This is a genomic window from Paenibacillus sp. JT22N1 (assembly GCF_059692155.1).
The window spans coordinates 1-57,671 of sequence record NZ_JCAUAW010000007.1; the positions used below are offsets into that span (position 1 = coordinate 1).

The window sequence follows — 57,671 nt, forward strand, 5'->3', positions numbered from 1 at the left end:
AACTCATCCAGAGGATTTGGCCGTATCCACCTACTTTAAGCATGTTTTTCATCACTATGGAGTCACTTTCTCGCACTTCCCTCACTTTAGCGATGAATTTCATCGTCTCAGTAACTCATCCAGAGGATTTGGCCGTATCCACCTACTTTAAGCATGTTTTTCATCACTATGGAGTCACTTTCTCGCACTCCCCTCACTTTAACGATGAATTTCATCGTCTCAGCAACTCATCCAGAGGATTTGGCCGTATCCACCTACTTTAAGCATGTTTTTCATCACTATGGAGTCACTTTCTCGCACTTCCCTCACTTTAGCGATGAATTTCATCGTCTCAGCAACTCATCCAGGGGATTTGGCCGTATCCACCTACTTTAAGCATGTTTTTCATCACTATGGAGTCACTTTCTCGCACTTCCTTCACTTTAGCGATGAAATTCATCGTCTCAGCAACTCATCCAGCAGATTTGGCCGTATCCACCTACTTTAAGCATGTTTTTCATCACTATGAAGTCACTTTCTCGCACTCCCCTCACTTTAACGATGAATACATCCGTTTCCGCGGCGGCCCAAACAAAAAAACCGCAGGCAAACCGCCCGCGGTCATCTTTCTACACCGTAAATTTCTGCAAAGAAATTTGTAATTCCTCGGCAAGTCCTGCCAAGGATTTGGCCGAATTCTCAATTTCCTCGGTCGTCGACATTTGCTGTTGACTGGCAGCCGATGTCTCTTGACTGACGGAAATCCCTGTTTCCGAAACAGCACTCACGATACCCATCACTTGTTCTATGCGTAAATTAGCATCAACAAGTTGGTGAATATTTGTGTTTACGCTCTCCACTTTCGCATTCACTTTCTCAACGGATGATTCGATATGGACGAAGGATTCTTGCGCCTTCCCCGAAATCGATAATCCAACTTCCACTTTGCCTGCTCCTGCATGCATGGAGCTTACAGCGTGATTAATCTGTCTTTGAATCGTGGAAACAAGCTGTGTTATGTTGCGTGCAGACGAAGATGATTGCTCAGCAAGCTTTCGCACTTCTCCTGCTACAACCGCGAACCCGCGACCCGCTTCTCCAGCACGAGCTGCTTCAATAGCAGCATTCAAAGAGAGAAGATTCGTTTGAGTAGAAATTTCGTTGATCACATTGACAATCTCACCGATTTTGTGAGCATTTTTACCTAATGCTTCAATCACATCGTTGACTTCGCGAACAGCATCGGAGATTTCCGTCATTTGACCGGCAATCGAGACAACGGATTGTTTGCCGTTTTGTGCTGCTTGGGTTGCTTGTTCTGCGAGCTCAGCAACCTCTTGGGCTGACTCATCAATGAGCTTCGTACTTGTAAGCATTTGCTGAACAGCCTCGTTCGCTTGATTCACGCCAGCAAACTGCTTATCGAAATCTTCGGATAGCTTCTGGCTGGATGCCGCTACCTGCTTCGCAGCCATGGAGCTTTGCTCCGAACTCGCTAGAAGTTCTTCTGAACTCGCTGAGAGTGTCAACGCATTCTCAGCAATCTGTTTGACTAAGCTGCGCAAGCTTTCGGTCATGACATTAAAGGAGCCTGTTAATTTACCGACCTCATCCTCATAAGGGTAGTCACCTTTTATAGAGAGATCACCGCTCGCCGCTTTCTCCATATGCTCCTGCAGTCTGCGAATTGGCATCGTAATAATCATATTCAAAGCGAGTGCATTTGCCGTCATTACGATGATTGCGATAACAATAGTAAGGATAATGACCCAGTGAGAAGTCTTTGAGTCTGCGCTGCTCGAACGCTGAAATTGTTCAGCTGCAAATTCTTTGAGCAGTACCAATTTGTCCAAAGCCTCAATCGTTTTATCACCTTGAGGTGAAACCTCATTGTTATACACTTGGTAAGCTACTTGATTATTTTGGGTAGCATGTTCAATCGTTCTAACGATAACATCGCGGTACTTCAGATTCAGTTCCTCAAAGCTTTTAAAAGCATCAGTTTCCTCTTGATTTAAAGCAATTCCCTCTAGTTTAGTAACCAACTCTTTATTCTTGGCACTGTTTTCATCTAATTTAACTTTTAATTTGACCTTGTATTTCACATCAGTAGAAAGCATCATCTCTAACAGATTGGCTTCGGTTTCATTAAAATTTGACTTCAATTGATTAATCCATTTGACAGATAGCAGACTTTCCTCGTACATTCTAGTAGAATTACTAGACATTTTATCCATATAATAATAACCCGTAATACCTACAATTAGTAGGAACAAAATAGCGATAGCGTTCATAAGCAGCAGTTTAAAACGTAATTTAAGGTTTCGAAGGATGGACAGGTTAGCTCTCATATTTCTTACGTTCTTCAAGTTACTCGCATTCAAATTCGTTTTGAATTTCAAAGTCTCCCGTTCTCCTCCCGAGTGATAGATCTTGTAGTCTTAGTCTTACTACTTGTCCATTACACTACTAAACCATTTCATTTGCATGATGTAATAAAACCTTACACGAAAGTTTTTTAAATTAACCTATGGTTTATTCTACAAAACAGTGTTCACGAAGTAAAGACAAAATTAGGTAAAAAGTATCATAAATCAAGAAATTACGCATACAATTTATTCCATTTTCATGATAGATCGGAGATAAATGAAATGAAGTTGATCGGAATTATCGTGAATCCTCTTTCGGGGGATGGTAGAGGAGCTAGAATTTGGAGAGAAATAGAGACTTATCTACAGTTAAACCATATTTCACATCTGGTAAAAGTAACGACAAAGGCGGGAGAAGCCACTGAGTACGCCATCACACTTGTTCAAGAGCACCGTGTCGATAAGCTGATCGTGATCGGTGGGGATGGAACGATTCATGAGGCTGCCGGAGGGTTATGGCAATTACAAAATACCGGACTAAACTGTCCACTTGCAGTCATTCCTGCTGGAACAGGTAACGATTTCGCCAAAGCTTATGGCATTCCTACTCAACCTATACAAGCCCTGGAAGCCGCATTATCGGAGACTAAGAAAGTTCAAATTGATCTTCTGCGTACAAGGAACGGAATGATTGCTGTGAATAGCATTGGGACAGGTTTCGATGGCATGGTGGCTAAATTGACAAACGAGGCTGGCTACAAAAAAATTCTCAATCGCATTGGACTCGGTAAGCTGTCCTACTTTATCTCGATCCTAAGAGTGTTCGCCACTTATCAACCTTGCACAGCATGGTTAGAAGTTGACGGCACGGTTCATGAATTGCCAAACATGTGGCTGACAGCTGTCGCCAATATCCCCTTTTACGGTGGCTCCATACAAATATGCCCTGCTGCCTCTCCTCACGACGGCGTAGCCGATATTGTCGTGATTCAAAGCAGAGGGCGATTCCGATTGCTGCCGATTCTTTTCACTGTTTATCAAGGTAAGCATATTCATCATCCCGCTGTTTCTTTCTATAAAGGGACGTCGATTTCACTTCGCTCACAAATTCCTTTACTCGTCCAAGCGGACGGGGAATTCGCCGGATCAACACCGCTCCAAATCGAGATTGTACCTTCTGCATTAACTGTTATCGGGTCACCTCTAAATGAAGGTTAACTTACACGACGATTTTCAAACGTTGACGCTGTATAATCAGGTATCCTACGAAGCCAGCGAGTATAACAGCAATTCCCATGATCGAGATATCAGGTGATAAACCATCCTTGGATATTTGTGTATAAATGCCTACACCTGCGAGCATCATGGAATTTTCGAGGAAATTTTGAACAGCAATTGTTTTGCCTGCCCCCACCATTCCCTGACCTTTATCTTGAAGCACGGTATTCATCGGTACGATAAAAACGCCGCCGCTGAAGCCTACGAGAAGTAGAAGACATATGGTGAGATATAAGTTAGTAATAAGCGGGAACAGCAATATACTGATAATCATGACAATCCCAAATACATAGGAATTATAATATTTGCGTGCCGGAATCAATTTTGGCGTCATGAGTGCGCCAACCATAATACCTATGCCCGTGGCGGCAACGAGCATCGAAATTTGATCGACAGACTGTATGCCTAGATGTGCTGGCACCCATGCAATAATCGCAAGACGGACGACGGAGGAAGTCATCCAGAATGAGCCCGTACCTACCAGAGAAAAGCGAGTCGTGCGATCTTTTAACAAGAGCTTCATATCCGTTAGGAATGCCCTGGCCTCTTTGACGTAGCGTATGCTCGAATTGCCTGAAATTCTAGGAATTTGCAGCGTTAAAAGTAATGAAACTAAGTATAGCGCGAAACAAGCAACAATAGACCCAGAAAGCGAGATTTTCGCCAAAACTCCACCACACACAGAGCCAATGAGAATAGCCATAATCGTATAGCCCTCAATACGTGCATTGGCTCTCAGCAGCTCGCTTTCCGAATGCGTAAGCGAAGGTAGGATACCATATTTGGCCGGTGAATACACCGCGGCTCCTATCCCGACAATTCCGTAGCTGATAGCAGGATCAAGTTTCAGGAACAGGGCAATAATTCCAATGGCTTTGATGGCGTTTCCGACGAGAAGGACCTGGGATTTCGCATTTTTATCTGCAAAGGCCCCAACGAACGGTGCGAAAATAACGAAGGCAATAAGAAAGCAAGCTTGCACAACGCCAATATAATAATCAGGGAATGCCTGTTGTTTAATGATCGCCAAGGTAATGAAGAGAATCATATTATCGGCAAAAGCGGAAAGAAATTGCGTCACATACAGCGTCTGAAGTGGATTCATTTTCATAACTTTTCGCTCCCTTTAGGTTTCGTGATTATCCTTCAAAGCCGATCGCTTGATCGTCACATAGTCTACTTTCCCACTTCCTAGAAGCGGCAATTTTTCTGCATAACGAAGCTCCGAAGGCATGTAGAAGGAGGGATGACCCTGCTGTTTCAACGACTCTCTGATTTGCTGAAGTTGGACACCGGGGATATTATGATAGACAACAATTCGCTCCCCTTTACGCATATCTGGCACACTAACCGCTGCGCATATCGCTTCTGGCGGCAAGCTTGCAGTCACAAGCTCCTCCACCATCGGCAGTGACACTTTCTCCCCACCAATTTTGGCAAATGACTGCAACCTTGCTTGAATCGAGATATACCCTTGATCATCCATTTGAACAACATCTCCGCAGCTATACCACTCTGGGCAAGGGACGAAGCCTTGACCATGAATGAGATAACCTTTCATCACATTCGGCCCCTTCACCAACAAGTTACCGCCAAGCTCAATTCCTTCCACTTTTTCCAAACGGTAATCCATACCTGGCAGCATTCGCCCCACTGTACCCTTCTTTGCGTACATGGGTGTGTTAAGCGAAATGACGGGCGCTGTCTCCGTTGTCCCATACCCCTCCAGAATACGAATCCCGAATTTATCAGACCAGGTTTGACGGACCTCCTCCTTCAACTTCTCAGCACCAGCCACGACATATTTCAGCGAGTGGGCAAAATCATACGGATGCGCGGTTCTCGCATAAGCCGATAAAAAAGTTGAAGTTCCAAACAGAATCGTAATATTGCGATCGTAGACTAGCTCCGGAATGACTTTATAATGTAAGGGATTAGGGTAAAGCACCACTTTCATACCGGAAAGGATGGGCAGCATCGTTCCAGCGGTTAATCCAAAGGAATGAAACATCGGCATCGCGCCAAGCACAATATCCGACCCGTTAAAGGCAATTACAGCCTTAGCCTGCTGAATATTAGCAAATACATTGCGGTGTGTAAGGACGACCCCCTTCGGTTTACTCTCACTACCTGATGTAAAAAGAACAACCTCGTTCTTTCCTGAGCCAACAGGTCCGTGAACTTTCCGTATATAGTGAAAAATACCCACACATTTATGTTTAAAAGTGATACTTTGTTTAACATCTTCGAGAAAAACAATCTTGAAAGCGCCGCTAGCGGTATCGATAAAATCGGTAAGTCCCGCTTTGTCGATGAACGCTTTTGACGTAATAATCGTCTTCACCGCGGCTGTTTCGCAAGCATCCAACATCGTCTGCTTACCAGCCGAATAATTCAATACCGCCGGTGTTACTCCTAATCGGAATAATGAAAACAAGGTGACCACATGTGCAGCAGCATTAGGCAGCAAAACTGCAGCACGGTTCTGTTCCTTAAGAAGCTGCTTTAGAACCCCCGCCATCGTATACGTTGTGAGCAGTAATTTGCGGTATGTTAAAGCGGAATCACTTATGATGTCTTCACAAATAACCGTAGAGATGCCATGAAGTTTGGCAGCTATCAGCATCTCATTGAATAAATTAAGCTCAGGCTTCATTCGACTTTCCAGCAAATGATTCTGCATTCGACTGCGAATGATATCCGTTGCCCGCTCCTTCTGAATGCGCCTCGAGATATGTTCACTCATAGGCACTTGAAAAGCTTCACCAAACGTAATGCTCACTGCCGGAAACCAGAACTGCTTCAATTTGCCGCGAAGATAAGATAATTTCGAATGCTCAAGTCCATTAATCGCAATTGGCAGCATTCGTGCCTGTGATCTCAGTGCAATGTAACCAATCCCGCCATACACCTTCATCATGCCCCCGGTTGTTGTGATTCGCCCTTCTGGAAAAACAACAAGCGGTGTTCCGTTTTGCACGGTTTTCAGCATCTTTCGCACGGAGTAGGGGTTCAACGGATCTACCGAGATATGCGTCCGAAAAAGGAGCAGCCAAGCAAAACGCTTTGCAATCCTTGTGTTTACAACAAATGCCACTTCCTTCGGCAGAATCAGAGCTAAAAGCACAGCATCCAGCAATGATACGTGATTAGGAATAAGCACCGTTTTCTCCGTCAAATTGAGCCGCTCCATCCCCCTAACTTTAACCTTAAAGCTTGTCATCAAGACTGGACGCAATAGGGGAAGCAACAGCTTTAACAGAGCAACAAACAACCATTTGATCATTGGGACTCCTCCTAAGAGCTTTGCTTTAGCAAAGCTATCTTCGTAAGCATCGGCTGAGCTTTGCTTTAGCAAAGCTATCTTCGTAAGCATCGACTGAGCTTTGCTTTAGCTAAACTGGATTCGTACGCATAAGCTTTTGGGCTTCTATTAATACCTGATCATAATTCCATTGTATGCATTTGCCTGGAATCTGATAGTACTAACTTTGCGTAGTACCCGCTCTTGGAGGATTTATTTTCAATTAAAAAAAAGACCCCTGCATCCAACTGCATAGGTCTCTCTCTAAAAACATTTTAATTTCCATTAGGGACGTCACTGGTAATTGCCAAGGTATTTCCCTCTGTATCCTGGAAGAAAGCCATCCAAATATCGAAGCTGCCCATACTAGCTACCACATGCGGCTCACTAATAAAGGATACACCTCGTTCTAGAAAAGCCTCATAGACCTGCTTAATGTCCCCAACCTTATAGTAAATGACAGAGCCAGGATGATTAAATTCAGGTTTTTCTGGAAGGCTTATCATCAATCGAATACCATTACAATCAAAAAAAGCCATTTGAGAAGCTTGAAACAAAAACTTCATGCCTAATGTGTCGCGGTAAAAAGCGACGGCTCTTGGAATGTCAGCTGCATTTACTGAAATTTGCCCAATTTGAGTTAAGCTGTTTTCGGTCATACGTTTCCCCTTCCAAACTATGATACCCATATTCTACCATACTACAGGTTTAATAGCTCCCTAAGTCTAGCTGGGTAATCGGTAATTATGCCTGAAACACCGGAAGCAATCATCCTATGATAATCGGCCAAGTCATTTACCGTATAAGGATAAACAGCAAGCCCAGAGGATACTGCCGCAGCAACATCTTCTTGTTCTATGAAGTGGTGATGAGGATGCAACGAAAACACGTCTACACCCATTTGCTCTGCATAAGCAGTATGATCAATAAGGTTTGCAGCGTACAACAAACCAACCTTCGCCTCAGGCTCGGCCTGCTTAATTCGGCGAATCACCTTGTGATCGAAAGAAGAAATGACCACATCTTCCATTCTGCTGCTTTCACGCAAAAATGCTAGAAGCGCATTCTCCATCCGTCCTTCATAAGCATGCTTCACTTCCACATTGATGAAGAACCCTCGAGGCAATAAATCGAATACTTCAAGCAAAAGTGGTAACCGTTCCCCCGTGAACGCCTCTGAGAACCAAGACCCAGCATCCAACGACTTCAACTCACTCCAACTGTGTTCGCAAATAAGTCCGGAGCCATTCGTCGTTCGATCGAGCGTAGCATCATGACAGACGACAATCTCTCCGTCTTTCGTTATATGTACATCTAGCTCAATGCCTTCTGCCCCTTGCTCCATAGCTAATGCAAAAGAAGCTAACGTATTTTCCGGTGCTTCCCCTGCCGCTCCGCGATGTCCAATTACAATCGGTTTATGTTTGTTCATTGATAACACTCCCAACGTATAAGCTTCTACTATGCTCAAATTATAGATGAAATGACTCGCTCTTGCCCAGTATTTATTCGTAAAGGTTACGTAAATATGTTGGGAAAATACACAATAAGTTAATCTCTATTTAACACGGGTCAAATAAAGCATCGTTAAGCTAATAACATAGTAATAGTCTAATAATGTTCGTGAAGGAGCACCACATGAATACGATGGATAGAGATTTACCGCTTTCAACAACTAAGCCAAAAGCAAAAGTGGGACAACCTCCCCGTGCGCTTATCAATCAAAAATTGGCGGAAACGCTGCTTGGTTATGTTTTCTTACTCCCTTCGATTTTGCTGTTTGCTATCTTTCTTTTTTACCCCCTGATTCAAACCTTTTATCTGAGCTTACACGAGACGGATCCGCGAGGCAGAGTTGCTTCTTACGTCGGTTTCGATAATTTCATTGCTATCTTCACTTCCGAGCGATTTTATAAAAGTTTGGAAGTCACAGGCCTTTTTACACTTCTTACGGTGCCAACTGGCATTGCTCTTGCGCTTTTACTCGCTGCACTTACACACAATCACTTGAAGGGCATGCGAATCTTTCAATTCATCTTCTCGCTGCCCGTTGTTCTATCCGTAGGAACCTCTGCGGTGATCTGGATGATGCTATTTCACCCGAGTGTCGGGATGTTGAATTACTTACTGAGCATGGTTGGCTTAGAGCCGGTAGCTTGGTTAACAGATCCAAGATGGGCACTGCTTTCCGTCTCGATGATGACAGTCTGGATGAATCTCGGCTTTACTTACATCGTTCTTCTCAGTGGCCTACAAGGAATTCCAGAAGAAATCTATGATAGCGCCAAAATCGACGGATCAGGTCCATTCCGTACCTTTATCCAAATCGTATTCCCCTTGCTTTCACCGACGGTGTTCTTCGTCACCATTGTGTCGATCATTGGTGCTTTTCAGTCCTTCGGACAGATTCACATTTTGACCAAAGGCGGACCTGTTAATTCCACAGATGTCCTTGTATACAGCTTGTATCAGGATGCATTCATTAACTTCCGATTCGGGACTGGTAGTGCTCAAGCCCTTGTCCTGTTCACCATCATCCTTATTTTCACCGTTATACAATTTAAAGTTTTTGAAAGGAATGTGCACTATCAATGACCCATCGATTACAAAATACCTTCGTGTATGTACTGCTTGTCGTATTCGCTGCACTCGTTCTGTATCCTATTTTCTATACGTTTACCGCAGCATTCATGACACCGGAGGAAGCATCGGCCTATCCGCCCCGCTTCTGGCCGAGCAGCTTGTATATCGGCAGTATAGTCGCCGTGTTCCAATTAGTCCCCATCGGCAAATTTATAACCAACAGCTTGGTCGTCTCGATTATCATTACAGCTGGACAGCTCATTACATCCAGCATGGCCGCTTACGCCTTTGCTAACATTCGTTTCAAGGGTAAAGCTATCTTCTTCGCGATATTCATGGCCACCATGATGATTCCATGGGAAGTCACCATCATTCCCAACTATTTGACGGTCAAAAAGTGGGACTGGCTCGATAGCATTCAGGGCTTAACCGTTCCATTCCTGGCGACTGCTTTCGGCACCTTCCTGCTGCGCCAATTTTTCTTACAGCTGCCTAAAGAACTGTTCGAAGCAGCTCGAATTGATGGCTGTGGGCACTTCCGCTGCTTTTTCCGAATTGTACTGCCCCTAGGCCGCCCGGCACTTGCAACGCTAGCCGTCTATGCGTTCCTAAACTCGTGGAACATGTATTTATGGCCACTTCTTATTACGAACAGCGAGGAGATGCGAACGGTTCAGATTGGCATCGCCATGCTTCAATTCGAAGAATTAACCGTTTGGAATTTGGTCCTAGCAGGCGTAACTATCGTCTTACTGCCTTCACTGTTGCTTTTAGTACTCGGGTTGAAGCAGCTAGTTCGAGGGCTTACTGCTGGTGCTGTCAAAGGCTAGTCCCCATGTGTGATGGCTGCTCTGTTCAGCAATAAGCTGACCCAGATTTCCATAAATAAAAATAAAAGAAACCAAAAGGGAGAGAAACAAAAAAAATGAAGACATTGAAAATGAGAAGTTCAGCTATCGCAATAACAGCACTCATGGTGCTATTAACTAGCGCATGCGGCAAGGCTGAAACGACGACATCTGGCAGTACTGCAGATACCAAATCATCCGCTTCTCCTGCTGCCGCAGAAACGAAAAAATCAGCTGAACCAGTTAAGGTCATCTGGTGGCACTCGATGAGCGGTGAGCTCGGCAAAGCTGTAGATAAACTTGTAACAGACTTCAACTCTTCCCAGAAAGATGTTCAAGTTGAAGCTGTTTTTCAAGGCACATACGATGAAAGCTTAAATAAAATGAAAGCTTCGATGGATAGCAAAAGCGGTCCTTCTCTTATTCAAGTATACGAAATCGGCTCCCGATTCATGATCGACTCCAAGGCTATTACGCCAGTCCAAAAGTATGTCGATGCTGATAAATTCGACCTCTCCCAACTGGAAGATAATATTCTGAATTACTATAAATTCGATGGCAAACTGTATTCCATGCCTTTCAACACATCGAATCCGATTCTCTATTACAACAAAGACATGTTTAAAGCTGCCGGTCTAGATCCTGAAAAGCCGCCAACAACCTTTGAAGACGTCGCCAAGGCTTCTCAAGCATTAAGCAAAGACGGTAAAGCAGGTGCATCCTTCGCCATCTACGGATGGTTCATGGAGCAATTCTTTGCTGGACAAGGTGCCGAATACCTTAACAATGGCAACGGTCGTACGACCGCAGCTTCGGAATCCATGGTCAATAGTGAATCGGGCGTGAAGACTTTGACTTGGTGGAAGCAAATGGTCGACAGTAAAACAGCTACTAACCTAGGTCGCAAGACAGACGATACGAAGAAAGCGTTCTTGGCTGGCCAAGTGGCTATGACTTTAGATTCCACAGCCTCACTACGCGGGATCGTGAGCGGTGCTGACGGTAAATTCCAAGTCGGAACCAGCACCCTGCCTAAACCAGCTGATGCGAAGGATGGCGGTGTTGTTGTCGGTGGTGCAAGTCTCTACATCTTAAACAACAAATCCGAAGCTGAGCAAAAAGGTGCATGGGAGTTCATTAAATTCCTGACAAACCCACAAACACAAGCTTGGTGGCACGTCAACACTGGCTACTTCCCAATTACAAAGAAAGCCTACGACGAGCAGCTGGTGAAGGATAACCTTGCCAAATATCCGCAATTCCAAACCGCAATTGATCAACTGCACAATACAAAAGCAAATAAAGCCACACAAGGTGCAGTAATGGGTGTCTTCCCAGAAGCACGTCAGCTTGTAGAAACGGCAATCGAAGAAGCTCTTACAGGTAAGAAAGCTCCGAAAGAAGCGCTGGACGCTGCTGCGAAGAGCATCACGGAGAAAATTGCCGCTTACAACAAGACAGTAAAGTAACTTGCAAACAACCAGCAGAAAAAGCAATTAAGTAGATAACTGGCGTCGGAACTACATCGACGTCAGTTTTTTCGTATAAAAAAAGACCTAACTTTTAACAGTTAGATCTTAGACACTTTTAGCACAAGTAATTACAGCTTGAACTTGAGGATTAAGTGCTGCAAACTTTCAGCCATACCAGACAGATGCGAGGCAGATGAGGAAATACCTTCCATGGAAAGGAACTGCAGATCAGATGCGTTGGCTACAGCCTGGGTGTTATCGTTAGCATTTCTAGCAATGGATGCAGTGGAGATAATAGATGCAGTAATTTGCTCGGATGAGGCGGCCATTTGCTCTGAGATTGCTGAAACCTCTTGAATTTCGTTGTTGATATGCTGAATGGAATCGAGTATAGAGCCGAACTTTTCACTAGTCGTTTCAGCCACAGAGATACCTATCGTAACTTCACGAGTAACGGATTGTATGGCTTCTACAGCATGCCTTGTTTCTGATTGAATTTCATGGATTAACGCTGCAATTTCGTTAGCGGATGAACTGGATTGTGCAGATAATTTTTTCACTTCATTCGCAACGACCGCAAACCCTCTTCCTCCTGCACCCGCTCTTGCTGCTTCGATGGAGGCATTCAGTGCCAATAAGTTCGTCTGGGTTGCAATGTCAGATATCATCGATACAATCGCGCCAATTTCCTCTGATCGCTGCCCTAGCCGCCCAACAAATTCTGCCGTTGTGGTTGCTGAATCTTGAATGAATCCCATTTGAGTAACGACTTGTCGGATAGCTTCATTTCCTTGCTCAGCCTGTGTCGAGGTTTCAACGGACTTTTCAGAAACGACGGAAGACGTTTCTGCAATTCGCCCGATTCCTATTGCCATTTCTTCCATCGCCTTAGCTGCTTCTTCCGTACTGATGAGCTGATCAGCGGCCCCTCCAGCAACTTCTTGAACGGCGGTGGCAACTTGTCTCGAAGAGGCAGCTGTTTGATTAGCACTTACTGCAAGCTCTTCGGATAAAGCAGCGACCTGAGCGGAAGTTGTTGACGTTTGCAGCAGAGTTTCCCTCAAATGAACGACCATGTCGTTTGCTGCCTTGGCCAATTGCCCCAGCTCGTCCTTGCTTCTTACTTTTAAAGGCTGGACATCTAGTTCCCCTTTGGCTACTTGAACGATATGGGAAGTAACCTTATGTAAGGTTTTGGAAACTAGCAGATGAACGCTCACAACGACTGCTGCCGCTGTAAGCAAGCTAAAGATCAACAATAAGGTCAGCCCCGTCTTCGCTGAAGAGAAGGCGCCGATTGCTTCATTCGTTGCATGGACAGCCTCGCTGTCGTTGTATATTTTCATTTTGTCAAAGATAGCCTGTATCGTCACATTCAACTCTTCCGCTTGTGCAAGCAATTGCGCAGCCTTGGCGCCATTTTTAGCTTGACTTGCTTCTAAAGTCTGTTTATTGACGTCTTTAAATTCGTTCCACTTGCCTTTAAATTCATCCAGATTTTTGCGATCTTCCTCTATAACAGCCTTTTTTTCATACTCGGCCAATGTCTGATCGATTTTTCGGTATACGAGAGAAATACTGCTTTCCTGTCTATCTTTACCGGTCTTAAGCGTTTCATCTAGATGCATGACGGTCAACCGCATGACATGCTCCACCTCGAAATTCAACTCATTGATTAACTCTACACCGGGCAAGGAGACAGCCGTTATGGAATCAATCCGTTCCTTCATGATATTCATTCGATTGATTGAAAATAGAGCCATGATAAGCATTAACACAAAAATGATGGCAATCCCGAGCATGATTTTTTTTCCGACAGATAATCTCATATATCAACTACCTTCTATTCATTAAATAAAATGGCTGCTCACTCTATTCAAATTGAATCCATATCCCTGTCTTATCATCCGACACCTTGAAACGAGGGTAACGCAGGCAATCCTTATCATCTAATTCAAGATTGAACAACCAATCCGCATAACCGGCTAATGTGCTATTTGTAATAGAAGTAGTTAACTCCTGAATGACGTCAATCGGCTCGCCACCGCGTTCTGTATGCGGGAAAAGACCGTCAGTAACAAGCAGCAATGACTTCAACTGAATACGGTTGATTCTACCGTATTCGATGAATTCGGCTAGATGAGGTTCACCGCTCATCACAGAGTAGCCGGCCATCGTATTCATCTTCGATTTATTTTGCAAAATGATCGGTTTAACGAGTTCCCAAAGGTCCTCTCGCTTCACAATGCCATTCTCGATGCCTTGCTCCCAAATGTGTTTGGATTCAAGATCAATATGCGCGACCTGATCACGCGATATCGTCCGAAGCGACCCGTCCTGATAAACAGCCACGATCATACAATCTCCAACCTGTGCATAATCGATATAGTTATCCTCAATTCGGATGAGCGCGAGCGAACTCGTCCACAAAGCACCTTTATCCGATGTATGGATCCCGGCTGCTTCCATTTTCTCCCTCAACCGGATATTAGCTTGAACAACCAGCTGCTTGAGATCCAAATCAGCGACATCCTCCGCTTGAAGCGACTCCAAATACTGTTTGATCACTTGTGAGGCCAAGTACCCCCCCGTTTCGTTGTTAGGACCACGAAAGGGATGCAGAGAAGTTGCACCGTCCAGTACCCCAAATAAATGTAACTGTTCATTGTCAACGAGTGCATCTTCATTCCATTCACCGCTACCCGGTAAGGATATTTTTTCTACATGCATAGTTGTACGCCACCTTCATCTCATGTCTGTATATTCTTCGTCTATTTGCGAAGCCAAGTCTCGTATTCATCCTCAAAATGCTTTTCCTTCGTATCGTTTGATTCTTGTTCTAATTGCTCCAGTATGGATTGGGTGTAGCTCCACCGTTCGAAGTCCGTCTTTGCGGGCCTCTTTGCCGAGAACATACGCACCGAATCAAGAATCATCTTTTGACTCGCATTCCATTGTCCTTCTTCTTGCAGCTTTAGTAGAACATCGGACCGCGAAGGAATTAAACCATGGCTGCGCCATAAAGCATTTTGCGTGTTCTCATGGATCATATAGGAAATAAAGCTGTTAGCCGCCTTCACTTTGGTTGCTGTTGAATTTAAAACAATCATCCCATCGATGCTAGGCACAATTCCCCGTTGTTCCAGCCCAGGTAACAACTGGGCATTATATTGGAACTTACCTCCAATATATCGTTCAACAGTCATCAGCTCTTCAGAAGTACTCAGGAATAAACCGATTTTTCCATTAATAAAATCACTCGCAGCCCGACGGTGAGTGAGCGGCTTCATAATTTGCAAACTATGAACCCACTCTCCCCACATGGATATAGCGGAATCGAACTTACCATATTCCTCGGTTTCGCCATGGTTATCCTTTACGTTTAAGCTCTCTAGATACCAAGGCAATTCCTTGTCGATGGTAATTCCCCAATGCCCCTTGATACCTCCGTCGTTCCCAACCAAGTTTGTTTCCATTGCAGCATTCGACACTTCATCCCATCCGGTAAACGAGCCCTTTTGAGAGTTCTTTAACAGTTCCTCCCGGTAATAAAGCATCGGTATGCTCCCACCGATCGGCACCGCCCAATCCAGATCCGAATAATGGAAAGGCTCGGTAAATGTAGACTGCAGCTTCTTCCATTCCGGTATGGTTAGATTATCTACGGGAAGCACCGCTCCGGCATCCACTAGCTGGGCAATCCCATAATAACTTTTAATTTCAGCGATCTGTGGCGCCGCATTAGCGGATATAGCTGCCATCAACTCGGTAAATAAATGATCACTCGAGCGGAAGTATCTCACATCTACATCAATATTCGGATAAGTTTGATGAAACTCATTAATAGAGTTTTCCAAGCCTTGACTGTAAACCCAGATGGATAGAGCCGTTCCACGAACAGATTCTCCGCTTGTAGTAGTCGATTTCTTATTATTAAACATATAAGAGGTTGCAATTATAAGGATCAGTTGTAACGCTATGCCCCAAATTATCCATCTATTTAGCTTCATGGTTCCTCCCGGTAAGCTCATCATGACAATCTTTTTCATTGTAGCACGACAAGTTTCCGAAATCATGAGCCTTAATGAAAGACACTTCTCACACAAGCCGTTACAACTGCAGCCCCTTCTTGCTAAGCTTATTAGCTATGATCAAGGAAATTAACGTGGTGAGGGACAGGATCGACGCTAGAGCTGCACCTGTACCGTAGTTAGCTGTAAATACTTCGCTGTAGATCGTCACGGTAATGGTTGCTGTCGCCCCGTAATAAAGAACAATCGTAGAGCTTAATTCATTAATGGTTGTGACCCAACTCAGAATGGCTCCGGACAAAACGCCGGGTGCCATTAAACGTCCCGTTGTCTTGAAGAATGTCTTCATCGGTGGAACGCCAAGGCTGATTGAAGCTTCTTCTACGCTGCGATCCAATTGATACAAGATCGCCGTACTAGAACGAATCGTGTATGGCAGCTTACGCACCACGTATGCGATGACCAGAATGACCCATGTCCCCGTTAGCACTACAGGAGGCTTATTAAAAGCAATAATCATACTGATCCCCAGAACAGTTCCTGGCATGACATAAGGTATCATGATCAAGGAATCGAGCATCGCCGTCAACTTCGATTTCCTGCGCACCAACACATAGGCTACGAGCATCCCCATTACGACCATGATCACGATGGATATTAAGGAGTAGGTATACGTATTCAAGATCGCCTTTGGTACGCGGAACAAAATTTCTTTATAACTATCTAAACTAAATCCATTTTGAAATACCGGTCCCTTTGTTTTGATGAAGGAGGTCACAATGACCGTCGCCTGAGGAATAATCGATACACATGCGACCAACAAAGCAAAGCCAGTAAACAGCCATTTCTTCAGCGGCCCAAGTATTTCTACTTTCGGTGTACGCATACCTGTCATCGTATAATTTTTGCGGGAGACAAAGTATCTTTGAAGAAACAAAATACTCGTAGAACAAATGATAAGGATCACGCTTAACGTACTAGCCATGGCTGGGTTTCCACCCATCTCACTGATGAACTGCTCATAAGCTAAGATTGGCAATACCTTGAAACCTTGGCCCAGCAGCATCGGCGTACCAAAATCTGCAAACGACGCCATAAATACCATCAATGCACCAGCTGAAAGTGTAGGAAAAATCAACGGGATCGTAACCGTACGCAACCTGTGAAAGCTTGAACGTCCCAAGCTTTCTGCCGCCTCTTCGAGCGAAGTGTCAATCGTTTTCAGTGCACCAGAAACATATAAGTAAATATGCGGATAGAACTGAAGTGTAAAGACGAACACAATGCCCTTCCATCCATATATAGAGGAAAATGGAATCCCAATATCATGCAGGAAGCGTGTTAGAAAGCCGTTATTCCCTAACATCAAAATCCAAGAATACGCTCCGATAAATGGAGGGGAAAGTAGGGACATAATAACAAGAATTTGAATAATGCCTTTAAATTTCACATTGTAGCGAGTAGTGATATACGCGAGAGGAACACCTATTAGGATAGAGAACACAGTAGTAAGTACGGATACCTTCAAACTGTTCCATAGCGCACTGTAATAATACTTCAGCTTGATGAAATTGGCGTAATTGGCTAATGAGAACATCCCTTGGTCATTAAAAAAACTGTTGAACAGCAAGGAGAACAAAGGGTAAACGATAAAAGCGAGTAGAAAGAGATACACAAACAATGTCACCCAAGACCAGAAGTCCCATTGTTTGAAGGAGAACCACCGGCCTCTCTTAACGGCTTGCACGGTAGACCGCCTCCTTGCCGCTTTCATCAAACATCGTTGCTTTATCTAGCTGTAAATTCACATAAACAACCTGTTTCACCTTACGCAGCTGATGGGGTTCTACAGCATGCTCTTGAACGTCGATCACAAAACCATTTGGAAGCTCGATTAAATAGCTTACTTTCTCGCCAAGGAAAGTAACGGACTCGACCGTACCTCGAATCAAATTCTCGCCTGTGTTCTCGGATTCAAGCCGAATACGTTCGGGACGCAGAGAGAAAAGCGATTTTCCTTCGTACGGCTTCAAGAGAGGCAACCGGAAGGTCGTTCCAAGCAGTTGAATCTCCGCTTCGTTTTGATCGCTTTTACTGCCGCGGCTCTCGGCCTCAATAAAGTTCGATGTACCAATGAAGTTTGCTACAAATTGGTTAGCCGGATAGGCATAAATGTCCTCAGGAGGAGCAATTTGTTGAATGATACCTTCACTCATTACGGCAATGCGGTCGGAAACAGCCAGAGCTTCTTCCTGATCATGCGTTACGTAAATCGTTGTAATGTTCAGTTCCTTTTGCAGTCTCCGGATGTCCGATCTCATCTTGATGCGTAATTTGGCGTCAAGGTTGGACAAAGGCTCGTCCATTAACAGCAAGCCTGGACGAATAACGATAGCCCGTGCCAATGCAATACGCTGCTGCTGACCGCCGCTCATATTAGAAGGAACACGATCTCGCAAGTGCTGCAGCTGAACCATCTCCAACGCTTCCATTACGCGCTGTTCCGTTTCTTTCTTATTCACATTCCGAGCCTTTAATCCATAAGCTACATTTTCAAACACGGTCATATGCGGAAAAATCGCATAGTTTTGAAAAACCATCCCAATGTTTCTTTCATGCGTCGGCACATCATTTATCTTACGATCGCCGAAGTAAATATCGCCTTCTTCTTGACGGTAGAAGCCCGCAATTGTCCGCAGCAGCGTTGTTTTTCCGCATCCACTTGGTCCAAGTAAGGTGAAGAATTCCCCTTCTTGGATTGTTAAATGAGCATCATTGACCGCCTTGGCGGTTCCGAAATATTTGGTCACGTGGTCAAAGACGATTTTTTGCATGTTATTTACCTCCGATGTCTAAGAAAAAGGTGCCTAGACCGTTACAGTAAGGCACCGCTCATTTGATCAAAATCTTATTCTTGTCCAGATACAATTTTGCCAAAACGTTTAATATTTTCATCTTTCTTGCTGGAAGCCCAATCAAAATCATAGTCGACGAGCTTGATATCCTTGGCTTGTGCGATACCTTGAATCACTTCTGCATCCTTACGAACGGAACGGCGTTTGAATTCCTTTTGAATGAGAGACTGCACGTCTTTACTTACTAGGAAATCGATAAATTTCTTTGCATCTTCCATATTTTTAGCACCTTTGATAATTGCAGCTCCATCAGGTACAGCTGAAGTTCCTTCGGATGGATAAATAATGCCGACTTTAGCGCCGCCTTCCACATAACGATAAGCAGCTTCCTCGAGTGTAACTCCAAGCGCAAATTCTTTGTCAGCTACCCCTTTATATACCTGGCCGGAGCCTGACAATACTTTACCATCTAGGTTGGTTACAAACTTCTTAATAAAACCCCAACCTTGGTCTTTTCCGTTTGCTGTCAGCATGGTGATTAATTGCGTATAGGATGAACCGGACTTTGCAGGATCCGCATAGGCAATCTTCCCTTTCCATTTCGGATCCAGCAGATCCGTCCAGCCCTTAGGCTCTTCGCCTGCTTTAACCAGCTCTTTGTTGTACATGATGATCATTGGCAGTGCGGCAAATGGTGTCCACACATTGTTTTTGTCTACATATTGCGGAGAAATATTGTCGTATTCTTTTGTTTTGTAAGGTTCAAAATATTTTTTATATGCTTCGAGGGAATCAGCACCGCCAGCCCAAAATACATCGCCCAGCGGATTGGTAGCCTCGGCTTGTACACGCTTCAGGAGGTCACCTGTACCACCGGAAATCAACTGTACCTCAATGCCTGTACGATCCTGAAACTCCTTAATAATCGGGTTATTAAGCTCAGCTGCATTCGGGGAATACAAGGTAAGCTTACCGCCTGTCTTTGGTGAGGATTGACTAGTCGCAGGTTGTCCAGAGCTATCAGTCGATTTCGCCGTTGGGGTCTCTTTTGCACCGCATCCGATCAGAGAACCGACAAGCAGCAGGGATAGAAGACTGGTTAGTGATTTTTTCATTTTGTTAACCCTCCATATGTTTTGTGTCTTTATCTTTCTAGTTTTACTATACGTTCTGATGAAAGCACTCTCAATGTGACGAATTTTCGTATTTGTTGAAATTTTTGCTCAAAATAAAAACTCCACCAAGTGATGAAGTGGAGAATTCCTATTATGCCTATAGCGGAAGGCTCTCAATCCCGAGCCGTTTGCGAAACTCTGTAGGAGTTTCCCCTGTATACTTGCGAAATAGTTGGCTGAAATATCGTGGATCCTGGTAACCAACTTGTACGGAGACCTCATAAATTTTAAGTCGGGGATTCGTCAGAAGCTCCTTTGCTTGTCGTACACGAATCAAAGTCACATATTCGAGAAAGCTGGTTCCAACCTGCTTTTTAAACAGTCTACTGAAGTAGCTTTCACTCATATGATAGCGTTCTGCGATACCTTGCAGAGAAATATCCTCGGCGTAATGCTCTCGGATAAACAACTCGATCTCCTCGAACCCGCTCTTCTTCTGAGGATCGGATTGCTCCGTACTTTGCCGGTTCCACTCAAATAATGTTTCATTTAAGCGAATCAGCCACTGTTCAAGCGAGTCATCCACTCGCTCAGCTGATGTTAAGAGAAACCCGCTATCAATAACGATGTTATGCAATTCGTTATCTCGCAGCAGGAGAGAATTTAACGTTACGATAAATTCGAAAAAGCTTCTTCTTGCCTTAAGTCCATCTGCATGGAGGTGTATGAGATGCGAATACCACAACCGGGTTTGGGCTTCGATGGATGAAGGATTTCCCCATTTGACCAATTCGATCAATTCCTTCAGCACGGTGTGATTTACACTTACCGTTTCTTGCTGCCGTTCGATATCTTCAAACCAAATCATTTTCTCGCCACCTAAAAAGACAGTTTGATACAAGGCACGCATGGCTTGAATATAGGCAGCTGGAATCAAATCAATCGTTGAAAACGAATGGCTGACCGTTAGAACGCATCTTTGTGCAAAGGAAGACAATAACATCATTAGGTTATCAAATAAGACGGCAAGCTCGCCTCGTTCGACTAGACGATTGACCAAAAGCGCATATCGTGTCTCGTTTATTCGCACCAAAGTAAGGGTGGACAGCTCTTTGATCCGTTCCTTGATCTGATCCCGAAGCTGGGTGCTATCCGTCCCCATATCCTTAAGACCGTCCAATTGCAGCAGTAAAACGCGATAAGGAGGGATAACAGCTCCGTCTTCTTTATTTTTTATACCCGTGCCAAACTCTACAAACCATTCTTTTTCAAGCGTTCCCGCATAATCCAGCATAAGATCATAGAGAACCTTTTCTTCAATCAGCGGCTGCTCCCATCCATACTTAAGCTTCAATCGCTCCTGCTGTGATTGCAATCGACGTTCCTCATCCAGCTTTGACGTAATGCGTCCAATAACTTGGATGAGCTCGTCCGGATTGGTAGGCTTGAGCACAAAATCAGCAGCCCCCAGCTTAACTGCCTTCTGGGCATATATAAAATCATCGAAGCCTGTAAGAAATACAATTTTTACTTGTGGCAGAAGCTCAGCCACTTTCTCAGCAAGCTGAATGCCGTCCATCGCAGGCATCCGAATATCTGTCAGTAGGATGTCTGGCAGGTTAGCTATAATTCCTTCTAAACCTGCTTGTCCGTCCCTTGCTTCGCCAATCACGGTGCAACGCATTTCTTCCCAAGGAATTGTCAGTTTCAGCCCTTGCAAGACGAGCCACTCATCCTCCACTATGAATAGTTTATACACGATGATCCTCTCCTGAGCGCATAATGGGAATTTCGATAAGAACAGTCGTTCCTTGCATGACCTCAGACTCGATTTCGAAACGATAGTTTGAGCCGAAGTAAAGCTGAAGCCGTTTAATCAAGTTTTCCAGTCCGATACCCGTACTCTGCTCACTATCCGAGACGTATTTGCCGCTAAGGATACGCTCCACCATATCTGATGTCATACCTACACCGTTGTCTCGGATTTCGAAGCGTACACATTCTCGGGTCCGCCATCCCCTAATGGAAAGCTGCCCTTTTCCTGGTTTGATCTCTAATCCATGTGTGATGGCATTTTCCACGATCGGTTGAATCAACAGCTTGAGCGTGTATAAGGATTCGATTTCTTCATCGATTTGAATCTCGACTTCCAACTTATCTCCATAGCGCATCTGTTGAATGAAAAGAAAATTGCGGATTTGATGCATATCTTCCTTCACTTGGATGAAGGGTTGTCCTTTGCGGATACTAAACCGCAGCAGCTCTCCAAGCGAAATAACCGTTTGACTAATATCCGTCATTTTATTAATACGTGCCATCCAATTGATCGAATCTAGTGCATTATAGAGAAAATGCGGGTTGAATTGGGCATGAATCGCCTTGATCTCCGCCTCCTTCAACATTAATTGCTTCTTGTAAACCTCATCGATCAACTGCTTGATTCGCTGTACCATTTTATTAAAACTGAGACCTAGCTGCCCAACTTCATCCCTATATTTGGAAGAAAATGCTACATCCATGTTGCCGTTTTCCACCAGATACATAAGCGATTTCAGCTTCCGCAATGGATTCGTAATCGTCACCGATAACACATAGGCAACCCAGCAGGACACAACGCCGAACAAGATTATAATAAATAACATCAAATTACGGATGCTGCTGCTCTCCTTTGTCAAAACGGCAACCGGTACAATACTAACCAGCTTAAATCCCGTAATCTCAGAAGTATCATACACGACCATAACAGGAGCAGAGCCTTTGTTAGCTGGTTCGAAAAACCCTTTATTACCTGTTAATACTTTATCTAAATAAGGTTCGTTTAACTTCGTGCCAACGATATGCTTGGATGGCGTACTCGAAATGACATACCCATTGCGGTCCAACAGCAACATTTGTCCGCCTGGTTGTAAATGGGCCTTGTTATACTTGTCAGCCAAAGCATTTTCCATAATATCAACGACCATGAAACCAAGCGGTTTGTTCGTTTCAATCTTCTTCAGCAGCCTGCCACTGCTTAAAACAATGCCAAAATCCTCCGTCTTCTTCATGCTGTAATGCGTATCCCAGATGATATTGCCGCCTGCTAGCCGCATTTTACGAAACAATCCCCAATTCAAGTTATAATCGTCGTACTGATTAGGAAGAAGGTTACCTGTAAAATAACGATCCCCGTTCTCCCCAAGCAAGTAAATGGCGATATTCCAGTTTTTGAAGCCCAGAAAGGTATCGAGAATATCATTGACCCTTTTCTCATCCTGCTGCTTCTCTGCTAACGTTCTACCCTGATCTTTAGACAGCACATCCTGTATTTCTCTGTTACTATAAATGTACATGGTCAACTGTTCGATATCTTTAACGAAATAATTCAAGCTGTAATTCACTTGAGACAAGCTTTCAAGAATCGTCTTGCTCACTTGCGTTTGAACGACCTGTGACGATTTGTAATAGGAAAAGGTCCCCAGAATGGATAAGGGGATTATAGCCAACGGAAGGAATAAGATAATGAGCTTTTTCTGAAGGCTTGTTCCAAGTAAATAGTTCTGTAGTCGATTTCGTAAATTGAACATAACCTCACTCCTTCCATCACAAGAGTACAGGACAATAGTATGAACTTCAACCCCTGTACGAAAAACGGAACGTCCGGAAACTCTCAAAAATGATTGACCTTTTCTGCGAATAGGCTTATACTTCTACTCAATATCCATACCTGACCGTGCCTATGATGAGATTCCAACTCGGAGGCGTTTTCGCCAAGAACAACACTTTGCGTTCAGCAAAGTCAGTCATTCTAAGTTAACCGGCACCGCCCGTTACCGCGGAACCAAGTGGAGAAGCGTTCACCAGAATGTTTCTTAAATTGGGTGGCACCGCGAGCAAACGCTCCTCGTCCCAATATGGATGAGGGCGTTTTTTGTTCGTTTTACCACATTCATACGGGAGGTAACTAAAAATGACGAAAAGACTTTACAATTTTAACCCAGGACCCGCTGCACTGCCTTTGGAGGTACTTGAAGAAGCACAAGAGCAATTTGTTGACTATCAAGGGACAGGTATCTCACTGCTAGAAATGTCTCATCGAAGCAACACGGTTGAGAAGCTGAATCAAGAAACCCAGCAGCTTCTTCTGAAACTACTCGGTCTGCCTAGCGGATATGAGGTACTTTTTATGGGTGGAGGGGCAAGCACACAGTTCGCTCTCCTTCCATTAAACTTTTTAAACACGAATCAGACGGCCAACTATGCATTAACTGGGAGCTTTTCGGAAAAAGCTTATAAGGAAGCTGCTTATATCGGGCTCACACATATCGCGGCAAGCTCCAAAGACCAGCAATGGCGTAGTATTCCTGACTTATCTGCAACCCAACTAGCACCTGATTCGGCATACATTCACATCACCATGAATAACACGATTGAAGGTTCCCGTTACAATGAAATTCCAGAGGTGGGCAGCACGCCCCTTGTAGCCGATTTAACGAGTGAAATCCTCAGCAGAAAGCTGGATCTAGAGAGGTTTTCGATGATTTATGCCGGCGCCCAGAAAAATCTGGGACCAGCAGGTGTCACAGTTGCCATCATCCGTGAAGATTGGCTGGAGAAAGCGTCCAAGAAAATCCCTGAGATCATGCGCTATGAAACATTTGCCAAAAACAAGTCACTGTTCAATACGCCACCTGTTCACGCCATTTACATGATGAATTTGGTGCTTAAATGGGTAGTGAACAAAGGCGGCGTAGAGCAACTAGAACAGCTTAATCGTATAAAGTCTGGCCTAATTTATGATGTTATTGATAATAGCGGCGGATTCTACAACGGAATCATTGAAGTTAACGATCGATCGCATATGAATATCACTTGGCGGATGGCTAATGAAGAAATCGAACGTCGGTTTATAGAAGAATCAGAGGCTAACGGCTTTGAGGGTTTGGCAGGTCATCGAAGCGTCGGAGGTCTGCGTGCTTCAGCATACAATGCAGTTCCATTAGAAGCCTGTCAGGCTTTAGCCGATTTCATGGTAGATTTCTGCTGCAGGGTATCAAAAATCCCAGATTCAAAGAATAAAAATTAAAGAGTCCCGTAGAGCGGCTAATGCCTAACTCTCGGGACTTTTTATCTAAAGGTAAGGGAAAATAAAAGAATAAATAAAGCTACTTATTTACCAAGTTGGTGAATCGGGTGACCAAGCGCACCTTCCGCGGCATCCATGATCATTTCTGTCAATGTTGGATGTGCATGAATCGTAAGTGCGATGTCTTCCAAGTTAGCGCCCATCTCAACCGCAAGAGCAAGCTCACCGATTAAGTTCGATGCTTCCGGACCAACGATTTGACCACCAAGCAATTGGCCTGTTTCTTTGTCGCCGACAAGCTTCACGAAGCCTTGACCTGCGTTCAAAGAGTTAGCGCGACCGTTAGCGGCATAAGGGAATTTACCAATCGTTACATTGATGCCTTGTGCTTTGGCTTCTGTTTCACTTAGCCCTACGCCAGCAATTTCCGGATCAGAGAATACAACAGCAGGCATTGCTTTGTAATCTACGATGCTGGAGTGACCCGCAATCACCTCAGCAGCCACTTTAGCTTCATAGGAAGCTTTGTGTGCCAATGAAAGACCAGGTACAACATCACCAATCGCGAAGATATGCGGAATGCTCGTTCTACCTTGGTTATCTACTTCGATCAAACCGCGATCTGTCAGTTTCAAGTTAATGAGATCAAGACCAAGCTCGCCATCTGTGTTCGGACGACGACCAACGGTTACTAATACATAATCCGCTGTTACTTGCTTCTCTTCGCCTTTTACTGTGAACGTAACAGTAACATCATTCTCCGTTTTCGTGCAGGATTGTGCCAGTGCTTCGGTATGAACCTCTACGCCGACTTTCTCCAGATTGCGCGCTACAAGCTTCGTCAATTCTTTCTCGAAGCCTGGAAGTACGTGATCGGATCCTTCAAGCACAGTTACTTTTGTACCGAACTTCGCATACGTTTGACCTAGCTCGATTCCGATGTAGCCACCGCCGATAACGACCATGCTTTTCGGAATTTCAGGCAAGTTCAACGCTTCCGTGGAAGAAATGATTCTTCCGCCGTAAGGGAATGCTTTCAGCTCGATCGGACGGGAACCCGTCGCAATAATGCAATGCTTGAAGCGGTAGCGAGGAGCTTCTGCATCATTGAACACACGTGCTTCATGCTCATTAATGAACATCACTTCGCCTTGGAACGTTTGAATCTTGTTGCCTTTGAGCAGCGCGCTAACGCCACCCGTTTGTTTTGCAACAATGCTATTTTTCCATGCTTGTACCTTCGCAAAGTCCACTTTCACGTTCTCAACTGAGATACCCATACTGTCAGCATGCTGTGCATGTTCATACGTGTGAGCTGCAGAGATCAAAGCTTTGGAAGGGATACAGCCGCGGTTCAAGCACACGCCGCCCCATTCCGCTTTATCTACAATCAGAACGCTTTGCCCAAGCTGAGCAGCACGGATAGCAGCTACGTAACCGCCGGGACCTGCACCAATGACCAACAAATCAATATCTAAAGAAGCATCTCCTACTACCATGCTGTTACACCTCCAAGACGAGAAGCTCTGGATCAGCCAGAAGCTGTTTGATGTAGTTCAGGAAGCTTTGTGCTGTCGCCCCATCCACGATACGGTGGTCGAAGCTCAAGGAAAGCGCCATTACGTGTGCTGCAACGATTTGCCCGTTTTTCACAACTGGTTTCTCTGTGATACGGCCTGCACCTAGGATTGCAACTTCAGGGAAGTTGATAACCGGTGTGAAGAACATACCGCCTACGGAACCGATGTTCGTAATGGAGATCGTGCCGCCTTTCATTTCGTTTGGAGCCAATTTGCCGTCGCGACCACGAACAGCAAGATCTTTAATTGAAGAAGCGATCGACCAAATATTTTTGCGGTCTGCATCATGGATAACTGGAACGAGCAAGCCGTTGTCTGTATCTGTTGCAATCCCGATGTTGTAGTACTTTTTGTAGACGATTTCTTGCTTCTCTTCGTCGATCATCGCGTTGAGCGCTGGGAATTGGCGACAAGCCGCAACCAATGCTTTCACGATGAAAGGCAGGTAAGTCAGCTTCACGCCTTTTTTCTCGGCGAGAGGCTTCGTGCGCTCACGCAGTGCGACAAGTGCCGATACGTCGATTTCGTCCATCAGTGTCACGTGCGGTGCCGTGTACACGGATTTAACCATAGCGTTCGCGATAATTTTACGGATTCCTTTGAACGGAACCCGCTCTTCAACGCGATCGCCGACGACAACCTGCTGGGCTGCCGCCGCAGGTGCCGTTTCACCAGCTGCTACAACTTCAGCTGGCTCTGTTGCTTCCGGAGCCGCGGCTGTGCCCGCTCCGTTAAAGCCGAGCACGTCCTCGCGTGTCACGCGGCCGTGCTTACCTGTAGGTGTCACCTCTGCGAGTGTGATGCCTTGCTCTCTTGCCAGCTTGCGTACGCTAGGCGTCGCAAGCACTTCGCGGCCTGCGCCAGCGCTTGGTGCGGCTGCTGCTGGGGCAGCTGCTGCTGCAGGCGCTGCTGTAGGTGCCGGTGCTGCCGCCACAGGGGCAGCAGCTGGAGCTGGAGCCGCTGCAGGCGCAGCGTGGCTGTCGGTCTTGTGATGCATCGATTCAGCAGGCAGTTCGCCTGTCACTTCAATCGTCATAACGAGCTCGCCAATATTACAAACTTGTCCTTCTTTAACGGCAACAGCAACAACCTTACCTTCAACCGGACAAGGAACTTCAACGACTGCTTTATCGTTCTGTACTTCCATAAGAATCGTTTCGTCTGTTACGGTGTCACCCGCTTTAACCAACAGCTTTACGATCTCGCCTTCATGAATGCCTTCACCAAGCTCTGGGAACTTGTATTCAAACAAAGCCACGTGCACAACCTCCTATTACCTTCGACTGTGATTAGAATTCGAGTACTTGATTAATGCCTGCAATGACACTTGCTGGACTAGGCAACCAAGCGTCTTCGATTTGTGCGAACGGATAGATTGTATCTGGAGGAGCAATACGTAAAACAGGAGCTTCCAGATGCAGAATCGCCTTTTCATTAATCTGTGCAATTACTTCTGCGGCTACCCCGGATGTTTTTTGCGCTTCTTGTACGATAATCGCACGGTTTGTTTTCTTAATGGAAGTTACAATGGTTTCGATATCAAGCGGAATTAGGGTACGAAGATCGATAACTTCAACTTTCACACCTTGCGTTTTCTCGATCTCTTCAGCGGCTTTCACAGATGTGTGAACCATAGCCCCGTAAGTAATAATCGTCACATCGGAACCTTCGCGAACAACGTTCGCTTTACCAAGCTCAATGGTGTATTCGCCTTCCGGTACTTCAGCACGGAATGCGCGATATAAATTCAAATGCTCCATGAAGAAGACAGGGTCATTATCGCGAATCGCGGAAATGAGCAGTCCCTTCGCATCATAAGGGTTGGAAGGTACAACAACTTTAATACCTGGTGTTTGAACAAGTAAGCCTTCGAGTGCATCCGTATGGAGCTCAGCCGCTTTTACACCGCCACCAAATGGTGTACGGAATACGATTGGCGAGTTGTAACGTCCGCCCGAACGGTAACGCATACGAGCTGCTTGAACACAAATTTGGTCAAGCGCTTCATAAATAAAGCCTACGAATTGAATTTCAGCGATCGGACGGAAGCCTTGAATACCAAGACCAACAGCGAGTCCGCCAATAGCAGATTCAGCAAGAGGCGTATCGAATACGCGATCTTCGCCGAATTCTTTTTGTAAACCTTCCGTAGCACGGAATACGCCACCAACATGGCCAACGTCTTCGCCGAACAAAATTACATTAGGATCTCTTTCCAGTTCAACGCGCATTGCGTCTTTTATCGCTTGAATCATCGTCATTTGTGCCATGACTTCTCCGTGCCTCCTAAGAGTTTTTCGCCAGAAAAACTGGCATCGTAAGCCTAATTTATTTAAACGCTTGCTTCTGTTCTTCGAGATGTGCCGGTGTTACTTCGAACATAGAGTCAATTAGGCCTGAAACAGTCATTTTCTCTGTTTCTTCCGCTTTTTTGATATGTTCAGCAACCGTTGCTTTCGCTTCTTCTTTCACCCCAGCTTCTTCTTCTTCGCTCCAGAGACCTTTTTTAGTCAAGAACAGACGCATACGCGTAAGTGGATCCTTAGGCTCCCAGTCGCTCTCTTCATCTTTGGTCCGGTATTTCGTCGTATCATCCGCTAAGGAATGCGGACGGTAACGGTAAGTTAATGCTTCAATCAACGTAGCGCCTTCGCCTCTGCGTCCTCTTTCAGCAGCTTCGGTAACAGCTTGAACAACAGCCAATACGTCCATTCCGTCAACTTGCACGCCTTTGATCCCGGCAGCAAGTGCTTTATGCGCAACTGAAAGCGCACCAGTTTGCTTCGAATAAGGAGTCGTAATTGCGTAACCGTTGTTTTGTACAAAATAAATGACAGGCAGCTTGAATGCTCCTGCAAAGTTCATACCTTCGTAGAAATCGCCCTCGGAGCTTCCTCCGTCGCCTGTGTACGTAATCGCTACACGCGGTTGGTTACGTTTCTTGAATGCCATAGCCACACCGGTAGCATGTAAAATTTGAGCTCCGATGATGATTTGCGGCATAAGTACGTGTACATCCTGCGGAATTTGTCCGCCATGCTGATGACCACGGGAATACAAAAATGCTTGATAGAGCGGAAGTCCGTGCCAAACGAGCTGCGGCATATCGCGGTAACCCGGGCAAATGAAATCGTCTTTATTTAGTGCAAATTCACTACCGATCATCGAAGCTTCTTGTCCGGATACCGGAGCATAGAAACCAAGACGTCCTTGGCGACCGAGATTAACTGCTCTTTCGTCCCATACGCGGGTGAATACCATTCTTCTCATTAATTCTTTCAATTGGTCGTCACTAAGTTTAGGCATTTTGTCGGAATTTACAATTGTGCCGTCTGGAGCTAGAACCTGTAAAGGCTCAACCTTCTCTGTGGTCACTTCATAATTCGCTTGGCTGACAAGTGGCTTACTCATACCATTTCACCTCTTATATGATTTTGATGCCTGCTAGCTTCACTTCTGTTATAGTATTATTATAAACCTGTTTTTGTGAATTGTACACCAGCATCCCTGCGGTATATGACCTTTTTTCACCAGAGTGAATAGTACAGTTCCCGAAAATGTATAATACAGTTAACACAAAATTTACAACTGCTATAATACACATTACCCTCTAAACGACAAGCTTACACTTACTACACCAAATTAGATCTAAAGAGAAAGTTAAAGGAGCACAACCATGTCGGATGACTCTCGCTTTTATAAAAGAACGATTGTGAAAGATGAACTCACCTCTGTCCTTCTCGGAGAAAATCGCTCCCTGCGAATATATCTCCCTCCCGGTTACAACGAACTGCTCTCCTATCCGGTCATTTATTGCCAAGATGGTGAACAATTCTTTAATTTCGGCCGAATTGCGACGACGATCACTCGCTGTATTCTGGATGAAGGCTTGGAACCCGCCATTGTTGTCGGTGTCGATGTGAATAACATGAACCGCACTTCGGAATATGCGCCTGAGGGTGAACGCCATGATACGTACTGCCGTTTTTTTGCAGAGGAACTCCTCCCTTATGTAGAAAGCCGATATCCGATTCGATCCGAACGGAACGAACGCATTGTGGCGGGTGATTCCCTTGGGGGGACCGTGTCCTTGCATCTCGCCTTAGATTATCCTAGCCTTTTTTGCCGTGTTATATCCTTATCGGGCGCATTTTTCGACATTACCAGAGAACGTATCAAAGCGGAGGACGACTTGTCGTGGCTGGAGCTATATATGTTAATTGGCTTGGATGAGACAGATGTAAAAACGGAACGAGGGACTTTTGATTTCGTAAGAGAAAACCGTCTAGCCAAAGCTGAGATGGAAGATAAAAATGTTACCCTTCACTATATCGAGAAGCCAGGGAAACATTTATGGGGATTTTGGCAAGGAGAGTTGGACGCGGCTCTGCATTATTTTCTTGCATGATAACGATAAAAAAAGCGGTCCACTTTCCGTCTCCTGACGCGAAGTTGGGCCGCATTTATTTATTCTTTAATCGCATAACGCTGCTTCAAAAGCTCCATCATACCCTGTATCTCTTCTTCACTCGGATATCCAGAGATGTCCCTAGGACTCTGTACCTTCACGCCTTTGGCGGCCATGATTTGTACTAAATTATCTGTGAAACGTGCTGCACTTAACTCAATATGTAAGCATTCCGATAAACTCGCCATACTACCTGACGCCACTACCGGGTAGTCGTTTGGTGATGCTGAACCCGCCGCGCACTCGTAAAAGTCTCTGGCCAAAGATGCTTTTGCTTCTCCTAGACCTTCCACGATAATGAACGCTTGTACCGATAAGGCGAGCTGTTGTCTGCGCTGTGCAATGCCGCAAAACTTACGTCCACCGACACTTAAATCGAATTCCCCCGGACAAAAGGAACCCGTCACTTCACCCTGATCGATACGATTGGTAATAGTGCTCATGACATCTCTTATCAAGGCTACCATTAAATCGAAATCCTTGCGATGCTCCATGTCCCCAGCGTTTTTTGGTAACAACAGGGATACATTCACGACGCCCAAATCGAGAGGCACCGCTGCACCTCCAGAGTTTCTTACAGCCGTATCATAGCCTTGACTTAGCAACCATTCGTTAGCTTCGGCCGCTTTGGGAAGGCGACTATCTCTCAGCCCCATCACAAAGGCTCGTGGATGCCTCCATATGTGCAGAATCGGTGGTGCTGTTTTACCTATTGCTCGACATAAAAGTTCTTCCAGAGCAAAAGCATATAAGATCGGTTGTGTTGCGTTTTCACCGGATCGATCATGAATGACCATTGAAGAAGGTAGTTCTAAAGTCGTCATTTGCTTAATCTCCTGAGCCTACGATTTGTATCCATGTACAGAATTGTAAGCGATACAAGCCTTTGCTGCAATAAAGAGCATGTACAGGAACAGCAACATTTTGCCTGAAAAATGGATATACAGTAAGTTTCCGTCAGAACTTGTCAAAAAACATCAAAATTTTGGAAAGAAATCAAAGGAATTTCAAGTTTTATGTCGAAATAAAAATAAACCCAAATTTTTAATTAAGTAGGCGAGATCCTTGAATGTAATTGACGACTTACTCCTCAATATACTAGTGTTAACTCTCCCCATCATGGTATGTCATATTTTATGGCTGGATCGGCCCGGTCCCATTAGCTTCAATCCTTCAAATCAAGCATTTATCGGGCTCATTTGTTCATTGGCAGCCATATTTTGCATGTCTCATCCCTTTTTTACGATAACAGGCAACAACTTTGATCTGCGCACGATTCCTGTACTTGTTGCTTTCCTTTACAGTGGCATACGTTCAGGACTTACTGTCTCCGCAGCTATACTAGCCTATACCTACTACATCGATGGTTCAGATTTTTTATGGATTGTTACCTTGTCCGCTCTGCTCGTACCCTTCATCCTGGCTTTCATTGCCCTAAGCAATTGGAAGTACCGAACCCCCAAAGTGATGTTTCCAAGTCTTCTGGCCTTTATTAGCGCTCTAGCAACTTTCTGCATGACTATGCTATATCGCATCGATTCGAATGTCTCCGTAGATAGGAGCTTTCTGCTTTACGGCTTACTGTGCTGTATTGTTCACATGCTGACGATGTGGTTGATAACCTATTTAATTGTTCGTATCAGAGAAAATATAGCGATGCGCCAAGAAGTCCAGCGTTCTGAAAAGATGAATGTATTAAGCGAGTTAGCTGCTTCGGTCGCCCATGAAATACGCAACCCGATGACGGTTGCCCGCGGCTTTATGCAAATACTCAGCCAGTCCGAAGTCACGGAAGAGAAAAAACGTATTTATACGACCATGGTTATTGAAGAAATTGACCGAGCACAAAGCATTATTACGGATTACTTATCCTTCGCTAAACCGCAAGCCGAAAAGCTTGAAGAAGTGGATGTTTCCACATTATCTCTCAAATTAAGCAATCTCATAAATCCTTACGCGTCAATGCGCGGTGTAGAAATTCATATCGACATGGAGTCTTCTCTTCTAATTAAAGCCAACAGCGAAAAAATGATTCAATGCCTAGTTAATTTAACGAAAAACGGCATCGAGGCTATGCCTAGCGGAGGCACTCTGCTAATAACAGGCTTCAAGAAAAGCGCTAAAGTTATTTTACAAATTAAAGATAACGGTATTGGCATGACTCCTGAGCAGGTGAACCGTCTCGGAACACCCTTTTACTCAACGAAAAATAAAGGTACTGGTCTTGGTATGATGGTTTCCTATAGAATCATCAAAACATTTGGCGGACTCATAGAAGTAACAAGCCAGCCAGACCAGGGAACCTGCTTCACGATTTCATTACCTACCGTTTGAGTCACTTGCTAAAATATCCATAATCCCTTTAAACAAGGGGATGGCCTTATTGCTCTCAGTAGGATCCATGTTCTTAATGACAACGGAAACGGCATATTTTGGTGAATCAACAGGTCCATAACCAATAAACCACTGATTTACCTTTTCTTGCTTACCAGTCTCGATTTGTGCCGTACCGGATTTCCCAGCCAGTTTCCACTTGGCATCCTTTAAGCCTTGTCCCGTTCCATCGGTTACCACTTCTCTCATCCAGTTTATTAATGTACGACTGGTCGCTGCAGAAACCCTCCCTGCCTCAGAATCTAATAATTGAACAGGAAATTTCTCCATCACACGATCCGTCTGATACCGAATTTCTTGAACAACTCTTGGTGAATAACCCTTTCCACCATGCAGCAAGGTAACAATCATATTAGACGCCTGTAAAGGGGTCATCCTGACATCTCTTTGACCAATCGCCGTTTGCATAAGCACTCCCTCATCATTATGCGGAGTATGGGCTCCAAATAGCTGTCCGTTCTCTTCTGTGTCCAATTGACGGAGCATTTGCTCGCCGTCTGTCTTCCCCGTCCAGCCCACTTCATCCAATACACCAAGTTTATGTGCATAGCTTTCCAACTCAGCAGGCGTCAGTCGCTGCATCACTCTGGCAAACACAATATTACAGGATTGCGCAAAGCCCTGCTCTAAAGTTAAAGGCCCGTGTCCATCTCTTCTCCAGCACGTAAAGCCATATTTCCCAAGGGCACCTTCACAATTGAAAGTTTCCCTAGGATCAACGATCCCTTTATCCAATGCTGCTGCGGCTACGATTGTTTTGAAAATCGAGCCAGGCGCCGTCGCCTTGAGCGCATAATTACTCCAGTTATTGCTAGCCAGATCGACTTCTGTCTGATCAAAATTGGGTCTACTCGCCATCGCGACGATATCCCCTTGTGCCACTTCCTGAACAACAGCCGCACCTTCGCGAATATTTAGCTTATCCATAAGGACTTCAATTCGCTGCTGCACGCTTAAATCCAGTGTCGTTACTAATTTGACGGGATAGAAGGTGTTGTCCGGTGCAATCATTCGGGCATCTAGGCCAGCTAACGGTCTTTTTCCTGCGTCTGTAAAATAAGAGATTGACGTCTCACCAATGCCTCGAAGCCACAGATCGAACGTTTTCTCCAGTCCAGCACCTCCGATTTTCGAAGTTAGCGCAACCTTGCCTTTCTCCAGATCAGCACCGTAGATACTCATCACTCTATCCGGATTTTGCCCAATAAACCCGATCAATTGACGCGCTGTCATACCTGACGGATAACGATCCTCCATCTTCACGACTTTCAAATAGGGTAAGCCGAGGGCATTAATTTGCTCCTCCTGCTGATCGCTTAACATTACGGGTTTCCCCCCCTCAGCAGTGCGCCACACTTGCGGCTCTTTTAAATCACGAGAGAAAGCAAGCCAATGATCTGTATTCGTCCGCAAAATACGAGCCAACTGATTCACTTGCTGCGGCTCACCTTGGTAATCGCTATTTATAGGAAATGCCACAAGGGCTTTAATCATTTTTCCCGTCATGGGTTTTAGATCACGATCTAAGATTTCCCCACGCCCGCTTTCTAGCACAAGAGCACGTTGCCTCTGTACGACAGAGTTTTTGACCAAATTAACCCCTCTTGAAGAGTAGCTTTCCGTTGTCGCAATTTGTATCCAAAAAAGCTTACCAACGATCCCTATAAACAAGAGTAAGATCGTGAGGAGAACAAGAAAGATTCGACGTTTTTCTAAAGACGATAATTGTTTAATCCTCATGCTACTGACTCCTTTTAACTAACAATAACTGCTGTTTCTTTCAGTATCGTCATTCCTGATCTTGGTCAAACTGTCCGAACCACCTTAAAGCTCAATAAAACAAAAAAATCCACCCTCCTAAATGGAGAGTGGACTACGTATTCTATGATACTTATACTTCGAATTTGGATAAAGTGTCGTTAAGTGATTTGGACAACTGATCCAATTTGTCCGATAGTTTAACTAAACCGTCGCTGATGCTAAGCTGTTCTGAGCTCAACGAAGCAACTTCCTCAGATGTAGCTAGTGATTCCTCAGCTACCGCGCTGACATTCGTCATTGCATCGGAAAGTACGACTTGTGATTGCTCCAATGTGGAGATCGAATCACTTACCGTGCTAAGCTGTGTAATGAATCCACCCATGTGATTCGTTACTTGTTTGAAGATGGTGTCGGCTTCTTTAACAGCTAATATTTGTTCTTGGAAAATTGGTGTTGCCGTTGAAAGCACTTTCACCGTCTCATCGATTTCTTTCGTGATGGTTTCTGTAATCTGACCTACGACATCAATGGATTGTCTGGATTGATCCGCTAGTTTACGAATCTCATCTGCAACTACCATGAAGCCCTTACCAGCTGCACCAGCACGTGCGGCCTCAATTGTCGCATTCAAGGACAAAATATTTGTTTGCTTCGTCATATTATTAAGAACATCAAGGATTTTACGAATAGAACGAGTACTGTCTTTCAAATTATCGACTTTATCAACCATCGAGCGGATCATTTCTTCTGTCAGGTTCGTTTTCGAAATAAGTTCAGTCATATACTTCGTACCTTGCTCACTGGAGCTCTGAACATCCGCAGCAGCCGTTCCCATCTCGAGGTTGGCTACGATTACCTGCTTCATTTGCTCGCCAATATGATACGTTAACTCGTTGCCTCTCTCTGACTCCGTCGCTAATCCTCCGGCTCCATTGGAAATCTCATCTGTCGCCACCGCAATTTCTCTTGCAGCTGTAGCCGTTACCTTCGAGGAATTCGTTAACTCTTGTGCTGTTTCGAAAACGGCTTGAGCAGAAGTGCTTGTTTGTTGAACCAAAGTTGTAATCTGCTGCATCATCACGTCAAAGCTTGCACCTAGTTGTCCTATTTCATCTTGAGACTTGTAGTTAGCACGAACGGTAAGCTTCCCTTTAGCACCTTGCTGCATTAAGTTACGTAGATTAATCAGAGGACGTCCGATCATTCTAGCTACGAATAAGCCGATTAGTACGGCAGCAATAGCCGCGAACAGGGCGATTAGAAGCGTATAATTGAAGATTTTTTTAGCATCCTTCACAAGGGCGCTCACAGGTATATCACCAACGAGATTCCAACCGGATACGGACGATTTATAATAGGCAACCAAATGATCATCTTTCGTTATAAAAGAACCGTGTTCTTCTTCTAACTGTTCTTTCGTCAATTTGACGTCAGAATCTTTTTCTAATTCCGAAATTTCTTTATTAGCTATGTATTTATTACCTGCATTCGTAATAACAACCTTACTATCATCGCCTAATGACATCCCAGTAAGCTCTTTTGTCAGTAAATCTGTATTAAGCTCGATTAGAAGAATGGCTGATGTGGAATTCGTAAGTGTATTTCTCATCACCCGACCAATGGCAAAGGTATTCGTCGAGCTGCTGGAATATCCTTTGACTTTACTATCTAACCAAGTTACTTTCCCGCCATTCTCAACGGTCTTCTTAAACCAATCATTCGTGCTTGAATTCTCGCTAAATGCCGTTCCCCCAGAGCCTGTAATGACAATCAGTTTACCATCAGGTCTGTAAAGATGAAGCGTTTTAATTGCTTTGTTCGAGAAAGTCACCACATTCAATTTCTCTGTCAATTGACGAGTAACATCAAGAGCTTCGTAGGAGGATGGATCTAACGTAGGAATTGACGTAAGCAAATCCTGTAGGTCCTTGTTAAGCATAATTTGTAGAGATACTTCATCAAAAGTTTGATAAAGGAAATCTAGTTTTTGCCCCGCCTGTGTTACGGTTTGAAGACTGGATTCAGACACTTTGTTTTTAATCACATTTTTCGATACCGTGTAAGAAATCATACCCACAGTGAGGACGAAAAAAAGAATGCTTACAAAAAACATTAAAAACAGCTTCATACCTACGGATTTCACAGGGTTTTCTACCTTGACTTGCTTCATTTCTTTAAAAGCGATCGACCCCATTTGCTTAGACTTCTTGCTTGCCACGCCTACAATACGACCCCACGGAACATTACGAATTGCTTGAACTACTTTGTCTAAAATACTTTGAAGTTTCTCTTTCATTTTGTCACCGCCATTAGTTTCTACTTCCTGCCTTTATCTTACTTTTGGACTAGATTGTAAAGGGTTCACTTTACGTTTTTTAATAATTTCGACATACTTTACCATTATCCTTCAAATTTCGATCTAGAATAAATAAAAAAAGAAACTTTCTCCAATTTCCGAGTTGGAGGAAGTTTCCATGGTACTATTTCCCTGTTTTCTTACGCATCATATCCCATTTTTTCACAGGTTTATCCGTTTGTAATTTGATCAATTGAAGTGGATGTCTAGCTGCATCTAGTTCTAGGCCATCTTCATTTCGTATGACGCCAACCTTTTGCTTAAAATGCGTACCATCCGGCCCGAAAAATTCAATTTCCTGGCCAGGTTTGAAATGATTTCTTTGCTGTATAAGCGCCGTACCCGATCCAGCATCATATCCCATAACCAGACCAACAAAATCAAATCCAACGACTTTATCTTCTGGCTCAAAAATATGATCCTCGTGTCCAGGCGCTTCATAGAAGAAGCCGGTGTTCAAAGGTCGGTTTGCCGCTTTATAAATTTCATCCTGCCACACAGGGTTGACCTCAAAATGCTCTGGATCGGCAAAGTAGGAATCAATGGCTTGGCGGTAAGCATTAACAACCGTAGCCACATAATGAATGCTCTTCATCCGGCCCTCAATCTTGAAGCTGTCTACGCCAGATTCGATCATCTCCGCAATGTGTTCAATCATGCTAAGATCCTTAGAACCCATCGTGAAAGCATCGTCCTCATCGCCAAACATAGGCAAATCCGTAGCTAAAGGAGCAGAAAGAGGTTGATCCTTAGCAAATAAATCGTACTTCCAACGGCATGATTGCGAGCAGCCGCCACGATTGGAATCTCGATCAGTGAAATGATTAGAAAGCACACATCGGCCCGAGTACGAGCTGCACATAGCCCCATGTATGAAGGCTTCAATCTCAACATCGACATTTGCTTTAATCGCATCAATTTCTTCCATGCTGACTTCGCGGGCTAGAACAACTCGCTCAATACCCTGGTCTTTCCAAAACTTCACAGTTTGCCAATTCATAACGGATTGCTGTGTGCTCACATGAACTTCCAACTTAGGAGCTACTCTTCTGCACGTCTCCATAATAATTGGATCAGCTGCAATAATAGCAGAAATCCCAACCTCTTGAAGTCCTCTCAAATAATCATCAAGGCCTTCTATATCTTCATTATGAGCATAAATATTCGTTGCTACGAATACTTTTGCCCCATATTGATTGGCAAACTCTACGGCTTCGCGCATTTCCTCCAGCGAAAAGTTATCCGCGTTGGAACGGAGACCATACTTCTGGCCACCGATGTAAACCGCATCCGCTCCGTAATGGATCGCAAATTTCAGCTTCTCTAAGCTGCCTGCCGGAGCCAGTAATTCCGGCTTATTAAGCCTAACACGCTTTCCTCTAGCTCGGGCTTCTATGGCTGTTGTCACCACGAAAACGCACCTTCTTTCATCTATCAATATACCTGTTCTTTGTAAAAAAAACCGTATGACAATTCACGTTCAGGATCTTGCAGCTTAACTATCGCATCCAACCATTCCTGTTGAAAGATATATCCTTCAGGATCAGCAGCATAAGCATCGATTACAGCCCGATAGCTTCTCACAACCGTTTCGTTATACAGTGAAGATTTCAAAAGACCTTCGATTTTCAAGCTATCTATTTGACCGTCCATAAGTTCAGGTAAATTTTCCAACATACATATATCTTCGGAACTCATAATGTGCGTGCCATTACTATCTTCATACACAGGGTAACGCTGATCACGGCGTTCATGCTCAATGAGGAAAAGCCCTCGCTCAATGGAACGATCCTGGTCAGCTGCATCATTCCCTTGGTGCTCGATATAATTCTTCACTAACTCTCGCTTAGAGTGATAAATGTTAGTGATGCCATGTACCTGTACTTCAACAGCTAACTCGGCATGCTCTTTAAAAGCCAAAACCTGCTCCATATTCAGTTCTCTAGCCAGGACCACACGGGTAGCTCCTTGCTTAGCCCAATAGTTCGCAGTCGCATAATTGGTTGATGTCATCTCTGCATTCCAGTGCAGCGCTAGCGGCTTAGGTAAGTTACGTGCATTCATGAGTACCGCTGGATCACCGAAAATGATTGCATCCACACCGTATTCCTGTAATTCGGCTAAATAATCATACAGCCCCACAAGGGCATTATTGTCGAAAATATTGTTTACAGCAACATATACTTTAGCCTTCTGTTCATGTGCCCAGGACACAGCTTCCTGCATCTCATCCAGTTTCACTTCTCCCGGCAGACGCATGCCGTAGCGCGCTTCGCCAATAATAACCGCATCTGCGCCTGCTTCGATCAATCTTTTCAGTTCTGCCACAGTGCTGCAGCTTACTACTAACTCTGGTTTTTTCAATTGCTTACCCTACCTTCTGTCAGCTTCCTATCATAAGTTCGTACTACTAATTCGCGGCCTTCTTACTTTCTACAATATTCTTCTTATGCTCTTCAAAAGTTTCTGCGAACAAATGCCCTTTGGTCCCATCTTTCTTTGTTACATAGAATAAATACTTCGTCTCTTCCGGATAAATAGCTGCCTTCATCGAGGCAAGGCTCGGACTCGCGATTGGCCCCGGAGGTAATCCTGTGTTTAAATACGTATTATAAGGACTTTGTATTTGAAGATCCTTCTCCAGTAATCTCTCTTTGGACTTATCAAATAAATATTGCACGGTTGCATCAATTTGAAGGGGCATATTCTTCTTCAACCGGTTCTGGATAACGCCGGATACAAGTGCACGCTCTTCATTTACAACCACTTCACGTTCAATTAAAGAGGCAATAGTCAACATCTGGTGTACGTTAAGTCCGCGCTCCTTGAGCTTGTCCTTCCAGTCTGGTGGAAGTGTCTCCAGCTTCTTATCCAGCTGCTGCAGTGTTCGCTCAATAAAATCTTGTTCCGTGGAGTCTTTCTTAAACTCATACGTTTCTGGGAACAGATACCCTTCGAGACGGTGTTTTATGCTTTTATTATCAGGAATCGTTGCGATTGTTTCTCCCTTGAGCCCAGCAGGCGCATCCGCCATCTGTAGAAAAACTTCCTTTTTCCAAGGAGTCTGCTCACTTAATTTGGCTGCAATCTGATCAATGGTATAGCCCTCAGGGATCGTAATACGGATGACTTCTTCCTTCACGGTCTCCCCTTTATTCAGCTTATTAATCATTTCATCGAATGTCATTCCCGGTTTCATACTGTACTCGCCTGCTTGAAGTCTGGAGCCCAGCTTCTTCACCTTTAAATAATACGTAAAAATCGTAGAATTTTTAATAAGTCCCTTCGTTTCAAGCTCCTTGGCGATTTGCAAAGACCCGGCCCCTTGTGGGATTGAGATCCTTACTTCTTGCTCTGAAGCAGCTACAGGCTGGAGAGCACTCGCGATATACAATCCGATACCACCTGCAGTTCCAATGATAATGAGCAGCAATAGTCCAAAGACAAGAAGGATGAGCTTAAGCTTACTTCGTCTAGGCTTATTCTGTTCATTCTCCTGTTCAAGCATGTTGTTCACAATAATCCTCCTAAAAGTTTTCGTAAGAAAACTCACTTCGTAAGCATTGACTTTAGAGTTTTGCTTTAGCAAAACTGACTTCGTAAGCATTCATATACCCCAAAGCAAACAAAAACGAGCGGATGCGCTCCGCTCGGTTGTATGCTTCTTACAATTCATCCTGTTCTGGAAATACCATCTCGTCGTAGAGCTCTGAAACGGTTTCCCATTCCTCGTCATCCTCGATGGTTTCCAATTCATACTGTCCGTCGCTATCTGTCGTCACTCGGAAAACAGCAACCTCGTCTTCCTTCTTGAGTTCATCGGATTGCAGAACAGCATACGTATAATTTCCATAAACGAATTCTTTAAGAAGATGATACACCGTTGATTCATTTTGCTCATCAAACAAAATAATATCATCCCCGTAAGTTTTGCGCAATACGTCAGAAGGCGTCGTGCTCATGCTTCTTCTTCCTCATCAAATTCTGCCATTAAGGTATTGAATGTTTCTTCAACAATATTCCATTCTTCTTCATCCTCGATGGTGAACAGCTTCAAATCCTCGCCGTCATCATCCTCTTCATAGCGAAATGCGTACACTTCATCGGATTCTTCATCTTCGCCGTCTGTAGGCACTACCATCATATACTTCTTGTCAGAACCGTCCACTTCGAATTTCATGATAACCTCGAACTCTTCTTCGTTGCCTTCATCGTCCGGGATGTAAATGATTTCTGGTTGTTCTTCATTCAATTCTTCTTTGGACATGTTCGTTCACCTCTTCATATTGGCATCCATGTATCCTTGCAGAATGAGCTGTGCGGCCATTTTATCAATAACCAGCTTACGTTTCTTCCGACTCACATCAGCTTCTAGAAGTGTGCGTGTCGCAGCTACGGTCGTTAACCGCTCATCCCACAAGTGTACAGGTACACTTAGTTTTTGCTCTAATTCTTGCGAAAATGCGATAGCAAGCTCGCCGCGTGGACCTATAGTATTGTTCATATTTTTGGGCAAGCCTACCACTATTTGAGTAACACCGTACTGTTTGACAATGGCCTCCAGCCGAGCGATGTCTTCCCCAGGCTTACGTCGATGTATGACTTCAAGCCCTTGAGCCGTCCAACCAAGCTCGTCGCTCATCGCTACACCAATCGTCTTGTCCCCATAATCCAAGCCTATCCATCTCATGCCGGTTCTCTTTTCCTTCTATTTGTGTTGACCCAGATAAGCACGAACTAATTCTTCAATGAGTTCGTCCCGCTCCCGTTTACGAATGAGGCTCCGAGCATTGTTATGCCGTGGAATATAGGCAGGATCTCCGGAAAGCAAGTACCCGACAATCTGGTTGATCGGATTATACCCTTTTTCCTGAAGAGCATCGTACACCGCTAATAGCACGTCTTTGGGAGATGTCTCTATTTCTTCTGCCTTTACGTTAAACTTCATCGTTTTGTCCATGGAACTCATCAGGAGCACCTCACTTTCCTTATGATACCTTTGTTAAATATTTGAAAATCAATCCATGTATACTGGTTATATTCTCTATGGGTTTAAAAATTCCTGTCCCACAGAAAAATAATTATGCAAATTGGGAAAGAAGTCCTTCAACTCCGGACAATGCAGCTTGCAATTTGGATGCATCCTTACCGCCTGCTTGCGCCATATCCGGGCGACCACCTCCGCTACCGCCAACAGCCTGAGCCACTTCTTTAATGATTTTGCCTGCGTGGAAGCCTTTAGTCACAAGATCTGGCGTGACAGCAGCTACCAAATTGACTTTGTCATCCGCAACTGCGCCGAGTACGATAACAGCGGAACCTAGCTTCGTCTTCATCTCATCCACAATATTACGAAGTGAATCCATATCCGCCGCATTGACTTGTGCAGCCAGAACAGAAACCCCCGCTACTTGCTTCACTTGGTCTGTAAGAGAACCCGCTTCGATTCGCCCAAGTTTGCTGCGCAGCGACTCGTTTTCACGCGTCAATTCCTTCACTTGCTGAAGCGTAGCTTCCACACGTTTAGGCACATCTTGAACATTTGATTTGAGCAAGCCCGCGGATTCTTTCAGTAATTGTAATTGCTGATCAAGGTATTCATACGCACTGCGGCCAGACACCGCTTCGATCCGACGAACACCTGAACCGATACCGGACTCGCTGACGATTTTGAATAAGCCGATTTGACCCGTGTTCTGAACGTGGCAACCGCCGCACAACTCTAAGCTGTAATCGCCGACTTGCACAACGCGCACGATATCACCGTATTTCTCGCCGAACAACGCCATAGCTCCCATTGCTTTCGCGTCAGCGATTGCTTTGAGTGAAATATCCACATTCGTGTTATTCCAAATCTGACGATTCACACGCTGTTCTACGTCCTGCAGCTCTTCGCTGCTAATACTTCCGAAATGCGAGAAGTCAAACCGCAAACGATCAGGTTCAACCAAAGAACCCGCTTGATTAACATGCGTTCCTAGCACTTCCTTAAGCGCTTTGTGCAGCAAATGTGTAGCTGTATGGTTCTTAATGATGTCCCCACGCTCCGCAGCAGCCACAATAGCTTCTACTGAATCGCCTTTTCGAAGAACACCCGACACAACAAGAACTTTGTGAACGTGCTGGCCATGAGGCGCTTTGATAACATCTTCAACCTTCAATGACACTTGGTTACTTCTAATTATACCATAATCACTGACCTGACCGCCGCTTTCAGCGTAGAAAGGAGTCCGATCCAATACGACCTGACAGGTCTCACCAACTCCGACAATGTCAACGAGTTCATTCTCATGAACGATCGCCACGATACTAGCAGTAACTACCAATTCATTATAACCAACAAATTCGCTTTTAATCGTCAAATCAGACAGCGGTCCGCCTTGTACCTTCATACCGCCTTCTTTATGACTGGCCGCTCTAGCACGGTCACGCTGTTCCTTCATGGAAGTATCAAATCCTTCACGGTCAACCGTTAAGCCCTTCTCAGAAGCAAAATCTTCGGTCAAATCGAATGGGAAGCCATACGTATCATACAGCTTGAAAGCATCCGGTCCGCTGATCTGATTCGTACCCGTTTGACGTGTCTTTTCTACCATCTCGGCCAGAATGACCAAACCATCGCTTAACGTTTCATGGAAACGTTCCTCTTCGGTTCGTATGACCTTCTCGATAAATTCTCGTTTATCTACAACTTCCGTGTAGTAAACGCCCATTATTTCTCCAACGGTTGGTACGAGCTTATGAAGGAATGGCTTATCAAGTCCAAGTACTTTGCCGTATCGTACAGCGCGGCGCAGCAAACGGCGGATAACATAACCGCGTCCTTCATTAGAAGGCAGCACGCCATCACCAACGGAGAAAGCAACGGTGCGGATATGGTCAGCGATGACTTTGAGTGCAACATCATGCTCTTCGTTCACATGATATTTCACACCTGTAAGCTCACAGGCTTTATCAATAATCGGCTTAAACAAATCCGTGTCAAAGTTTGAGTCCACATCTTGCAGAATCGAAGCAAAACGTTCTAATCCTGCACCGGTATCAATATTTTTATTAGGGAGCGGTGTATAGCTGCCGTCCTTATTATGGTTGAATTGCGTAAACACGAGGTTCCAAACTTCTAGGAAACGCTCATTCTCTCCACCTGGCCAGCATTCCGGATCAGATAAATCACCGTATTTATCACCGCGATCATAGAAAATCTCTGTACAGGGACCACAAGGACCTTCACCAATATCCCAGAAATTGTCTTCTTTGAGCTTATAAATACGCTCTTCGGGTATACCGATTTGTTTGTTCCAAATTTCAAAAGCTTCCTCATCATCTTCATGCACAGTGACAGAAATACGATTCGGATCAAAGCCGATCCACTGCGGATCAGTTAGAAACTCCCAAGCCCAAGGAATGACTTCTTTTTTAAAGTAGTCTCCGATGGAGAAATTCCCTAGCATCTCAAAGAACGTATGATGTCGGCGTGTTTTACCTACATTTTCAATATCATTTGTACGAATACATTTCTGGGCATTCGTAATCCGCGGATTTTCAGGAATTTCGCGTCCATCCAAATACGGCTTTAAAGGAGCAATCCCCGCATTAATCCACAAGAGTGAGGGGTCATTATGTGGGACGAGCGATGAACTTGGCTCTATCTTATGCCCTTTACTTGCAAAGAACTGCAACCACTTGGAACGTATTTCACTTGCTTTCATCTTATTCAAGCCTCCATATTTATCAATTGTTCGAAAAACAAACAAAAAACGCCCCTGTAACATACAGGGACGAATAATCGCGGTACCACCCTGGTTATTGTGTTCGTCTCACCTTTGCTTATAGCAAGAGGAAACAAACGCAATCTCCTTGTGCGGATCTGTAACGGGTCCAACCGGTGGAGTTCATCCACACTCCGAAACGAGCTTTGGGCCATCCTAGCACCGAAAGGTTCTCACAGCCGCCACTCGCAGTAACACTGCTTTAGCGGAACCTTCTCTCTGACGATGGACTATGGCTTACTAAAGTTTCATCAACGCTTTCAATTCAGATATAGATAAGGCAAATTATAACTATATGCTAGTACCCTGTCAATATTCAAGTAAAGCTTTGGGCTCTACTTCCATTCAATGTAACAAATGTTAATGAAACCAATCCTTTAAGGAAATCGTATGTACAGTACGCTTGTGTCATTTATAAAGTCATTTATAAAGTCATTTATATGATCCTCGGAGGTGTTTCAATTGGATTTCTCAACCCTCACCCTACTCGGTGTAATTACACCCATTTTTGTATTAGTCATCTACATCATGACCAAGACTCTCATCAAAAAGGAAATACCTGATAGCCGTTACAATCCTTTTGACTATATAACAGGTCAGACTCGAGTAGAATTCCAAGAACAAAAAAAGCAAAAAAAAGAAGAGGACGACCAAGGAGACGACAAAGATAAAAATTTAAAAAATCTTAGTTGACAATCATTCTCAATGAACGTATACTATACTTAATGATAATGATTTTCATTATCGAACAAAAGACATATAGCAAGAATTCGTATACTTATTCCGTAGCCCATTCGATGGTTTACGCATGGCCACACCTTTCATATCCTCAACCCTCGTGCAGAACCCCTCTGAACCATGATCCCGCAAGTCATGGCTCAGAGGGGTTCTGTGCGTCCACACCTAATGAAACCTCATGTCGTGGGCTTATGAACATAGTGAAGGAAAACATGTTGAATGATAACCTTCATGACGGCAAAGAAAGGTACAGCCAATATTAACCCCACTATACCCGCGACTTCCCCACCTACAAGTAAGGCGAAAATGATAAACAACGGATGCATATGAAGCGTTCTTCCTACAACCTGTGGGGAGATCACGTTGCCTTCGAGAATTTGTACAGCTAAATTAACGAGTGCGACGAATAACAACATTTTCAAAGAGACCGTTGATGCCATAATGATTGCCGGCGCTGCTCCAAAAAATGGCCCCAAGTAAGGGATAATATTAAACACCGCCACAACGCTAGCGAGCAGCAATGCATATTGCATACCAATAAGCCAATACCCCAAATAGGCCAGAACTCCTATAATCAAACAAACTAATAATTGACCCCGGATATAATTACCAAGGGCTGTGTCAATATCAATGAGCAACTTGATTGTTTTCTTACGATGCTCTTTCGGCACAATAGCCAAGGCTGTTTTCTCAATAATTTGAAAATCCTTTAAGATATAGAACGCAACGAACGGTACGATAAAAGCGATGAACAGCATATTGATGGTATTTCCAATCTGATTCATGTAGTTCGAGATGGCCATGGAAATGCTATTTTCCAGCTTCGTAAGTGAATGATTAAATCCATTGCGCACACTGTCGGGAAGCAGTTGATTTTGATTAAAGCCGTCTACAAGCGATTGCGCACGCATAGCCATTTGCGGCATATGCTCATTCAGTTCCGCAATTTGGGACACAAACATCGGTGTCATATTCATGATAATAACGGTCAGAGATGAGAGAAAGACACTATAAATAAGCAGTACAGCAATAGTTCTTGGCACTTTCCGCTGATTTAGAATATTCACGATCGGGTTTAAAATGTACGAAATAATCACAGCTATAAAAAATGGCGTCACGATGGCTTTGATAAAGGTAAATACGCTAAACATTATTGGCTTTATTTGCAGCAGCATATACAAGCTGGCCAGAACAAGTAGGAGATATACCAACCCGACGAACCATTTATTTTTCCAAAAACGTTCCATTCTCTTCACCTCTGTTAATCCTTATAAACATACGCTCATACAGTATATGTACAACCCGTCCAAATTAACCCGTTAAATCATGAGCTAAACAAGAAAAAACGCTACTTCTTAAGCGCCGCTGCGCTCAAAAAATAACGTTTCGTAATGTGTATTAATGATTAATTTGCATGTTCGTGGACTTGAGGAATTTCTTCCTCAAAAAATAAATCATCCAGAGAACTCAACGTACCGTCTTCCTCTACTTGATACACAGACATTTTGTCTCCGTTAACACTGAGTTCAATAAAGCAACCCCAGCAGTAGAATTGATGGGAACCGATCTTTCCAATATCTTTGGAATTACAGTTTGGACAACGCATAATGCTCACCCTATTCTTCTTTGGATACGAAGAGTTCTTCTACTTCCTGAGCGCAATGTACAGGCACTATGATGGCATCTTCCCCTTTGGTTGCCGCCACCGGCATGGGAAGCCATCTTCGCCCTTCCTTTAAATCAGAAATAAACCCTTCGGACAATTCATAACCTACTATTTGTTTACCCCAATTCTGGTTTAAATAAACATCTTCTACCACGCCTAATTTGTGCCCTCCCACCGTAATGATGGGAAGACCTTTAATTTTGCGGCTTCCTTCAAGAAAAGCATGACACTCTTCCACATGCTCAAACTCGCGAATGACACTTTCGTTCGGTATGGTAATGGCATCTTCTCCGGCAGCGACGATTCCCTCCCACGGTATGTAACGTAAGGAGGAGAACCAAATCTTCACTTCGAGCATGATACCTCGTATGTTCCAATCAGGGCCTACCAACAAATCTTTAACTTGACCTATTTGTTTACCGGAATCTACCGTTAGAACGGGAAGCCCGATCAAATCATGCGCTTTGCGCAAGTTTTATTCCTCCTAGAACCACCCGGTACTATGTAGTACGCAACCGCTTGACAATGGTTGCAATTTTCTGGGCAGCTGTTTCGATTTGTTCTTTAGAATTCCCCATTCCAAAACTAAATCGAACCGCGGAGGCTGTAACATTTTCTGGGAGCTTCATGGCTTGTAATACGTGCGATACTTCAAGTGAACCTGACGTACATGCAGAACCGCTTGCAGCAGCCACTTCTTCTAAATCAAGATTCATAAGAAGTGTTTCTGTTGAGATACCTGGGAAGCTGATGTTCAGAATATGCGGGATACACTGTTCCTTGTGGCCATTAATTGTGAAGCTATCAAAGCCTAATTGCTGCTCAAGTATGCTTATCATAAGCCTGCGAAGCTCTATGACTTTGGATTGCATGCTGTCCAGCATGGGGAGAGTAACTTCCACAGCTTTGGCAAAGCCTGCAATTGCTGCTACATTCTCCGTACCTGCGCGGCGCTTTCTCTCCTGAGCACCGCCATAGACGTGAGGTGTCAACCTTGTGTTCTTCGATACAAATAATGCGCCTGCACCTTTAGGTCCGTATATCTTATGAGCCGAGAAACTCATTAAATCAACAGGAAGTTCACGAACATTTAGCGGCAATTTACCTAAAGCTTGCACCGCATCCACATGAAAAGGAATTTGCCGACTCCGCGCTAGATGACCTACTTGCTCGATCGGTTGAATCGTACCCACTTCATTATTCACATACATCATGGAAATGAGAGCTGTGTCCGGTCGAATAGCCGCTTCCACATCTTCTATTTGAATAAGACCGGTCGGACCTACTGGAAGATAGGTCACCTCGTATCCGAGGCTCTCCAATCGCTCACAGGGATGCAAAACAGCATGATGTTCGATCTCCGTCGTAATGATATGCTTCTTGCCATCCTTGTTTGCATTCATGATCCCAAAGATCGCCATGTTATTGCTTTCGGTTCCTCCGCTTGTAAAAATAAGCTCAGCAGGTAAACAGCCTAACGATATCGCCATAGCGTCGCGAAATCTGTTGAGTGCTGTTCTAGTAGCTCTGCCGAAGCTATGTGTACTTGAAGGATTGCCAAAAAAGGCTGTATAGAATGGAAGCATCGCTTCCAATACTTCAGGATGCACGGGTGTAGTTGCTGCATGATCAAGATAAATGGGATTCATAGGACACCCTTAAATGTAAAACATGTAGTTGTCGTTCTTGCCTTGGTCTTCGAAAGAAATCAAGTTCGCAAGTGTAGTAGAATCTAGCACGCCCGCAATACTATCGCGAATACGAATCCACAGATCACGCTTAGCCGGATCATCTTCCTCCGTAAAGTCGACAGGACTAATCGGTCCTTCTAATACACGAATAACCTCGCCTGCTGTTACTGTATCAGCGGATTTGGAGAGAATATATCCACCGTAAGCACCACGAATACTTTTGACCAATCCTGCATTGCGAAGTGGAGCTACAAGTTGTTCCAGATAATGTTCGGAAAGCTGATGCTTTTCGGCAATACTTTTGAGTGAAGTCGGTCCTTCACCAAATCGATTGGCCAGCTCCATCATGATCGTTAAACCATAGCGGCCTTTTGTAGAAATTTTCAAAGTTACACCTCATTCAACATTATATGCCATCAAGGAGTCTGATCGATATTGCTAAAACTTCTGTTTGCCTACCATCTATTTTATCCACGTTCAGACACTATGGTCTTCCCTATCTTGGTACACAGCGTTTCCATTTTTCGCAAAAACATTCCTAAACATCCGTATATCGTATATATGGTATCATAAATTCCTTGTTCTGTGGGGGAAAAACAATGACATTCTAATGAAATATTTTAATTTTGAACAATAGAGAGGTATAATAGTAAGAGTTTTAAAAAAAGTCCCACAAGATAGAAAAGAGGTTCACAGCTATGAGTAAAAAAACACGTGTCATTTTGGGAATGTCCGGAGGTGTTGATTCTTCGGTTGCTGCACTGTTACTTAAGGAACAGGGCTACGAGGTTATTGGCATTTTCATGAAAAATTGGGACGATACCGATGAGTTTGGCCATTGTACCGCAGAAGAAGATGCAGAGGATGTTAGAAGAGTATGCGATCAGCTCGACATCCCTTTCTATACAGTAAATTTCGAGAAGCAATATTACGACAAAGTTTTCGCCTATTTCCTGGACGAGTATACCAAGGGCCGCACGCCGAATCCGGATGTGATGTGCAACCGAGAAATTAAATTCGGTGAATTGCTTCAGAAGGTCATTGATTTAGGTGGGGATTACATTGCAACAGGTCACTATGCACAAGTGAAAGAGCAAGATGGTGAATATGTGCTTTTGCGTGGTAATGATGCCAACAAAGATCAAACGTACTTCCTTAACGTGCTGAATCAGCAGCAGCTGTCCAAAGCCATGTTCCCGATTGGCCACCTACCGAAACCAAAGGTTCGTGAAATTGCTGAAGCTGCAGGCCTAGCCACAGCTAAGAAGAAAGACAGCACCGGAATTTGCTTTATCGGCGAGCGCGACTTTAAACAGTTCCTCAGTCAATACTTGCCAGCAAAGCCCGGCAATATGGTCGATATTCGTAACGGTGAAGTCAAAGGACGTCACGACGGTTTGATGTACTACACTCTGGGTCAAAGACAAGGACTTGGTATTGGCGGTTCAGGCTCTGGCGAGCCGTGGTTCGTTGTTGATAAAGATTTAGAAAACAATCAATTGCTTGTTGTTCAAGGAGAGCAGTATCCAGGACTATATTCTAAGGGCTTAACAGCCACAGATGTGAACTGGATCTCATCGAGCAAACCAGTGGGTGCATATGCTTGCACAGCTAAATTTCGTTACCGTCAGCCCGACCAAGGCGTAGTCCTTACGTTTATGGAGGATGGGACATGTGAAGTTGTCTTCGATAAACCACAAAAAGCCGTAACGCCCGGACAATCCGTCGTTTTCTATGATGGAGACGTGTGTTTAGGCGGCGGAGTTATTGATAAGGTTCATAAGTAAGTTTGATTAGCGGATATAGGAACAGGAAGGATGATCGTTTTGGTCAAAGTGAATGATGTTGGTTGGAAAGCTGCTGCTTATGAGGATGTTACGAAGATCATGAAAGAGGTCGGTATTCTCCCTCTCTCTTCGTTCATACCGGATCATCCTTCACTTGAATCTATAACTATGACCGAACAATGGCATACGGGGCTAGAGACAGATCCTTGGTTATGGCGAGATCGTCTGCCTGGCGACGGCATTGCCGCTTATGGCCGCTTTTTTGCAAAGAAGCCAATGTTGATTTCTGCTGAACTCTTTCCATTAATTAAAAATTTGTTAGACGAACCTTATTCTGTTGAGGAGCGTTATGCAGATGGAGAGCTTCCCAAATCGGCTGTCGAGCTTTTTCAAGCTGTTGAAGAGAACGAAGGCATCGATGTTAAGGAGCTTCGCTCCAAAATCGGGATGAAAGCCAAGGAGTCGAAAAATGAATTCGACCGTGCTCTGATAGAACTACAAAGCAAAACAGATATCGTCATAGCTGGTATAAGCGAACGCCTGAATGCCAATGGCACCAAGAACGGCTGGAACAGCACCTGCTACATGACCGCCAAGCATTGGATGGAGCTCCATGGGATTAAGGCGAATACACTCCCAACTCCGGAAGCGAAAAGTCAACTCAGAGAGCTGCTTCAAGAACAATTTAGTGCTGCCGCGGGTGTTTATTTAGGCAAGGTTTTTAAATTATAGAAATGATCATTAATAGGAGCCCTTAGGGCTCCTATTTCTGTTTTCAGCACTGTCGCCAGCAAACATATAATCCGGCATCTTGTAGAAATTTACCGTTTACCTTTCAAGTATGCAGGCTTAATTCTAAGCACAGGATAATCGCGAAAGGTGTGAGCGAATGGGTAGAATCTTAGCCGTACTTCTCATTATTGGGGTTGGTTGGTCCGGAAGTTTGCAAGCAAGGGTAGAGGCAAGTGCAGAATCAAGTGCAGAGATAAGTACAGAGATAAGTACAGAAGAAATTTTCGTAAAATATAAGCCTGAGCAAGATCCTGAATATGCCAAATGGAGCCGTCTTGCCTTTCAGGAGGCTGGAAAACTCTACACGTTATTAGATTATAAATATATAGGACGTTCAACTATCGCGCCGGGTGTTGCACAGCAGCAGTTTCGCTTCTGGGTAAGACATCATGGTGTCGAATTTCCGCTGATTGTTTCGATTCGGTACGATCCTATTACAGAGAAGCTTTTCACAATTGATATGGAAAAAGAAAAAAGAGGGGACCTACTGATTTTATAAGCCTGTAGGTGTCCCTCTTCTTTTGTGCTGATTGAGCTTCATCTTTTCTTCTGTTCCCTGTTCGCTAGCAGCAAAAATGATTTCATTTCGAATTTCATCAGGTAAGTACTGCTGCTTCACATAGTGTCCCGGATAATTATGCGGATACATGTAGCCTTTATGTCCGAGCTGATCAGCACCTTTATAATGTGTATCACGCAGATGAAGCGGTACATTCGCTGATTTCACTTGGTCCATCAACTGTTCCGCACGAGAGATGGCCATCGGTATCGAATTTGACTTTGGACTCTCCACGGCGAATAAAATTGCCTGGGAAATGATGTACTTTGATTCCGGCCAACCAATCTTATGATAAGCATCCATGGCCGTCACGGACTGCACCATTGCCTGCGGATTGGCAAGGCCGATATCTTCGCTGCAGGCGACGATAAGACGCCGCAGGAACGTCATGGGATCCATGCCGAGCTTCTCGACGGCATATAGGAACCAGAACAGCGCGGCGTCACTGGAGCCGCGCACGCTCTTGTGAAAAGCGGACAAGACGTCGTATTGCGTCGACTCGTCCGCTTTCACGATGGGGCGGCGGATCGACTCTTCCGCCACCTCGAGCGTAATCTGAACCGTTCCATCCGGTTCAGGTGAAGTCGTCAGCGCTGCAAGCTCCAGCGCGTTAAGTGAACGGCGGATGTCGCCATTGGCCATCCGTGCGATGTGCTCCAGCGCCTCCTCGTCTACGTGGAGGCGCATGAAGCCGAGCCCCTTCACGGGGTCGGCGATGGCTCTTCGCATGGCGATGAGCGCATGCTCCGCCGTGAGGGGCTCTAGCTGAAACAGCGTCGAGCGCGACAGCAGAGCCCCGTTCACATGGTGAAACGGGTTCTCTGTCGTCGCACCGATGAAGATGAGGATGCCCTGCTCTACCGCAGGCAGCAGCGCATCCTGCCGCGAGGTGTTAAAGCGATGCACCTCGTCAAGGAATAAGGTCGTTTTACGACCGTACATCGCTTTATTGGTCTTCGCTAGCTCGATAATCTCTCGCACATCTTTGACCGAAGCATCTACGGCGTTCAGTTTCATAAACTCACCCTGTGTTCGGTTCGCTATGATGTTGGCCAATGTTGTTTTGCCTGTGCCCGGAGGTCCATAAAGCAAGATTGAGGTCACTTGATCGGCCTCAATCGCTCGTCTTAGTAGCTTCCCTTTTCCGACAATTTGCTCCTGACCAATATATTCATCGAGCGATGTTGGCCTCATACGATCAGCTAACAGCTTTCCTGTTGGTTCTTGTGAAGAAGCATATGTAAACAAGTCCATAAGTAGATTATCCTTTACTTTGCATTGAAAGATATAAACTCTATTATAACCCGCATATGAAATCATGTCATGTTTTGTCAGTAAACTACTTATGTTTGATGCGGAATTCGTCGAAGCCATAACGGTCGAGTAATAGAAGAAAGATCCCTCTGATATGAAATCAGAAGGATCTTTCTTGATACCATTTATACAGACTGAGGAGTTGCATTGTCATTCTGCGGTTCCGGACGTTGGACTGGTACCGTGAAACGAAGTGGCCCTGCTATGAATGTTGCCGCTAGTCCGACAATACTGAACACGATACTTATGATAAAACCATGGTTAATCGCTGTTCCCAATGAATCTCGGAGGAAATTCATCGTTTCCTTAGGCAATGCAGCTCCCGCTCGGATCAAATGTTCTGGATTGGCTAAAGACGACAATTGATTAAGAGGCATGTTGTGCTCAGCTGCGCCTACTTGAATGAGACTGTTGTATCTAGTGTTGACAACAGTCGCCATAATCGAAGCCCCGAGAACCCCTCCAATATTACGCCAAAAGCCAATGATGGAGGAACTGACTCCAATATATTTCTGATCTACGCTGAGAGCAACCGCATTCTGTGCAACACTCATTAACGGACCAATCGCCCCTACGCCAAGTAAAACCATCAGGGTAATCATATACAGATTACTTGCATCATGACTGACTACACTTAACAAATAGCTAATGACAATACCCGTAATCATACTGAACGCGATAACCGCGCGGAAACTAAAGAAACGTTGAAGGAAACCAAACAAAACAGCTCCCACCATTAAAGAAAACATCATCGGAGTCAAAAGCACATTTGAATTCGTCCGACCGAGTACTGCAGTTGAGAAAATAGGCAAGTAAGCAATAGCTGAGAACATAATCGCTCCTTGGCAAAGGCAAGCTAACATCATGCCGAGAACCATTCGGTTTTTGAATAAAGGTAATGGCAGCATGGGTTCTTGGGCCCTTCGTTCAACCATAATGAACAGAAAGCCTACAACAACGGCAACAGCTAACAGACTAATAATTTGCCAGGACGCCCATGTATAATCTTTACCACCGAACTCTAATGCGAGCATGAGTGAAACGGTAGAGATAATGAGTAATAATGTCCCTAAATAATCAATTTTCGGGCGGCGAGTCGAACGAGTTTCCTTAAGAGCAAAGAGCAAAACAAAGAATGATAGTATACCCAGCGGTAAATTAACATAGAAACACCAGCGCCAGCCCCAAGATTCGGCGAGTAATGTACCGATTTGAGGCCCTGCTACGGACGATAGGCCGAATATCCCCGCGAATACACCTGATAGCTTAGCCCCCTCTTTGGGATCTGAAAAAAGCGTATAAATAATGGTGAAACTAATGGGAAAAATAGCTCCTGAGCCTATCCCCTGAATCGCTCTATATACGATCAGCTGCGTCATATCCTGGGCCGTACCACAGAGTGCTGAACCGATCAAAAATATGGAAATTCCAATCAAATAAAAGAGCTTTCTGCCAAACATATCTGACAGTTTTCCGAAAACAAGCATCGTGCTCGTGGATGCAAGCATATACGCTGTGAATACCCAACTGATCTTATCAAAACCATTAATGTCGCCTATGATATGACTTATAGCAGCCGCCGTAATTGTATTATCTAGTGCAGACATCAATAGCCCTAGAGCCATTGCCAGTATTATAAAACCTGTTTTTTTATTACCCACTTTCGTTTTTCCCCTTTTCCACTTTTAAATTACTCAACCGTTCTATTCCGGCCATTAATATTCGTAGCGTACTTTCCATATTTTCGATACCAATCTGAATACAAAGTTCCTGTGTCTGAGACATTAATGACTTTGACTTGCCGTTCTCATACATGTTCCGCAAACGCTCAAGATCATCTTTCGTACTCGTTACGCCATATTCCAAATATTCAATTATGACCTCGACCTCAATAAATTCACCAAAAAACAAGCGAGTCATCGCATCAGACTTGAATTCATTGGCTTGCAAGGGACTGTACATATAGGCTTTGAAATGTTTTTGGCCTTCCTCCGTTATAGAGTAGACATTCTTATTCGGTCTTCCCTCTTGGATGACACTTTCTTTGGTAATAAGACCTTCCTTCTCCATCTTGCTAAGCGTAGGATAAATCGTGCCAAAACTTGCATTGTAAAAATAGGAAAAAACCGTCTCAAACATATGCTTGATGTCGTATCCCGATAGACTGCGTTTCATTAAAATCCCTAAAATGACATCCTGACTGGTCATGCTGTAAGTCCTCCTTATTTTCTTGATGTGCTTCTTAATTAACAATTTATCAGATTGTATATATCGAGTCAACATATAAATAATTGATATATGCCATGTCGATATAGCAATTATCGATTTCAACCTTTACGATACCTTCCGGCGCCTTGTGAAAGGGAACCTAGAAGCGTTATTTTGCTAAAAAGTCGCTGCAAGGCTGGTGAAGCGGAACGTAGAAGCGTTATTTCCTCTATGGAAGCCCGTATTTCAGTCAAAATGGCAAAATAACGCCTCCTGGTTCCCTTAAGGGTCAAAAAGGCGGGTATTTCGATAAATAACGCTTCGTAGTTCCTTTTGTTTCATCCGAGCCACCTAGGCTTTGCATTATAAAATAAAAAACGGATGCCCGTTTTCATGGGCATCCGTTCTTCTATTTCTTCTTTAAACCAATTTCCAATAGTTCTTTCACAGCCACACTCACCATGATCAGTCCAGCCACAGGCGGAACGAAGGCGTTGCTCGCCGGTGGTTGCTTCGCCTTGCGAATTTCAGGTGCGTTCGCGGGAACGATTTGCTGCGTTACGTCTTCGCGTGGTTTCATCGGCTCTTCGGTCGAGAATACGACCTTCACGCCTTTTTTGATCCCTTCCTTGCGCAGTTTTTGACGAACCACACGTGCAATAGGATCCATGCTCGTTTTGGAGATATCCGCTACTTTGAACTGTGACGGATCCATTTTGTTGGCTGCGCCCATGCTGGAAACGATTGGGATCTTCCGCTCCAGACACTGCTTGATCAGATGGATTTTATAAGAGATGGTATCACTTGCGTCCAACACGTAATCAATTGGATATGCGAATACTTCCTCGTACGTTTCCTCTGTGTAAAACATCCGGAGGGCGATGACATCGCATTCTGGATTAATTAATTTGATTCGATCACGCATCAGGTCTGCTTTTGGCTGACCAACCGTTGTTGTGAGAGCATGAATCTGACGGTTAATATTCGTGATATCGACAACATCTTTGTCAATCAGAATAAGACGTCCAACCCCTGTACGCGCTAGTGCTTCAGCAGCGATTGAACCTACACCGCCAATACCTAGAACGGCAACTGTGCTATTCTTCATGATTTCAAGCCCCTCAGGGCCAATCGCTAGTTCAGTTCGTGAAAATTGGTGAAGCATAGAAACACTTCCTCTTCTATGTTCTTAGGCTTTAGCAGCAGGCTGCTTAAGCGCTAAGCGAATCGACAGCTGTTCAAGCTGTTTGTCGTCTACTGTCCCCGGTGCATCGGTCAACAAGTCTGTTGCGCTTGCCGTTTTCGGGAATGCAATCGTTTCTCTGAGGTTCGTGCGGCCTGTGATCAGCATCACCAAACGGTCGAAACCAAAAGCAAATCCGCCGTGCGGAGGTGTTCCATATTCAAAAGCTTCAAGAAGGAAGCCGAATTTCTCAACAGCTTCTTCTTTGGTGAAGCCAAGCGCACCGAACATTTTCTCCTGTACTTCACGTTGGTAAATACGCATCGAGCCGCCGCCTACTTCATATCCGTTCAAGACAAGATCGTAAGCTTGCGCACGGATTTGACCTGGGTCTGTATCGAAGTAATGAACATCTTCTTCATTTGGACGTGTGAACGGATGATGCTCAGCCACATAACGTTTGGCTTCTTCGTCGTACCCAAGAAGTGGGAAGTCCACAACCCATG

The 57,671-nt window shown here is 44.5% G+C and carries 50 protein-coding genes (1 of these 50 running past the window's edge); 12 read left to right on the forward strand and 38 right to left on the reverse strand.

All coding sequences use genetic code 11. The annotated features are described in order from the left end of the window. The first annotated feature begins 428 nt into the window (after positions 1-428). Positions 429-641, forward strand: a complete 213-nt coding sequence (locus AC58UU_RS15020) for a hypothetical protein (protein WP_497316848.1) — start codon at positions 429-431, stop codon at positions 639-641. Here AC58UU_RS15020 and AC58UU_RS15025 read toward each other — a convergent pair. After that, positions 609-2,381: a methyl-accepting chemotaxis protein gene (locus tag AC58UU_RS15025; RefSeq protein WP_497316850.1), complete on the reverse strand. Its 1,773-nt coding sequence runs from the start codon at positions 2,379-2,381 to the stop codon at positions 609-611. The two genes, AC58UU_RS15020 and AC58UU_RS15025, sit on opposite strands and share 33 nt — an antisense overlap. A 249-nt stretch (positions 2,382-2,630) precedes the next feature. Here AC58UU_RS15025 and AC58UU_RS15030 point away from each other — a divergent pair, with 249 nt between their 5' ends. Beyond that, positions 2,631-3,566 carry a diacylglycerol/lipid kinase family protein gene (locus AC58UU_RS15030; protein WP_497316852.1) on the forward strand — a complete coding sequence of 312 codons (936 nt, stop codon included), beginning with the start codon at positions 2,631-2,633 and terminating at the stop codon, positions 3,564-3,566. Between the two features lies 1 nt (position 3,567). On the opposite strand, the gene lplT is transcribed toward AC58UU_RS15030, so the two are convergent. The 4 genes from lplT to AC58UU_RS15050 form a co-directional block, all read right to left on the reverse strand. Beyond that, positions 3,568-4,737: a lysophospholipid transporter LplT gene (gene lplT, locus AC58UU_RS15035; RefSeq protein WP_497316854.1), complete on the reverse strand. Its 1,170-nt coding sequence runs from the start codon at positions 4,735-4,737 to the stop codon at positions 3,568-3,570. A gap of 15 nt (positions 4,738-4,752) precedes the next feature. Beyond that, positions 4,753-6,912: an AMP-binding protein gene (locus tag AC58UU_RS15040; protein WP_497316856.1), complete on the reverse strand. Its 2,160-nt coding sequence runs from the start codon at positions 6,910-6,912 to the stop codon at positions 4,753-4,755. Between the two features lie 293 nt (positions 6,913-7,205). Further along, a complete protein-coding gene (locus AC58UU_RS15045) occupies positions 7,206-7,589 on the reverse strand; it encodes a VOC family protein (protein WP_497316858.1) in 384 nt (127 codons plus the stop codon). Between the two features lie 41 nt (positions 7,590-7,630). After that, positions 7,631-8,362 (reverse strand): glycerophosphodiester phosphodiesterase, encoded by a 732-nt coding sequence (locus tag AC58UU_RS15050; RefSeq protein WP_497316860.1) that lies wholly within the window; start codon positions 8,360-8,362, stop codon positions 7,631-7,633. 206 nt (positions 8,363-8,568) lie between these two features. On the opposite strand from AC58UU_RS15050, the gene AC58UU_RS15055 reads away from it, so the two are divergent. From AC58UU_RS15055 to AC58UU_RS15065, 3 genes are all read left to right on the forward strand, one after another. Beyond that, positions 8,569-9,525, forward strand: coding sequence for a carbohydrate ABC transporter permease (locus tag AC58UU_RS15055; RefSeq protein ID WP_497316862.1), 957 nt, complete (start codon positions 8,569-8,571; stop codon positions 9,523-9,525). Beyond that, positions 9,522-10,343 carry a carbohydrate ABC transporter permease gene (locus tag AC58UU_RS15060; RefSeq protein WP_497316863.1) on the forward strand — a complete coding sequence of 274 codons (822 nt, stop codon included), beginning with the start codon at positions 9,522-9,524 and terminating at the stop codon, positions 10,341-10,343. Before AC58UU_RS15055 ends, AC58UU_RS15060 begins: the two co-directional genes overlap by 4 nt. A gap of 95 nt (positions 10,344-10,438) precedes the next feature. After that, entirely contained in the window at positions 10,439-11,830 is a 1,392-nt protein-coding gene (locus AC58UU_RS15065; RefSeq protein WP_497316865.1) for an ABC transporter substrate-binding protein, read from the forward strand. 131 nt (positions 11,831-11,961) lie between these two features. On the opposite strand, the gene AC58UU_RS15070 is transcribed toward AC58UU_RS15065, so the two are convergent. The 8 genes from AC58UU_RS15070 to AC58UU_RS15105 form a co-directional block, all read right to left on the reverse strand. Next, positions 11,962-13,662 carry a methyl-accepting chemotaxis protein gene (locus tag AC58UU_RS15070; protein ID WP_497316867.1) on the reverse strand — a complete coding sequence of 567 codons (1,701 nt, stop codon included), beginning with the start codon at positions 13,660-13,662 and terminating at the stop codon, positions 11,962-11,964. Positions 13,663-13,705: 43 nt separating this feature from the next. Next, positions 13,706-14,563: a protein phosphatase 2C domain-containing protein gene (locus AC58UU_RS15075; protein WP_171644645.1), complete on the reverse strand. Its 858-nt coding sequence runs from the start codon at positions 14,561-14,563 to the stop codon at positions 13,706-13,708. 41 nt (positions 14,564-14,604) lie between these two features. Next, positions 14,605-15,843: an extracellular solute-binding protein gene (locus tag AC58UU_RS15080; RefSeq protein ID WP_497316869.1), complete on the reverse strand. Its 1,239-nt coding sequence runs from the start codon at positions 15,841-15,843 to the stop codon at positions 14,605-14,607. Between the two features lie 100 nt (positions 15,844-15,943). After that, entirely contained in the window at positions 15,944-17,611 is a 1,668-nt protein-coding gene (locus tag AC58UU_RS15085; protein ID WP_497316871.1) for an ABC transporter permease, read from the reverse strand. Further along, complete coding sequence (locus AC58UU_RS15090; RefSeq protein WP_497316873.1) at positions 17,598-18,698, reverse strand: ABC transporter ATP-binding protein; 1,101 nt, start codon at positions 18,696-18,698, stop codon at positions 17,598-17,600. Before AC58UU_RS15090 ends, AC58UU_RS15085 begins: the two co-directional genes overlap by 14 nt. 74 nt (positions 18,699-18,772) lie before the next feature. Beyond that, a complete protein-coding gene (locus tag AC58UU_RS15095; RefSeq protein ID WP_497316875.1) occupies positions 18,773-19,834 on the reverse strand; it encodes an ABC transporter substrate-binding protein in 1,062 nt (353 codons plus the stop codon). Between the two features lie 157 nt (positions 19,835-19,991). After that, on the reverse strand, positions 19,992-21,593 hold the full coding sequence (locus AC58UU_RS15100) for a helix-turn-helix domain-containing protein (protein ID WP_497316877.1): 1,602 nt from the start codon (positions 21,591-21,593) through the stop codon (positions 19,992-19,994). Continuing rightward, positions 21,586-23,400 carry a sensor histidine kinase gene (locus AC58UU_RS15105; protein ID WP_497316879.1) on the reverse strand — a complete coding sequence of 605 codons (1,815 nt, stop codon included), beginning with the start codon at positions 23,398-23,400 and terminating at the stop codon, positions 21,586-21,588. Before AC58UU_RS15105 ends, AC58UU_RS15100 begins: the two co-directional genes overlap by 8 nt. Before the next feature lie 383 nt (positions 23,401-23,783). Here AC58UU_RS15105 and serC point away from each other — a divergent pair, with 383 nt between their 5' ends. Continuing rightward, positions 23,784-24,899, forward strand: coding sequence for a 3-phosphoserine/phosphohydroxythreonine transaminase (gene serC, locus AC58UU_RS15110; RefSeq protein ID WP_497316881.1), 1,116 nt, complete (start codon positions 23,784-23,786; stop codon positions 24,897-24,899). A gap of 83 nt (positions 24,900-24,982) precedes the next feature. Here serC and lpdA read toward each other — a convergent pair whose 3' ends face one another. The 4 genes from lpdA to pdhA are packed head-to-tail and all read right to left on the reverse strand — an operon-like array spanning position 24,983 to position 29,890. After that, a complete protein-coding gene (gene lpdA, locus AC58UU_RS15115) occupies positions 24,983-26,398 on the reverse strand; it encodes a dihydrolipoyl dehydrogenase (RefSeq protein WP_497316883.1) in 1,416 nt (471 codons plus the stop codon). A 4-nt stretch (positions 26,399-26,402) separates the two neighbouring features. Then, the gene (locus AC58UU_RS15120) at positions 26,403-27,737 is read right to left on the reverse strand and encodes a dihydrolipoamide acetyltransferase family protein (protein WP_497316885.1); all 1,335 of its coding nucleotides are present in this window, start codon (positions 27,735-27,737) and stop codon (positions 26,403-26,405) included. A 31-nt stretch (positions 27,738-27,768) separates the two neighbouring features. Continuing rightward, positions 27,769-28,749 (reverse strand): alpha-ketoacid dehydrogenase subunit beta, encoded by a 981-nt coding sequence (locus AC58UU_RS15125; protein ID WP_171644669.1) that lies wholly within the window; start codon positions 28,747-28,749, stop codon positions 27,769-27,771. Positions 28,750-28,807: 58 nt separating this feature from the next. Further along, complete coding sequence (gene pdhA / locus AC58UU_RS15130) at positions 28,808-29,890, reverse strand: pyruvate dehydrogenase (acetyl-transferring) E1 component subunit alpha (RefSeq protein WP_497316887.1); 1,083 nt, start codon at positions 29,888-29,890, stop codon at positions 28,808-28,810. Positions 29,891-30,155: 265 nt separating this feature from the next. On the opposite strand from pdhA, the gene AC58UU_RS15135 reads away from it, so the two are divergent. Then, positions 30,156-30,887, forward strand: coding sequence for an alpha/beta hydrolase (locus AC58UU_RS15135; RefSeq protein ID WP_497316889.1), 732 nt, complete (start codon positions 30,156-30,158; stop codon positions 30,885-30,887). 59 nt (positions 30,888-30,946) lie between these two features. Here the strand turns inward: AC58UU_RS15135 and AC58UU_RS15140 are convergent, their stop codons facing one another. Then, positions 30,947-31,771, reverse strand: a complete 825-nt coding sequence (locus AC58UU_RS15140; RefSeq protein WP_497316891.1) for a lipoate--protein ligase family protein — start codon at positions 31,769-31,771, stop codon at positions 30,947-30,949. Between the two features lie 295 nt (positions 31,772-32,066). Between AC58UU_RS15140 and AC58UU_RS15145 the strand changes: the two genes are divergently transcribed. Further along, positions 32,067-33,281, forward strand: coding sequence for an ATP-binding protein (locus AC58UU_RS15145; RefSeq protein WP_497317335.1), 1,215 nt, complete (start codon positions 32,067-32,069; stop codon positions 33,279-33,281). Here AC58UU_RS15145 and AC58UU_RS15150 read toward each other — a convergent pair. The 10 genes from AC58UU_RS15150 to alaS form a co-directional block, all read right to left on the reverse strand. Then, positions 33,267-35,081: a peptidoglycan D,D-transpeptidase FtsI family protein gene (locus AC58UU_RS15150; protein WP_497316893.1), complete on the reverse strand. Its 1,815-nt coding sequence runs from the start codon at positions 35,079-35,081 to the stop codon at positions 33,267-33,269. The genes AC58UU_RS15145 and AC58UU_RS15150 overlap by 15 nt on opposite strands. A 151-nt stretch (positions 35,082-35,232) precedes the next feature. Then, a complete protein-coding gene (locus AC58UU_RS15155; protein WP_497316895.1) occupies positions 35,233-37,398 on the reverse strand; it encodes a methyl-accepting chemotaxis protein in 2,166 nt (721 codons plus the stop codon). A 184-nt stretch (positions 37,399-37,582) separates the two neighbouring features. Beyond that, on the reverse strand, positions 37,583-38,866 hold the full coding sequence (locus AC58UU_RS15160; RefSeq protein ID WP_497316897.1) for a peptidase U32 family protein: 1,284 nt from the start codon (positions 38,864-38,866) through the stop codon (positions 37,583-37,585). A 26-nt stretch (positions 38,867-38,892) separates the two neighbouring features. Continuing rightward, a complete protein-coding gene (locus AC58UU_RS15165; protein WP_497316899.1) occupies positions 38,893-39,822 on the reverse strand; it encodes a peptidase U32 family protein in 930 nt (309 codons plus the stop codon). A 46-nt stretch (positions 39,823-39,868) separates the two neighbouring features. Then, positions 39,869-40,966, reverse strand: coding sequence for an endolytic transglycosylase MltG (gene mltG / locus AC58UU_RS15170; RefSeq protein ID WP_497317337.1), 1,098 nt, complete (start codon positions 40,964-40,966; stop codon positions 39,869-39,871). A gap of 157 nt (positions 40,967-41,123) precedes the next feature. Next, a complete protein-coding gene (locus tag AC58UU_RS15175; RefSeq protein ID WP_057306100.1) occupies positions 41,124-41,420 on the reverse strand; it encodes a DUF1292 domain-containing protein in 297 nt (98 codons plus the stop codon). Then, a complete protein-coding gene (locus AC58UU_RS15180) occupies positions 41,417-41,725 on the reverse strand; it encodes a DUF1292 domain-containing protein (RefSeq protein ID WP_497316902.1) in 309 nt (102 codons plus the stop codon). Before AC58UU_RS15180 ends, AC58UU_RS15175 begins: the two co-directional genes overlap by 4 nt. 6 nt (positions 41,726-41,731) lie before the next feature. Continuing rightward, complete coding sequence (ruvX, locus tag AC58UU_RS15185; RefSeq protein ID WP_171644688.1) at positions 41,732-42,148, reverse strand: Holliday junction resolvase RuvX; 417 nt, start codon at positions 42,146-42,148, stop codon at positions 41,732-41,734. Between the two features lie 18 nt (positions 42,149-42,166). Further along, positions 42,167-42,427, reverse strand: a complete 261-nt coding sequence (locus AC58UU_RS15190; protein ID WP_028555746.1) for an IreB family regulatory phosphoprotein — start codon at positions 42,425-42,427, stop codon at positions 42,167-42,169. 112 nt (positions 42,428-42,539) lie between these two features. Further along, the gene (alaS, locus tag AC58UU_RS15195; protein ID WP_497316904.1) at positions 42,540-45,167 is read right to left on the reverse strand and encodes an alanine--tRNA ligase; all 2,628 of its coding nucleotides are present in this window, start codon (positions 45,165-45,167) and stop codon (positions 42,540-42,542) included. Between the two features lie 522 nt (positions 45,168-45,689). Here alaS and AC58UU_RS15200 point away from each other — a divergent pair. Beyond that, the gene (locus tag AC58UU_RS15200; RefSeq protein WP_497316906.1) at positions 45,690-45,920 is read left to right on the forward strand and encodes a DUF3951 domain-containing protein; all 231 of its coding nucleotides are present in this window, start codon (positions 45,690-45,692) and stop codon (positions 45,918-45,920) included. Between the two features lie 221 nt (positions 45,921-46,141). Here the strand turns inward: AC58UU_RS15200 and AC58UU_RS15205 are convergent, their stop codons facing one another. The 5 genes from AC58UU_RS15205 to cymR form a co-directional block, all read right to left on the reverse strand. Further along, positions 46,142-47,212 (reverse strand): AI-2E family transporter, encoded by a 1,071-nt coding sequence (locus AC58UU_RS15205; RefSeq protein WP_497316908.1) that lies wholly within the window; start codon positions 47,210-47,212, stop codon positions 46,142-46,144. 158 nt (positions 47,213-47,370) lie between these two features. Next, the gene (locus AC58UU_RS15210) at positions 47,371-47,574 is read right to left on the reverse strand and encodes a YrzR-like zinc ribbon domain (RefSeq protein WP_029196901.1); all 204 of its coding nucleotides are present in this window, start codon (positions 47,572-47,574) and stop codon (positions 47,371-47,373) included. A 7-nt stretch (positions 47,575-47,581) separates the two neighbouring features. After that, entirely contained in the window at positions 47,582-48,103 is a 522-nt protein-coding gene (locus AC58UU_RS15215) for a PRC-barrel domain-containing protein (protein WP_171644695.1), read from the reverse strand. A 28-nt stretch (positions 48,104-48,131) separates the two neighbouring features. Further along, positions 48,132-49,280 (reverse strand): cysteine desulfurase family protein, encoded by a 1,149-nt coding sequence (locus AC58UU_RS15220; RefSeq protein WP_497316910.1) that lies wholly within the window; start codon positions 49,278-49,280, stop codon positions 48,132-48,134. Positions 49,281-49,289: 9 nt separating this feature from the next. Then, positions 49,290-49,709, reverse strand: a complete 420-nt coding sequence (gene cymR / locus AC58UU_RS15225; RefSeq protein ID WP_497316912.1) for a cysteine metabolism transcriptional regulator CymR — start codon at positions 49,707-49,709, stop codon at positions 49,290-49,292. 311 nt (positions 49,710-50,020) lie between these two features. Here cymR and mnmA point away from each other — a divergent pair, with 311 nt between their 5' ends. From mnmA to AC58UU_RS15240, 3 genes are all read left to right on the forward strand, one after another. Beyond that, entirely contained in the window at positions 50,021-51,109 is a 1,089-nt protein-coding gene (gene mnmA, locus AC58UU_RS15230) for a tRNA 2-thiouridine(34) synthase MnmA (RefSeq protein WP_307446474.1), read from the forward strand. A gap of 30 nt (positions 51,110-51,139) precedes the next feature. Further along, complete coding sequence (locus AC58UU_RS15235; RefSeq protein ID WP_497316915.1) at positions 51,140-51,841, forward strand: AlkZ-related protein; 702 nt, start codon at positions 51,140-51,142, stop codon at positions 51,839-51,841. A 157-nt stretch (positions 51,842-51,998) separates the two neighbouring features. Beyond that, positions 51,999-52,400, forward strand: a complete 402-nt coding sequence (locus AC58UU_RS15240; RefSeq protein ID WP_497316917.1) for a DUF3889 domain-containing protein — start codon at positions 51,999-52,001, stop codon at positions 52,398-52,400. Here AC58UU_RS15240 and AC58UU_RS15245 read toward each other — a convergent pair. From AC58UU_RS15245 to aspS, 5 genes are all read right to left on the reverse strand, one after another. Continuing rightward, positions 52,395-53,714, reverse strand: coding sequence for a replication-associated recombination protein A (locus AC58UU_RS15245; protein ID WP_171693780.1), 1,320 nt, complete (start codon positions 53,712-53,714; stop codon positions 52,395-52,397). The genes AC58UU_RS15240 and AC58UU_RS15245 overlap by 6 nt on opposite strands. Positions 53,715-53,899: 185 nt before the next feature. After that, entirely contained in the window at positions 53,900-55,435 is a 1,536-nt protein-coding gene (locus tag AC58UU_RS15250) for an MFS transporter (RefSeq protein WP_497316920.1), read from the reverse strand. Beyond that, on the reverse strand, positions 55,428-55,982 hold the full coding sequence (locus AC58UU_RS15255) for a PadR family transcriptional regulator (protein ID WP_497316922.1): 555 nt from the start codon (positions 55,980-55,982) through the stop codon (positions 55,428-55,430). Before AC58UU_RS15255 ends, AC58UU_RS15250 begins: the two co-directional genes overlap by 8 nt. A 409-nt stretch (positions 55,983-56,391) precedes the next feature. Continuing rightward, entirely contained in the window at positions 56,392-57,147 is a 756-nt protein-coding gene (locus AC58UU_RS15260; protein ID WP_029196910.1) for a tRNA threonylcarbamoyladenosine dehydratase, read from the reverse strand. A gap of 24 nt (positions 57,148-57,171) precedes the next feature. Beyond that, positions 57,172-57,671 carry the end of an aspartate--tRNA ligase gene (gene aspS / locus AC58UU_RS15265; RefSeq protein WP_497316925.1) on the reverse strand. The gene runs 1,282 nt beyond the window's last position, so only the last 500 of its 1,782 coding nucleotides appear in the window; its start codon lies off the right edge, out of view — the gene reads right to left on this strand; its stop codon occupies positions 57,172-57,174.

Excerpts from the sequence above, each read along its gene's own strand:
- AC58UU_RS15080 (WP_497316869.1), bottom strand. The coding sequence starts at position 15,843 with ATGAAGCTAAATAGATGGATAATTTGGGGCATAGCGTTACAACTGATC.
- AC58UU_RS15145 (WP_497317335.1), top strand. The coding sequence starts at position 32,067 with ATGGTATGTCATATTTTATGGCTGGATCGGCCCGGTCCCATTAGCTTC.
- AC58UU_RS15090 (WP_497316873.1), bottom strand. The coding sequence starts at position 18,698 with ATGCAAAAAATCGTCTTTGACCACGTGACCAAATATTTCGGAACCGCC.
- ruvX (WP_171644688.1), bottom strand. The coding sequence starts at position 42,148 with ATGAGATGGATAGGCTTGGATTATGGGGACAAGACGATTGGTGTAGCG.
- AC58UU_RS15140 (WP_497316891.1), bottom strand. The coding sequence starts at position 31,771 with ATGACGACTTTAGAACTACCTTCTTCAATGGTCATTCATGATCGATCC.
- AC58UU_RS15150 (WP_497316893.1), bottom strand. The coding sequence starts at position 35,081 with ATGAGGATTAAACAATTATCGTCTTTAGAAAAACGTCGAATCTTTCTT.
- AC58UU_RS15245 (WP_171693780.1), bottom strand. The coding sequence starts at position 53,714 with ATGGACTTGTTTACATATGCTTCTTCACAAGAACCAACAGGAAAGCTG.
- AC58UU_RS15040 (WP_497316856.1), bottom strand. The coding sequence starts at position 6,912 with ATGATCAAATGGTTGTTTGTTGCTCTGTTAAAGCTGTTGCTTCCCCTA.
- AC58UU_RS15220 (WP_497316910.1), bottom strand. The coding sequence starts at position 49,280 with ATGAATCCCATTTATCTTGATCATGCAGCAACTACACCCGTGCATCCT.
- AC58UU_RS15045 (WP_497316858.1), bottom strand. The coding sequence starts at position 7,589 with ATGACCGAAAACAGCTTAACTCAAATTGGGCAAATTTCAGTAAATGCA.
- AC58UU_RS15065 (WP_497316865.1), top strand. The coding sequence starts at position 10,439 with ATGAAGACATTGAAAATGAGAAGTTCAGCTATCGCAATAACAGCACTC.
- alaS (WP_497316904.1), bottom strand. The coding sequence starts at position 45,167 with ATGAAAGCAAGTGAAATACGTTCCAAGTGGTTGCAGTTCTTTGCAAGT.
- mnmA (WP_307446474.1), top strand. The coding sequence starts at position 50,021 with ATGAGTAAAAAAACACGTGTCATTTTGGGAATGTCCGGAGGTGTTGAT.
- AC58UU_RS15155 (WP_497316895.1), bottom strand. The coding sequence starts at position 37,398 with ATGAAAGAGAAACTTCAAAGTATTTTAGACAAAGTAGTTCAAGCAATT.
- AC58UU_RS15255 (WP_497316922.1), bottom strand. The coding sequence starts at position 55,982 with ATGACCAGTCAGGATGTCATTTTAGGGATTTTAATGAAACGCAGTCTA.
- AC58UU_RS15050 (WP_497316860.1), bottom strand. The coding sequence starts at position 8,362 with ATGAACAAACATAAACCGATTGTAATTGGACATCGCGGAGCGGCAGGG.
- AC58UU_RS15070 (WP_497316867.1), bottom strand. The coding sequence starts at position 13,662 with ATGAGATTATCTGTCGGAAAAAAAATCATGCTCGGGATTGCCATCATT.
- AC58UU_RS15060 (WP_497316863.1), top strand. The coding sequence starts at position 9,522 with ATGACCCATCGATTACAAAATACCTTCGTGTATGTACTGCTTGTCGTA.
- AC58UU_RS15075 (WP_171644645.1), bottom strand. The coding sequence starts at position 14,563 with ATGCATGTAGAAAAAATATCCTTACCGGGTAGCGGTGAATGGAATGAA.
- serC (WP_497316881.1), top strand. The coding sequence starts at position 23,784 with ATGACGAAAAGACTTTACAATTTTAACCCAGGACCCGCTGCACTGCCT.
- AC58UU_RS15190 (WP_028555746.1), bottom strand. The coding sequence starts at position 42,427 with ATGAGTTCCATGGACAAAACGATGAAGTTTAACGTAAAGGCAGAAGAA.
- lpdA (WP_497316883.1), bottom strand. The coding sequence starts at position 26,398 with ATGGTAGTAGGAGATGCTTCTTTAGATATTGATTTGTTGGTCATTGGT.
- AC58UU_RS15235 (WP_497316915.1), top strand. The coding sequence starts at position 51,140 with ATGATCGTTTTGGTCAAAGTGAATGATGTTGGTTGGAAAGCTGCTGCT.
- AC58UU_RS15205 (WP_497316908.1), bottom strand. The coding sequence starts at position 47,212 with ATGGAACGTTTTTGGAAAAATAAATGGTTCGTCGGGTTGGTATATCTC.
- lplT (WP_497316854.1), bottom strand. The coding sequence starts at position 4,737 with ATGAAAATGAATCCACTTCAGACGCTGTATGTGACGCAATTTCTTTCC.
- AC58UU_RS15055 (WP_497316862.1), top strand. The coding sequence starts at position 8,569 with ATGAATACGATGGATAGAGATTTACCGCTTTCAACAACTAAGCCAAAA.
- AC58UU_RS15260 (WP_029196910.1), bottom strand. The coding sequence starts at position 57,147 with ATGCTTCACCAATTTTCACGAACTGAACTAGCGATTGGCCCTGAGGGG.
- AC58UU_RS15095 (WP_497316875.1), bottom strand. The coding sequence starts at position 19,834 with ATGAAAAAATCACTAACCAGTCTTCTATCCCTGCTGCTTGTCGGTTCT.
- AC58UU_RS15240 (WP_497316917.1), top strand. The coding sequence starts at position 51,999 with ATGGGTAGAATCTTAGCCGTACTTCTCATTATTGGGGTTGGTTGGTCC.
- pdhA (WP_497316887.1), bottom strand. The coding sequence starts at position 29,890 with ATGAGTAAGCCACTTGTCAGCCAAGCGAATTATGAAGTGACCACAGAG.
- AC58UU_RS15105 (WP_497316879.1), bottom strand. The coding sequence starts at position 23,400 with ATGTTCAATTTACGAAATCGACTACAGAACTATTTACTTGGAACAAGC.
- AC58UU_RS15125 (WP_171644669.1), bottom strand. The coding sequence starts at position 28,749 with ATGGCACAAATGACGATGATTCAAGCGATAAAAGACGCAATGCGCGTT.
- mltG (WP_497317337.1), bottom strand. The coding sequence starts at position 40,966 with ATGCTTGAACAGGAGAATGAACAGAATAAGCCTAGACGAAGTAAGCTT.
- AC58UU_RS15180 (WP_497316902.1), bottom strand. The coding sequence starts at position 41,725 with ATGTCCAAAGAAGAATTGAATGAAGAACAACCAGAAATCATTTACATC.
- AC58UU_RS15175 (WP_057306100.1), bottom strand. The coding sequence starts at position 41,420 with ATGAGCACGACGCCTTCTGACGTATTGCGCAAAACTTACGGGGATGAT.
- AC58UU_RS15135 (WP_497316889.1), top strand. The coding sequence starts at position 30,156 with ATGTCGGATGACTCTCGCTTTTATAAAAGAACGATTGTGAAAGATGAA.
- AC58UU_RS15020 (WP_497316848.1), top strand. The coding sequence starts at position 429 with ATGAAATTCATCGTCTCAGCAACTCATCCAGCAGATTTGGCCGTATCC.
- AC58UU_RS15030 (WP_497316852.1), top strand. The coding sequence starts at position 2,631 with ATGAAGTTGATCGGAATTATCGTGAATCCTCTTTCGGGGGATGGTAGA.